Annotated in this window: 53 protein-coding genes, 1 rRNA gene and 1 pseudogene (1 of these 55 running past the window's edge); 31 read left to right on the forward strand and 24 right to left on the reverse strand. The window is 58.1% G+C overall.

Annotated elements, in window-relative coordinates:
- The 4 genes from RAE07_RS06920 to RAE07_RS06935 form a co-directional block, all read right to left on the reverse strand.
- Positions 1–109: ribosomal RNA gene (locus RAE07_RS06920) — 16S ribosomal RNA — on the reverse strand; the annotation flags it as partial.
- A 578-nt stretch (positions 110–687) separates the two neighbouring features.
- The gene (locus RAE07_RS06925; protein WP_301732874.1) at positions 688–1,659 is read right to left on the reverse strand and encodes a beta-carotene 15,15'-monooxygenase; all 972 of its coding nucleotides are present in this window, start codon (positions 1,657–1,659) and stop codon (positions 688–690) included.
- Positions 1,656–2,459 (reverse strand): AAA family ATPase, encoded by an 804-nt coding sequence (locus RAE07_RS06930; RefSeq protein ID WP_301732873.1) that lies wholly within the window; start codon positions 2,457–2,459, stop codon positions 1,656–1,658. The genes RAE07_RS06925 and RAE07_RS06930 overlap by 4 nt, the downstream gene beginning before the upstream one ends.
- Positions 2,456–2,830 (reverse strand): GntR family transcriptional regulator, encoded by a 375-nt coding sequence (locus tag RAE07_RS06935; RefSeq protein WP_023020124.1) that lies wholly within the window; start codon positions 2,828–2,830, stop codon positions 2,456–2,458. Before RAE07_RS06935 ends, RAE07_RS06930 begins: the two co-directional genes overlap by 4 nt.
- 203 nt (positions 2,831–3,033) lie before the next feature.
- Here RAE07_RS06935 and RAE07_RS06940 point away from each other — a divergent pair, with 203 nt between their 5' ends.
- Positions 3,034–4,131, forward strand: coding sequence for an NYN domain-containing protein (locus RAE07_RS06940; RefSeq protein ID WP_317001615.1), 1,098 nt, complete (start codon positions 3,034–3,036; stop codon positions 4,129–4,131).
- Here RAE07_RS06940 and RAE07_RS06945 read toward each other — a convergent pair.
- Together RAE07_RS06945 and trxA are read right to left on the reverse strand one after the other, a co-directional pair.
- Complete coding sequence (locus tag RAE07_RS06945) at positions 4,128–4,865, reverse strand: PspA/IM30 family protein (RefSeq protein ID WP_317001616.1); 738 nt, start codon at positions 4,863–4,865, stop codon at positions 4,128–4,130. The genes RAE07_RS06940 and RAE07_RS06945 overlap by 4 nt on opposite strands.
- An 84-nt stretch (positions 4,866–4,949) precedes the next feature.
- Entirely contained in the window at positions 4,950–5,318 is a 369-nt protein-coding gene (trxA, locus tag RAE07_RS06950; RefSeq protein WP_005325956.1) for a thioredoxin, read from the reverse strand.
- Between the two features lie 118 nt (positions 5,319–5,436).
- Between trxA and RAE07_RS06955 the strand changes: the two genes are divergently transcribed.
- From RAE07_RS06955 to RAE07_RS06970, 4 genes and pseudogenes are all read left to right on the forward strand, one after another.
- Positions 5,437–5,637, forward strand: a complete 201-nt coding sequence (locus tag RAE07_RS06955) for a heavy-metal-associated domain-containing protein (protein ID WP_023020127.1) — start codon at positions 5,437–5,439, stop codon at positions 5,635–5,637.
- Between the two features lie 8 nt (positions 5,638–5,645).
- The gene (locus tag RAE07_RS06960; RefSeq protein ID WP_200288523.1) at positions 5,646–7,799 is read left to right on the forward strand and encodes a heavy metal translocating P-type ATPase; all 2,154 of its coding nucleotides are present in this window, start codon (positions 5,646–5,648) and stop codon (positions 7,797–7,799) included.
- 9 nt (positions 7,800–7,808) lie between these two features.
- Complete coding sequence (locus RAE07_RS06965; RefSeq protein WP_023020129.1) at positions 7,809–9,110, forward strand: MFS transporter; 1,302 nt, start codon at positions 7,809–7,811, stop codon at positions 9,108–9,110.
- 28 nt (positions 9,111–9,138) lie between these two features.
- Positions 9,139–9,603: pseudogene (locus RAE07_RS06970) on the forward strand (VanZ family protein).
- Between the two features lies 1 nt (position 9,604).
- Here the strand turns inward: RAE07_RS06970 and dnaB are convergent.
- The 8 genes from dnaB to RAE07_RS07010 form a co-directional block, all read right to left on the reverse strand.
- Positions 9,605–11,035: a replicative DNA helicase gene (gene dnaB / locus RAE07_RS06975; protein WP_317001617.1), complete on the reverse strand. Its 1,431-nt coding sequence runs from the start codon at positions 11,033–11,035 to the stop codon at positions 9,605–9,607.
- A gap of 467 nt (positions 11,036–11,502) precedes the next feature.
- The gene (gene rplI, locus RAE07_RS06980) at positions 11,503–11,955 is read right to left on the reverse strand and encodes a 50S ribosomal protein L9 (protein ID WP_023020132.1); all 453 of its coding nucleotides are present in this window, start codon (positions 11,953–11,955) and stop codon (positions 11,503–11,505) included.
- Between the two features lie 48 nt (positions 11,956–12,003).
- Positions 12,004–12,552, reverse strand: coding sequence for a single-stranded DNA-binding protein (locus tag RAE07_RS06985; protein ID WP_023020133.1), 549 nt, complete (start codon positions 12,550–12,552; stop codon positions 12,004–12,006).
- Between the two features lie 49 nt (positions 12,553–12,601).
- Positions 12,602–12,892, reverse strand: coding sequence for a 30S ribosomal protein S6 (gene rpsF / locus RAE07_RS06990; protein ID WP_023020134.1), 291 nt, complete (start codon positions 12,890–12,892; stop codon positions 12,602–12,604).
- A gap of 122 nt (positions 12,893–13,014) precedes the next feature.
- On the reverse strand, positions 13,015–13,203 hold the full coding sequence (locus RAE07_RS06995; RefSeq protein WP_023020135.1) for a hypothetical protein: 189 nt from the start codon (positions 13,201–13,203) through the stop codon (positions 13,015–13,017).
- Positions 13,200–14,597, reverse strand: a complete 1,398-nt coding sequence (locus RAE07_RS07000) for a glycosyltransferase family 87 protein (RefSeq protein ID WP_239206490.1) — start codon at positions 14,595–14,597, stop codon at positions 13,200–13,202. Before RAE07_RS07000 ends, RAE07_RS06995 begins: the two co-directional genes overlap by 4 nt.
- A 6-nt stretch (positions 14,598–14,603) precedes the next feature.
- Positions 14,604–16,856 carry a transglycosylase domain-containing protein gene (locus RAE07_RS07005; RefSeq protein ID WP_317001618.1) on the reverse strand — a complete coding sequence of 751 codons (2,253 nt, stop codon included), beginning with the start codon at positions 16,854–16,856 and terminating at the stop codon, positions 14,604–14,606.
- A gap of 75 nt (positions 16,857–16,931) precedes the next feature.
- Entirely contained in the window at positions 16,932–17,309 is a 378-nt protein-coding gene (locus RAE07_RS07010) for a DUF5318 family protein (RefSeq protein ID WP_034655603.1), read from the reverse strand.
- A 118-nt stretch (positions 17,310–17,427) separates the two neighbouring features.
- Here RAE07_RS07010 and RAE07_RS07015 point away from each other — a divergent pair, with 118 nt between their 5' ends.
- The 6 genes from RAE07_RS07015 (at position 17,428) to RAE07_RS07040 (ending at position 23,244) form a co-directional block, all read left to right on the forward strand.
- Positions 17,428–18,516, forward strand: coding sequence for an inositol-3-phosphate synthase (locus RAE07_RS07015; protein ID WP_317001619.1), 1,089 nt, complete (start codon positions 17,428–17,430; stop codon positions 18,514–18,516).
- A gap of 54 nt (positions 18,517–18,570) precedes the next feature.
- Entirely contained in the window at positions 18,571–19,071 is a 501-nt protein-coding gene (locus tag RAE07_RS07020; RefSeq protein ID WP_086588346.1) for a MarR family winged helix-turn-helix transcriptional regulator, read from the forward strand.
- Between the two features lie 87 nt (positions 19,072–19,158).
- A complete protein-coding gene (locus tag RAE07_RS07025) occupies positions 19,159–20,130 on the forward strand; it encodes a universal stress protein (protein ID WP_317001620.1) in 972 nt (323 codons plus the stop codon).
- 9 nt (positions 20,131–20,139) lie between these two features.
- A complete protein-coding gene (locus RAE07_RS07030) occupies positions 20,140–20,622 on the forward strand; it encodes a hypothetical protein (protein ID WP_023020142.1) in 483 nt (160 codons plus the stop codon).
- A gap of 19 nt (positions 20,623–20,641) precedes the next feature.
- A complete protein-coding gene (locus RAE07_RS07035; RefSeq protein WP_317001621.1) occupies positions 20,642–22,501 on the forward strand; it encodes a chorismate-binding protein in 1,860 nt (619 codons plus the stop codon).
- Positions 22,492–23,244: an aminotransferase class IV gene (locus tag RAE07_RS07040; protein WP_234288149.1), complete on the forward strand. Its 753-nt coding sequence runs from the start codon at positions 22,492–22,494 to the stop codon at positions 23,242–23,244. The genes RAE07_RS07035 and RAE07_RS07040 overlap by 10 nt, the downstream gene beginning before the upstream one ends.
- Here the strand turns inward: RAE07_RS07040 and trhO are convergent.
- A complete protein-coding gene (gene trhO / locus RAE07_RS07045) occupies positions 23,241–24,176 on the reverse strand; it encodes an oxygen-dependent tRNA uridine(34) hydroxylase TrhO (RefSeq protein WP_005326978.1) in 936 nt (311 codons plus the stop codon). The genes RAE07_RS07040 and trhO overlap by 4 nt on opposite strands.
- 109 nt (positions 24,177–24,285) lie before the next feature.
- Positions 24,286–25,782, reverse strand: coding sequence for a DUF1846 domain-containing protein (locus RAE07_RS07050; RefSeq protein WP_023020147.1), 1,497 nt, complete (start codon positions 25,780–25,782; stop codon positions 24,286–24,288).
- 127 nt (positions 25,783–25,909) lie between these two features.
- Here RAE07_RS07050 and RAE07_RS07055 point away from each other — a divergent pair, with 127 nt between their 5' ends.
- Together RAE07_RS07055 and RAE07_RS07060 are read left to right on the forward strand one after the other, a co-directional pair.
- Positions 25,910–26,725, forward strand: coding sequence for an Fpg/Nei family DNA glycosylase (locus RAE07_RS07055; protein WP_023020148.1), 816 nt, complete (start codon positions 25,910–25,912; stop codon positions 26,723–26,725).
- Positions 26,726–26,743: 18 nt separating this feature from the next.
- Entirely contained in the window at positions 26,744–28,321 is a 1,578-nt protein-coding gene (locus RAE07_RS07060; protein ID WP_317001622.1) for a bifunctional ADP-dependent NAD(P)H-hydrate dehydratase/NAD(P)H-hydrate epimerase, read from the forward strand.
- On the opposite strand, the gene RAE07_RS07065 is transcribed toward RAE07_RS07060, so the two are convergent.
- Together RAE07_RS07065 and RAE07_RS07070 are read right to left on the reverse strand one after the other, a co-directional pair.
- Entirely contained in the window at positions 28,318–28,959 is a 642-nt protein-coding gene (locus RAE07_RS07065; protein WP_317001623.1) for an ABC transporter ATP-binding protein, read from the reverse strand. The two genes, RAE07_RS07060 and RAE07_RS07065, sit on opposite strands and share 4 nt — an antisense overlap.
- A gap of 1 nt (position 28,960) precedes the next feature.
- A complete protein-coding gene (locus tag RAE07_RS07070) occupies positions 28,961–29,944 on the reverse strand; it encodes an ABC transporter permease (RefSeq protein ID WP_317001624.1) in 984 nt (327 codons plus the stop codon).
- Between the two features lie 153 nt (positions 29,945–30,097).
- Here RAE07_RS07070 and RAE07_RS07075 point away from each other — a divergent pair, with 153 nt between their 5' ends.
- The 4 genes from RAE07_RS07075 (at position 30,098) to RAE07_RS07090 (ending at position 33,608) form a co-directional block, all read left to right on the forward strand.
- Entirely contained in the window at positions 30,098–31,198 is a 1,101-nt protein-coding gene (locus tag RAE07_RS07075) for a sensor histidine kinase (protein WP_317001625.1), read from the forward strand.
- Positions 31,191–31,808 carry a response regulator gene (locus RAE07_RS07080; protein ID WP_023020153.1) on the forward strand — a complete coding sequence of 206 codons (618 nt, stop codon included), beginning with the start codon at positions 31,191–31,193 and terminating at the stop codon, positions 31,806–31,808. The genes RAE07_RS07075 and RAE07_RS07080 overlap by 8 nt, the downstream gene beginning before the upstream one ends.
- On the forward strand, positions 31,808–32,776 hold the full coding sequence (locus RAE07_RS07085; RefSeq protein WP_317001626.1) for an NAD(P)-binding domain-containing protein: 969 nt from the start codon (positions 31,808–31,810) through the stop codon (positions 32,774–32,776). The genes RAE07_RS07080 and RAE07_RS07085 overlap by 1 nt, the downstream gene beginning before the upstream one ends.
- Positions 32,777–32,858: 82 nt before the next feature.
- Positions 32,859–33,608: a Rossmann-like domain-containing protein gene (locus RAE07_RS07090; RefSeq protein WP_317001627.1), complete on the forward strand. Its 750-nt coding sequence runs from the start codon at positions 32,859–32,861 to the stop codon at positions 33,606–33,608.
- Here the strand turns inward: RAE07_RS07090 and RAE07_RS07095 are convergent.
- Positions 33,605–34,195: a VanZ family protein gene (locus tag RAE07_RS07095; protein WP_317001628.1), complete on the reverse strand. Its 591-nt coding sequence runs from the start codon at positions 34,193–34,195 to the stop codon at positions 33,605–33,607. The two genes, RAE07_RS07090 and RAE07_RS07095, sit on opposite strands and share 4 nt — an antisense overlap.
- Positions 34,196–34,273: 78 nt before the next feature.
- On the opposite strand from RAE07_RS07095, the gene RAE07_RS07100 reads away from it, so the two are divergent.
- Positions 34,274–35,248 (forward strand): MDR family oxidoreductase, encoded by a 975-nt coding sequence (locus RAE07_RS07100; protein ID WP_317001629.1) that lies wholly within the window; start codon positions 34,274–34,276, stop codon positions 35,246–35,248.
- 63 nt (positions 35,249–35,311) lie between these two features.
- On the opposite strand, the gene RAE07_RS07105 is transcribed toward RAE07_RS07100, so the two are convergent.
- Positions 35,312–35,782: a MarR family winged helix-turn-helix transcriptional regulator gene (locus tag RAE07_RS07105; RefSeq protein ID WP_317001630.1), complete on the reverse strand. Its 471-nt coding sequence runs from the start codon at positions 35,780–35,782 to the stop codon at positions 35,312–35,314.
- A 332-nt stretch (positions 35,783–36,114) separates the two neighbouring features.
- On the opposite strand from RAE07_RS07105, the gene RAE07_RS07110 reads away from it, so the two are divergent.
- A complete protein-coding gene (locus tag RAE07_RS07110; RefSeq protein ID WP_317001631.1) occupies positions 36,115–36,756 on the forward strand; it encodes a hypothetical protein in 642 nt (213 codons plus the stop codon).
- On the opposite strand, the gene leuS is transcribed toward RAE07_RS07110, so the two are convergent.
- Positions 36,757–39,603 carry a leucine--tRNA ligase gene (leuS, locus tag RAE07_RS07115; protein WP_317001632.1) on the reverse strand — a complete coding sequence of 949 codons (2,847 nt, stop codon included), beginning with the start codon at positions 39,601–39,603 and terminating at the stop codon, positions 36,757–36,759.
- 173 nt (positions 39,604–39,776) lie between these two features.
- Here leuS and RAE07_RS07120 point away from each other — a divergent pair, with 173 nt between their 5' ends.
- Both RAE07_RS07120 and RAE07_RS07125 read left to right on the forward strand, forming a co-directional pair.
- Complete coding sequence (locus RAE07_RS07120; RefSeq protein WP_317001633.1) at positions 39,777–42,350, forward strand: hypothetical protein; 2,574 nt, start codon at positions 39,777–39,779, stop codon at positions 42,348–42,350.
- A gap of 10 nt (positions 42,351–42,360) precedes the next feature.
- Entirely contained in the window at positions 42,361–42,993 is a 633-nt protein-coding gene (locus RAE07_RS07125; RefSeq protein ID WP_301732859.1) for an MOSC domain-containing protein, read from the forward strand.
- Positions 42,994–43,161: 168 nt separating this feature from the next.
- Here the strand turns inward: RAE07_RS07125 and RAE07_RS07130 are convergent, their stop codons facing one another.
- Positions 43,162–44,373 carry an MFS transporter gene (locus RAE07_RS07130; RefSeq protein ID WP_317001634.1) on the reverse strand — a complete coding sequence of 404 codons (1,212 nt, stop codon included), beginning with the start codon at positions 44,371–44,373 and terminating at the stop codon, positions 43,162–43,164.
- Positions 44,374–44,701: 328 nt separating this feature from the next.
- The gene (locus tag RAE07_RS07135; protein ID WP_317001635.1) at positions 44,702–46,177 is read right to left on the reverse strand and encodes an NAD-dependent succinate-semialdehyde dehydrogenase; all 1,476 of its coding nucleotides are present in this window, start codon (positions 46,175–46,177) and stop codon (positions 44,702–44,704) included.
- A 338-nt stretch (positions 46,178–46,515) separates the two neighbouring features.
- Here RAE07_RS07135 and RAE07_RS07140 point away from each other — a divergent pair, with 338 nt between their 5' ends.
- Genes RAE07_RS07140 through trpA form a run of 6 tightly spaced genes read left to right on the forward strand, consistent with a single transcriptional unit; the run spans position 46,516 to position 53,204 of the window.
- A complete protein-coding gene (locus tag RAE07_RS07140; protein ID WP_317001636.1) occupies positions 46,516–48,033 on the forward strand; it encodes an anthranilate synthase component 1 in 1,518 nt (505 codons plus the stop codon).
- The gene (locus tag RAE07_RS07145) at positions 48,030–48,677 is read left to right on the forward strand and encodes an anthranilate synthase component II (RefSeq protein ID WP_317001637.1); all 648 of its coding nucleotides are present in this window, start codon (positions 48,030–48,032) and stop codon (positions 48,675–48,677) included. The genes RAE07_RS07140 and RAE07_RS07145 overlap by 4 nt, the downstream gene beginning before the upstream one ends.
- Before the next feature lies 1 nt (position 48,678).
- Positions 48,679–49,713 carry an anthranilate phosphoribosyltransferase gene (trpD, locus tag RAE07_RS07150; protein WP_023020167.1) on the forward strand — a complete coding sequence of 345 codons (1,035 nt, stop codon included), beginning with the start codon at positions 48,679–48,681 and terminating at the stop codon, positions 49,711–49,713.
- Positions 49,713–51,119 (forward strand): bifunctional indole-3-glycerol-phosphate synthase TrpC/phosphoribosylanthranilate isomerase TrpF, encoded by a 1,407-nt coding sequence (gene trpCF, locus RAE07_RS07155; RefSeq protein ID WP_248100255.1) that lies wholly within the window; start codon positions 49,713–49,715, stop codon positions 51,117–51,119. Before trpD ends, trpCF begins: the two co-directional genes overlap by 1 nt.
- A 13-nt stretch (positions 51,120–51,132) precedes the next feature.
- Positions 51,133–52,338 (forward strand): tryptophan synthase subunit beta, encoded by a 1,206-nt coding sequence (trpB, locus tag RAE07_RS07160; protein WP_317001638.1) that lies wholly within the window; start codon positions 51,133–51,135, stop codon positions 52,336–52,338.
- Positions 52,338–53,204 (forward strand): tryptophan synthase subunit alpha, encoded by an 867-nt coding sequence (gene trpA, locus RAE07_RS07165; RefSeq protein ID WP_317001639.1) that lies wholly within the window; start codon positions 52,338–52,340, stop codon positions 53,202–53,204. Before trpB ends, trpA begins: the two co-directional genes overlap by 1 nt.
- A gap of 68 nt (positions 53,205–53,272) precedes the next feature.
- Here trpA and RAE07_RS07170 read toward each other — a convergent pair whose 3' ends face one another.
- A complete protein-coding gene (locus RAE07_RS07170) occupies positions 53,273–54,484 on the reverse strand; it encodes a dicarboxylate/amino acid:cation symporter (protein ID WP_023020171.1) in 1,212 nt (403 codons plus the stop codon).
- A 192-nt stretch (positions 54,485–54,676) separates the two neighbouring features.
- Here RAE07_RS07170 and RAE07_RS07175 point away from each other — a divergent pair, with 192 nt between their 5' ends.
- From RAE07_RS07175 to RAE07_RS07190, 4 genes are all read left to right on the forward strand, one after another.
- Positions 54,677–55,147 carry an SdpI family protein gene (locus tag RAE07_RS07175; RefSeq protein WP_200288498.1) on the forward strand — a complete coding sequence of 157 codons (471 nt, stop codon included), beginning with the start codon at positions 54,677–54,679 and terminating at the stop codon, positions 55,145–55,147.
- Positions 55,148–55,485: 338 nt separating this feature from the next.
- A complete protein-coding gene (locus RAE07_RS07180; RefSeq protein ID WP_200288497.1) occupies positions 55,486–55,707 on the forward strand; it encodes a hypothetical protein in 222 nt (73 codons plus the stop codon).
- Positions 55,708–55,792: 85 nt separating this feature from the next.
- Positions 55,793–56,158, forward strand: coding sequence for a Rieske (2Fe-2S) protein (locus RAE07_RS07185; protein WP_049359108.1), 366 nt, complete (start codon positions 55,793–55,795; stop codon positions 56,156–56,158).
- Positions 56,159–56,259: 101 nt separating this feature from the next.
- On the forward strand, positions 56,260–56,336 hold the beginning of the coding sequence (locus RAE07_RS07190; protein ID WP_259825468.1) for a bile acid:sodium symporter family protein. 889 nt of this gene lie beyond the right edge of the window; 77 of the gene's 966 nt are visible here — the first part of the coding sequence; its start codon is at positions 56,260–56,262; its stop codon lies beyond the right edge, outside the window.

Raw genomic sequence — 56,336 nt, forward strand, 5'->3', positions numbered from 1 at the left:
CACCCGTTCGCCACTCGAGTACCCTGCAAGCAGGGCCTTTCCGTTCGACTTGCATGTGTTAAGCACGCCGCCAGCGTTCGTCCTGAGCCAGGATCAAACTCTCCACAAAAAAATTTCAGAAAAAATCCGAAACAGGCCGTGAAAAGCCCGAAACCCAACAAAAGAACAAACCACCACAAACCACAAAAGCCTGTGCTGGCGTCCAAAAAATTACTACAAAGAAAAAATAAACAGTCCCCTCAACCCGACGGGGTCAAAAAGAGGAAACCAAAAAAGTTGAACACAATCACATGCCAACCAATCCATCTCAATGCAGCCGAAACACCAAACAGCATTCAAAAAGGTACGTGTTCCACATACCCAACCGGCACACACCAACCAACAAACCAACCAAAAGGCTTATTGGCAGACAAACCAATCAACACACAACCATGCACACAAAAAATAAAAAGTACATTGGCACACTATTGAGTTCTCAAACATCATCACCACACAACAACCACACACTTGCGCATGTAGCTCGTCGTGAGCAGAAAATTTATTTTGTCAGGGCCTGTTTTCCTATCGCCGCTTCAGCCAGGAACTTTCTTGTTCCTGTGGGGCGCTGTCGGTCGCGCTGACTCGTATTAAGTTACACAGCGACTCAAACAAACACAAATCCCCAGGCCAACTACTATTTTGAGGACTTTAAGATACGCCCATCCATCCACTCATTCCGCCACCGTGGACATTTGCTCGGCGAATGTAGCTGGGGAGAGTCAATGCCCATACTGCATAGAAGGCCACCGCCAAGAAGAACGTGGCAATTGCGGAGATGGGGGTTTGGACATAAATGACGACTATTCCGGCTATGAGGACCGCATAGAGGATGAATAGGTACCAGTTCTTCGTTCCCAGAAATTCCAGCGTGACCAAAACCGGGGCGCAGGTCGCACTAAGCAATGCGATGGCCGTAACGAGTTCACTGTCATTCGTCAGTGCGGCGCTGATACTGATGGCTGCGAGGACAGGTATCAGGCCGAGCACTGCAGTGTGTAGGGCCCAATCTCTACGACTTCCTCCCATAACCGTGTATTCGCGGAGGGATTTTCTTAAGCTGCCCAAGACCGCCCCGAGCAGCACAACAGTCAGTACCCAGATGAAGATGCCGAGGAATTCGAGCACTGAAGCGGCGTCCTCATACTGGTAGAGAACTAGGCCAATCATCTGCGCCAAGCACGCTCCACACCATGCTTTGGCCTGCGGTCGATAGATCGTTTGCCCGGCCAAGTTGTGGGGGAACCAACCAAATCCGCTCGAAGGTTGCACGCCAACAGTGGTGTACCCGGAACGTTTCGGAGTAGCGCTGCGATACATGGCCCATACTGCCGCGACCGCATAGACAGGCAATGCCCACCACAGCTGCACGGTGAGCGCGCCCGCAGCTGCCGCTAGTGCAAGTAGTGCGACGAGAATGCGACGATGTTCGTTCCAGATTCTCGAACCCAGGCCCACTAGTTGATATTTCTGAAAGTTAGGTTCTAGGGAGGACACGAGCGCCACAGAAGCGATTACGGGAAGCGCACTCCACGTTCCCTCTGCCATGACTGGCATGACCAACAAAGCTAAAAAGAAGAAGGACCAGCTCCACCAATCGCCTAGGTACCACAGTAGTTTCATGCTCTCTCCTCCAATGCCAGCACCGCACGCTCTAAAGAGACCTCATTGACACGCAGGCCGTAGGCCTGGGCAATGCGAAAAATGGGATCGGTCGAAGCGGAGCGGGCGTCGATAAGCACACGGTCCCCTAAGGGCGTGGTTTGCCTACTCAGCGCAGGGAGGCCCAGCTCCTCGGCCGCTGCGGTGAGGGACTCGGATGGTCCGGTGAGCTCCAGAATTCCCTCGATGAAGTCATCGATGGGACCGGAAATGGGGTTATCACCCATCAGCGAGACGGTATCGAGGAGGCCCGCCACCTCATTGAGGTGATGGGTAGAAATGACCATGGTGCGGCCGTGTTCCTCACGCAGCACCTGATAAAAAAGCTCGCGGCGCTGTGTGTCTAGGCCGAGATAGGGTTCGTCGAGAAGCATGACTTCGCAGCCAGAAGCAACGGCGAAGATGAAGCCCACGGCAGACTTTTGCCCGCGGGAAAGGGAAGAATAAGCCTTGGCCGGCACATCGAAACGAACCAGCAGCTCATTAAACCGGTCATCGTTCCAGCGCGGCCAGCGTGTCTTTCCTATGACGCCCAGCTTTCCGATGCCCCAGGAATCCGGCAGCGGGTTATCAATCCCCATCAAAATGACTCGGTTGAGGACCGATTGATTATCAAAAGGCTGCTCCCCGAAGACCGTGATACCGCCTGATTGGATTTGGCCGGCGATCTTGCGCAGGAGCGTGGTTTTGCCTATGCCGTTGGGGCCAACCAGGCCGTGCGTCAGGCCATCGGCAAAGGTGAAATCTCGTGTCTTAATCATGAGTACATTCCTCGACTTTCTGCAACGCGATCAAATAGGTCATGGAGTTGGGCGCGGTGGTACCCCAGCCGCACAGCTTCATCCACAAGCGGGGCCATGTATTCCGCCGCAAAATCTGCCCTGCGGCGCTCACGGATTTTCGCCAAGGCACCGTCTGCGACAAACATGCCGATGCCGCGACGCTTATCCAGCACACCAATATCCACTAGGAGGCTTATCCCCTTGCGAGCGGTGGCCGGGTTGATGTTGTGGAAGTCAGCAAGCTCATTAGTGGACGGAGCCCGGTCCCCCTCGCCCAGGGTTCCGTCCACAATGGCGTCTTCCACCAAGGAAGCAATCTGGCGGAAGAGTGGTTGGGTGGAATTATCCATTAACCCTCGGTTCGTTGGTTCGTTACTTGTGTAACCAACCATATCGGCAACAACCCACCTCTGCAATACTTCCGAAGAGAAAACTTTTTTGCCCCTACTGCGCTGGGATTTTGTCCAAGGTTATCGACGTTTTGTGACTAATGGGGCACACTGGAAACCACAAAGAATTTTATTTAGAACAATTAGAACGGAACTTAGGAGCCATGCTTGAACGCACACTTGTCTTTGTCGATACCTCATACTTGCTCGCAAGCTTTTATAACTCATGGGACACCGGAGCTCGCGCGCAACTAGAAATCGATCTACCCGAGGTGGTCAGCACCATGGGTGGGATGATTGAGAACCAACTAGGGACGCCAATCCAGCGCCAGTACTGGTATGACGGCATTCCCGATACCGGCCCACACCGCTACCAACGGGCGTTGCGCACCTGCGAAGGCGTACAGCTACGCACTGGCCAGCTCATCGAATGGGGTGAGCGCCGCACCCAAAAGGCCGTGGATACCCGGTTGGTGGCTGATATGGTCATCGCCGCCATGAAGGGTCAATTCACTGACTTTGTCCTCGTCAGCGGCGATGCAGACATGATTCCCGGTGCCCAAGCAGCCGTGGACAATGGCATCCGCGTGCATCTTTATGGATTTGGCTGGGACTCCATGTCCTCCGCCCTGCGCCATGCGTGCGATTCCACCACCATTTTGGACCCGCGCGAGGACTTCGCCGATGCTATGGAATTGCAGGTATTGGAAGGCCCGCTTCCGCCAGTGGTACGCGAAAACGCGCACAACGACAGCGAGGAAATGCCGGAGCCGGACGAATGCGGCGAGCCTTCGGAGGTGGAAGCAGCCTTCGGTGCTACCGAAAAGCCCACCCCGGCCCCAACGCCCAAGCCAGCGCCGCCAAAGGCTGACACCACAGAGGACTCCGCTGCCGAGGAGGATGCTCCGGCAGAGAAACCAGCACCAAAGCCATCGATGATGGCTCCTCGCCGCAAACTGCGCTCTAAATATGTTCCGCTGCCAGAAGAAGTGTGGAGCTCGGCTGGATTCCAGTCCCCCTTTGACGTGGGCCAGCAATACGCCTCGTGGTGGTTCGATAACGCTGCTAGCACCGAGCAACGCGACCAGGCACACCTGCTTTCGGGCGGCGGGCTTCCCCCGGAGATCGACCGCCCATTACTGCAATTTGCCTGCGAAACCCTGCACGAATACACCCTGACCGAAACTCAGCGCGTGAACCTGCGCGATGGTTTCCACTCGGGGATTCGTGGGGTTTTAATTAACGTTCGCCGGCAGAATTAATCGCCGGACTCGAGCTCTTTCTTCTTCTTAATATCCGCCCGGATGGCATCAAGGCGCGCAGTCGCCTTCATGTCATTGCCGGCGGCTTTAATCTCACTAATGTGATCACCGCCGGTAGCATGCTGCAATTCTTGCGCGCCCAGGGCATCGGCGTAGCGCTTTTCAATCTTGGCACGCACAGAATCAAGAGTAGGCACGGAATCATCCGGGTTTAGCTGGTTCATGGATTCAATGGCCTGAGCGTTCTTTTCTTGCATCGCTGCTTGATCCGCTTGGGCCTCCAGCTGGCTAACCTGGGCTAGCTGCTCCTTCAAGCGCGCCTCAGACTGCTGCTGCTGGCTCTTGGCCTGCGCGGCAGCTTGCTCTGCGGCAGCGTACTGCTGCTTGACGTCTTCCAGTTCCTGCTCCACTGCAACCAGCTGAGAAGCAACAACTTCCGCAGCCTGGTTATATTCGGCAGCCTTTTGCGGATCCTCCGCCGCATCTGCCAGTTCCAATGCACGCTGGGTTTGAGATTGGTAGTCCTGCTGGGACTTCACCAGGCGGTCCATCTGCATTTCCAGCTGAGACTTATGGCCGATGATTTCTGCGGCGTGCTCAGAAATCTGCTGGTGCTGCTCCTTGGCTGCCTGAACAGCCTGCTGGATCTGCACCTTCGGATCAGCGTTCTCATTAATCTTCTGATCGAAGGAACTCATCATGTACTTCCAACCTTTGCTGAAAGGGTTAGCCATTATCTTCTCCTTTGGAAATAAAAAAGACGCTTTCTAGCGAGTTTAGCGATACTCACCAGAAAGCGCCGAGGAAGCTAGTAGGTATTAGCCCTGCGCATTTTGCTCTTCTACCTGGCGGCGGACCTCTGCCATGTCGAGTTCCTTAACCTGCTTGAGTAGGTCTTCCAATGCTGCAGGGGGCAGCGCGCCAGCCTCACGGAATACCAAGATGCCATCGCGGAAGATCATCAGCGTTGGAATGGACTGAATCTCCAGTGCGGATGCAAGGCCCTGGTTAGCCTCGGTATCCAGCTTGGCAAAGGTAGCATCCGTGTGCTCTTCGGAGGCCTTTTCAAAAACCGGTGCAAAGCGCTTGCACGGTCCGCACCAATCGGCCCAAGCGTCTACGAGCGTAATGCCCTCGCCGGTAACGGTTTCTTCAAAGTTTTCTTCGGTGACGTCGATAGTAGCCATGCTTGTTCTAACTCCTTTACGTATCGCTTTATTCCCCCAACGTACCTGAATCATCCTTGTCACATACCCCTAGGGGGTATAAAATCGGTACAGAAATCAACCCAAAGGAAGGATCATTATGAGCACCAAGAACTACACCGTAGAGGGCATGACCTGCGGACATTGCGAAATGTCAGTAAAGGAAGAAGTCGGCGAAATCTCCGGCGTTAGCGAAGTCACTGCAGACCACACCACCGGCGCGGTTACGGTTAGTGGCACCGATTTCACCGATGAACAGGTAGCGGCCGCTGTAACTGAGGCCGGCTACACGTTGAAGTAGGCACCGCCATGTCCCACTTGGACCTTGGCGTCACGGGCATGACGTGCACTTCCTGCTCCTCCCGCGTCGAGCGCAAACTCAACAAGCTTGACGGGGTAAGCGCCAGCGTCAACTTTGCCACCGAGGCAGCGGCCATCGAGTATGACTCCCAGACGGTTAGCCCGCAGGAGCTCATCTCGGTGGTTGAGGGCGCAGGTTACGGCGCTTTCGACATGGCCGAGACGAAGGCAGAGGATCCCCAGCCTAAGAAGGATGATGGCGACGCGTTGCTGCGCCGCACCATTGTCGCCGGAGCTTTATCGCTGCCGCTCATGGTGGTATCGATGTCGCCGGCCCTGCAATTTCCCAATTGGCAGTGGGCCTGCGCCATCATCGCTACCATCGTCTACATCTTTGGTGGCGCACCTTTCCACACCGCCACGTGGACGAACCTTAAGCACGGTTCTTTCACCATGGACACGCTCATCACCATGGGAACTTCGGCGGCCTACTTCTGGTCGCTGTGGGCACTGTTTGTCGGCAACGCGGGCGAGCCGGGCATGAAGATGCACATGTCGCTGGATGCAAACGCGGCACAAATGGACCACATCTATTTTGAATCCGTAGGCATGGTCATTACGTTCCTGCTGCTCGGCCGCTGGTTCGAGGCGCGGGCCAAAGGCCAGTCTTCGGAGGCGCTGCGGGAGCTGCTCTCCCTAGGAGCTAAGGAAGCCTCGGTACTTACCGCACAGGGCGAGCGGCGCATCCCTATTGCACAGCTGCAGGTAGGCGATGTCTTCGTAGTCCGCCCAGGCGAAAAGATCGCCACCGATGGCATCGTGAAGGCGGGCAACTCGGCCGTCGATACGTCCATGATTACCGGCGAGCCAGTACCCGTTGAGGTGAGTACCGGCGATGCGGTCACTGGTGCAACCATCAACGCTTCGGGCCGCATTGAGGTGCGAGCCACCAAGGTGGGCGAGGATACGGTACTGGCCCAGATGGCCCAGCTCGTCACAGATGCCCAAACCTCCAAGGCACCAGTGCAGCGCCTCGTGGACCGCATCGCGCAGGTCTTCGTCCCTGTGGTGATTGCGGTAGCTGCGCTTACGCTGATTGTTCACCTCTTCTTCGGCGGGATAGCCCCGGCCTTTATCGCCGCCGTATCCGTTCTCATTGTGGCCTGCCCATGCGCCATGGGCTTGGCGACGCCCACCGCTATCCTCGTCGGCACCGGCCGCGGGGCACAGCTCGGGCTTGTCATTAAGGGCCCGGAAATCTTGGAGTCTACGCGCCAAATCGACACCATTGTGATGGATAAAACCGGCACGGTCACGGCTGGAGAGATGTCCGTTACCGCCGTCCACGGTGACGTGCTCGAGCTGGCCGCGGCCGTCGAGCACAATTCCGAACACCCCATCGCCCGTGCCATTGCCCAGGAATGCAGCGTGGAACCGGCTACCGAATTCGCAGTAGTTCCAGGCGGCGTGGAAGGAACTGTAGAGGGGGTCCGAGTGGGCGTCGGCAAGCCGCAAGGCCCCTTGGGGGACTTAAAAGCACCATTCCGCGAGGCACAAGACTCTGGTGCCACGCCGGTGGTTGTCTCCGTGGACGGCCAACCTGCCGGAATCATTGAGGTCCGCGATACCATCAAGCCCAGCTCTGCCGCCGCAGTGGCACAGATGAAGGAACTTGGGCTTACCCCTTACCTGCTAACCGGTGATAACGCTGGAGCCGCCCACGCCGTGGCCGCCGAGGTAGGAATCGAGCACGTCAGAGCCGAAGTCCTCCCAGAAGACAAGGTAGATAGCATCAAGGAACTGCAACGCTCCGGGCATACCGTGGCGATGGTCGGCGACGGCATTAACGACGCCGCCGCCCTTGCCCAGGCGGACCTTGGGCTCGCCATGGGCGCGGGTACCGACGTGGCAATTGAAGCCTCTGATATCACCCTGATGAACGGCGATCTACGCTGCGCTGCTGATGCCATTCGGCTCTCGCGCCGCACGCTAGCAATTATCAAGGGCAACCTTTTCTGGGCCTTTGCCTATAACGTCATACTCATTCCTGTTGCCGCGCTTGGCCTGCTCAACCCATTATTTTCCGGCCTCGCGATGGCACTGAGCTCGGTTTTTGTGGTTACCAACTCACTACGCCTGAAAGGTTTTTCTGTTCAGCGATAGTATTATCGCATGCTCAGCCGCACCGAACGTCTCGATCGCCTTCCCGTCACCTCTAAGCACAAGCGCCTACTCTTAGGTTCCGGCCTTGGATGGGCGCTTGATGCTATGGATGTCGGGTTAATCTCCTTCATCATGGCCGCCCTTGCCGTTCACTGGGATCTAGGTGCCAGCCAGACCTCCTGGTTGGCCTCGGCAGGCTTCCTTGGCATGGCGCTCGGTGCAACCTTTGGCGGATTGCTGGCAGATAAATTCGGCCGCCGCAATGTCTTTTCTCTCACCTTGCTTGTCTACGGCTTGGCAACAGGGGCATCCGCGCTAGCTGGGGGACTTACGGTTCTCATCTTCTTCCGATTCATCGTTGGGTTGGGCCTCGGAGCCGAGCTACCAGTTGCCTCCACGCTCATATCCGAATTCGCGCCTCGGCGGGTCCGCGGAAGGATGGTAGTCATTCTCGAGGCATTCTGGGCCTTGGGATGGATCCTTGCGGCCATCATCGGCACTTTCGTGGTGAGCACATCTGAATCCGGTTGGCGCTGGGCCCTGGCCCTTGGCATGCTGCCAGCCGCGTATTCAATCTATGTGCGCCGCGGTCTACCAGAATCTGTGCGTTTCCTTGAATCCAAAGGCCGCCATGATGAGGCCGAAGCTATCGTTGCCAGTTTCGAAGCCGCGGCGGAAAATCGCCCGCTGGACGATGCCCTCCCAGAGCCCACACCTTCCCCCGCAGCGTCTATCTGGAGTCCGCAGCTACGAAGGAGGACCGCGGCGTTGTGGACCATTTGGTTCTGTGTAAACCTCTCCTACTATGGCGCCTTCATCTGGATTCCCTCTCTGCTAGTAGCCGACGGTTTCTCCCTAGTGAAGTCTTTTAGTTTTACCCTCATTATCACCCTTGCCCAGCTGCCTGGCTACGCGGTGGCAGCTTGGCTCATCGAGCTCTGGGGCAGGCGGGTAACCCTCGCGGTATTCCTGCTCGGCTCGGCAGCAGCAGCCGGCCTATATGGAGCAGCAGCTACGGAAGCATTGATCATCCTGGCTGGTTGTCTGCTCTCCTTCTTCAACCTCGGCGCCTGGGGAGCCCTCTATGCCATCGGTCCGGAGCTGTATCCCACTTCATTGCGAGGGCGTGGTACGGGAGCGGCAGCAGGCTTCGGTAGGCTAGCATCTATTGCGGCCCCACTAATCGTCCCGCCACTGCTTGCTGCGGGTGGGACGGCCTGGTTATTTATTGTATTCGCCGCAGCATTTGGCATTGCGGCTGCCGCCGCCTTCAGTCTGCCCGAGCAGAAAGGAATAGCGCTTGCTCAGTAGGCTCTCCCTCGCCGCGTGGACGGCCGTTATGGTCGCATTGACCACGCTCAAGCCTTTCTACCAAATCGGCTATTTGTGGAAACCGGAAAATCAGCGTGCGCGAGAACTGCGCTGGGTGCCGCTGGATTAATTCTCCGGCGGCAGCTGGTTTGGTCCGCTATTTGAGTACGCGGGAAACACGGCCTTCTTTATCCCGTTTGGAATGCTGGTGTTTAGTCTGTGCCGTTCCACTAAAACCACTGTGGCGTGGGGATTTGGCCTGAGCCTAATGCTGGAGGTGTGCCAATATGCGTTTGCCCTTGGGCGAACGGATATTGATGACCTCATATTTAACACCGTGGGCGCACTCATCGGTGCGGCGTTCGCCCGCCTATGTGGCGAACGCTTCTTCCCCGTCTGGCGCTGGTTAGCGCTTGCCGCAGCTGCGGTTTTCCTGGTGTTGGTTATCCTCGGCCCACGATTGGGCGATCCCAATGCGGTGGTCGACCTGTAATTTATCCGTGGGCCATATTGACGAACTTGGAGTAGTGCAGCTGGTGTGCCACCTGCACGGTATCGATTGGACCGCCACGGTGCTTGGCTAGGATAATATCCGCCTCGCCGGCGCGCTCATTATCGCGATCCTGGGAGTCAGGACGGTACAGCAGCATGACCATATCGGCGTCCTGCTCCAAGGAGCCGGACTCACGGAGGTCAGCAAGCTGCGGCTTTTTATCAGTACGCGCCTCGGGTCCACGGTTCAGCTGCGAAATTGCGATGAGAGGAACCTCTAGCTCCTTGGCCAAAAGCTTGAGCTGGCGGGAGAATTCGGAAACCTCTTGCTGGCGGGACTCAACCTTTTTACCCGAAGACATCAGCTGCAGGTAGTCCAAGACGATCAGATCCAGCCCGTGCTGCTGCTTTAGGCGGCGGGCCTTGGAACGAATCTCCATCATCGTCAGGTTTGGAGAGTCATCAATAAACAGCGGGGCGTCTTGCACTCGGTTGAGGGTTTCATCAATTTTCGCCCAGTCCTCGGTGGAGACACGGCCGCCGCGCATATCGGCCAGCTTGACTTCTGATTCCGCCGAGAGCAGGCGCATGACAATCTCCGAGGCTGACATCTCGAGGGAGAAGATTACCGAGGACTTACCATGCTGCAAGGAGCAGGACCGCATGAAATCCATGGCTAGGGTCGATTTACCCACACCGGGACGAGCAGCGACGATGACCATCTGGCCCGCGTGGAGACCGTTAGTCAGCTTATCTAGATCGATAAAACCAGTTGGCACGCCTAGTTCCACACCGCCGGCTTGCTGCAGTGCTGCCAGCTCATCAATGGTGGGGTCAATGAGGTCACCCAAGACTCGGTAATCTTCCGCAGTTTTGCGCTGGGCGACGGCGAAGACTTCCTGCTGGGCGCGGTCCAGGACGGACTCGATCTCTGCATCCTCGGTGCCGGAAAATCCTAGCTGTACTACGCGGGTGCCGGCATCAACCAGCTTGCGCAACACGGCCTTCTCCGCCACGATCTCTGCGTAATAGAGGGCATTTGCCGCCGTCGGCACCGTGGCCAGCAGCGTGTGCAGATAGGGGGCGCCACCAACGCGTTCGAGGTTATTAAAGCGATCCAGCTGAGAGGCCAAAATGACAGCATCGACGTCTTTACCCTCAGAATAAAGGTCCAGCATGGCGCGGTAGATCAGGGTATGGGCCGGATAGTAAAAGTCCTCCGGTTCCAGTTCCTCAATGACTTCCATCACCGTATGGGGACTCAGCAGCATTGCGCCTAGGACGCCCTGCTCCGCCTCCCGGTCTGCGGGGGGCTGGCGGAATTCTCCATAGCGCTTTGGCTCTTCCTGCTGAAAGCGACGGCGTGGGGCCGGTTCCTCCTCGGGCGGCGGCTCCGGCGGCAGGTGTTCATCGTCAAAGCTGGCGTTGGTCATGTCTTCCCCCTTGTAGCTATTCGAGCGAGCAAGCGTAACGGAATTTCAGTTTAGTCTAGCGCCGGGACACTACCCCCTGGGTATAAAGCCGGAAGTTATCCACAGGATGGTGTGGAAATTGCTGGTCGCGACATACTCGGGCCGCAATTGCCCTGCATATGCTTGTGGATAACTCAAAACCTCCGTGACCTGCACACATCATATCCCCTGCTCACGACGGGTTTTCGCAGATGTGAAAAGTGGCACATTAACAGTGGATAAGGGCCCTGACCTGCGGGTTAATAAAGCAACCGAGGTGTAAACGCAAAGTTAATGAGCTGGAGAGTTATCCACAGATTTCCACAGTTATCCACAAGCCGGTGAAAACGCGCTAAAGGCCCCAAGAACCTGCCACCTCACATAGCAGGAACTTGAGGCCTAAAGCGTTGCTGTTGTCTTTGGGTCTATATGGACCGTCGTGCGCCTAGTTAGGCAGCAACGACCGAGAAGTTCACCTTGCCGATAACATCAGCGTGCAGCTTCAGCTCGACCTGGTAATTGCCGGTCTTCTTGACCAGGCCCTTTGGAAGCACAACAATGCGCTTATCCAGCTTTGGGCCACCGGCCTTGGAGACGGCGTTGACAATGTCTTCTGCTTTAACGGAACCGAAGAGCTTACCGGATTCGGAGGTCTTAACCTCTACCTTGACATCCGTCAGCTGCTCGAGCTGGTTGCGGACCTCACGTGCGTGATCCAGGTCGCGAATCTCGCGAGCTTCCTGGGCGCGCTTGATGCCCTCAATCTGCTTCTCTGCGCCGCGGGTAGCCACGATAGCCAGGCCGCGAGGAAGCAGGTAGTTACGTCCGTAGCCGTCCTTAACCTCAACAATTTCGCCAGCGGCGCCGAGGTTCTCAACGGCAGCGGTGAGGATCAGCTTCATGATCCCTGCCTTTCAATTGAGTTAGTTGAATAGTTGCGGGTGACAGACTTAGAACGGAGGTTCAGAATCAGCGCCTCCGAAACCACCAGCTGGTGGCGCGGAGTTCCACGGATCCTCAGAAGGAGCCTGGTTCTGCTGCTGCGGCTGCTGTTGCTGGCCGCCTCCAAAACCGCCCTGATTATTGTTATTCGAGCGCTGCTGGCCGCCGCTAAAGTTATTGCCGCCCTCACGTGGATTGCGGTTTACCTGTGCGGTGGCGTAGCGCAGAGACGGGCCGACTTCGTCGACGTCAATCTCGAATACGGTGCGGTTTTCACCCTCGCGGGTCTGGAAGGAACGCTGCTTCAAGCGTCCGGTAACGATGACGCGCATGCCCTTAGACAGGGTTTCGGCGACGTTTTCTGCCGCCTGACGCCATACGTTGCAGGTCAGGAACATAGCTTCGCCGTCTTCCCACTGGTTCGTCTGCGAGTTATAGCGACGAGGGGTGGAGGCGACGCGGAAGTTAGCTACTGCCGCACCCGCCGGGGTGAAGCGCAGCTCGGGGTCAGCAACGATGTTGCCTACCACCGTGATATTGGTATCTCCCTGTGCCATGTCTTTACTCCTTATCGGTTACGTGGATTGTGCTTGATCCCAGTATCCGTTACTTGCTGTCGGTGCGCAGAACCTTGGTACGCAGGATGGTGTCGTTCAGGTTCAGACGGCGGTCGAGCTCGGCAACCGAAGTGTGCTCGCACTCCAGGTTGACGACGGCATAAATGCCCTCTTCCTTCTTGTTGATGGGGTATGCAAGACGACGCTTGCCCCATACATCAAGGTTCTCAACCTTGCCGCCATCCTGGCGGACGATTTCGAGGAACTTATCCAGGGACGGGGTTACGGTGCGCTCATCCTGATTAGGATCCAGAATGATCATGACTTCGTAGTGACGCACGGACCTCATCACCTCCTATGGTCTAGTAGTTTTCGGCTGCATCACCTTTGCGGATGCAGCAGGAGGGTACGTTGCGTCAAGCAACCCCACTACAGTACCGCAAGTGACCGGCGAAAAGAAATCTAACCGGTGGTAGTTGCGGCGAAAAACACAGCGGCTGTCGCCGGAATGATGGTGAGGAAAAGGATAGCCAAGATCCCTAAAACGATGGGCCCGCGCCGATCCTCGCGGTTATGAAACAGCCAAAAGGCACCCATCACGCAGAGAAAGCCTAAGAAGATGGAGGCCATCCCGATATAGGTAACAATCATGCGAATGCTCCTGCCAAAGGATCACTGCCACCATGCGCATCGCGCACCTTATCCGTGACCTTCCCACACATCTGGCGAATGATAAATACAGCCATGGCGATAATGAGGGCATCGCGGGAAATAACGGCGACGTCGAGAAGCTCGTGCGGAATGCCCTTATTGTCCGTGCCCAGCATGTGCCACATCAATAGCGGCCATACCAGGGCGTCGACAAGCGCCCAGCTAAAGACCAGACGCCAGCGCGGCAACGCCAGAGCTGCGGGGACCACCAGCCACAGCGAATACTGCGGCGACCACACCTTGTTGACCAATAAAAAGGCAGCCACGATGAGGTAGACCAGCTCTGCCATGCGCGGGGTTCGCGCGCTGCGCAGACCCAGCACCGCAATTGCTGCGCAAAGAGCCAAAAAAGCCACCAAGCTGAAGGTATTGAGAAACTCTGGGCTAAAACTCATGCCGGTATTGCGGCTGAGCACTGAGTAGATGGTGGTCCACTCCGCACCGCGCTCTTGGTTGAGGCGGAAAAATTCTCGCCACGCATCCGGGTATTTCATTGCCACCGGCGCGTTGACCGCAATCCAAGCTACGGACGCGCCAAGTAAGGCTAGGAAAAATTGCGACCAACGGCGGTTGCGCACCGCCAAGACCAAGAATGCCCCCAAGATGAAGACCGGCCATAGCTTGAAAGAGGCGCCAAGGCCGATAAGGACACCTGCTACCACCGGCCGCTTGCGCGCGGCGGCCAGAAGCGCGCCTACGGCAAAGGCGATGGAGGGGATATCCCAGTTGCTAAAGGCGTGAATGATGATAAGGGGGCTGGCCGCTACGAGGATGGTGTCCCACGTGCGATTGCCTACCAACAGGTAGACCATATAAAGCACGCCGACCCAGATACAGGACATGACCAGGGCGGTGAGGCCGAAGTACCAACCGGCCTCCGGGATTCCGGCCCACTCCACAAGGGAATAGGTATTGCGGGCGATCCACCCCATCATTCCTTGGAATAAGCCCGCGAGGACCGGGTATTCCATATAGCGGGTCAGGTCGCCCTCCTGCCAAGAATAGGCATAGGGGAAGCCGCCTTCATCGAGGCCACGGCCGCCGTAGAGCGGGATGATGTCGTTATAGCAGAAAGAGGTGTACTGGCGGTTTGCTGCCCAATTCAAGCTAATAACCCCGTCATCACCGCGGGTACCGCCGGCACAATTGGCTTTGGAGAGGAATCCGCAAGCCAGAAATACCCAACCGACGGCGATGATGGCGCGCAGCGGGGTCCACCATTGAGTGGGGCGAACGCCGGCAAAACGGCCCATTGGCCCGCCGAGGAATTCAATTACTCCGCGGGCCAACGGCTCTGAGGAAACGGGAATGCGCTGGTGCGAATTCACTGTCACTGCCGCCTACCCTAGAAGGTCTGCCAGGTCGCTATTCGGACCAATGAGGTCATCTAAGGACGGAGCCTCTTGCTGGGCCGGTGCTTGGTTGTTGTTGCCATTGTTGCCATTGTTGCCATTGTTGCCACGGTTGCCACGCTGTGGACTTGGCGCTGGCTTCGGGCTCTCCGGCTTCTCTTGTGGCTGGACCGGCTTGGTCTCTTCTTCCGGCGCAGCCTGCTGCTCTGGAGCCTCGTAGTTTTGCGTATCGCCAGCGCCGCTATCCCAGCTCGGGTCATAGGCCGGGGCGGCCGTTCCGGCGCCCATATTGCCGAATCCCAGTGGATAGGCGGCCGGGAAGTTTTGGAATTCGGAGTTGGCCAGGGAGTTATCCAGCACGGCCTTCCAAATCTTGGTCGGCGCGCCCGCGCCGTACATGATGCCACCGTACTGATCGAAAATGGCGGAGGTGTTATCTGCGGTACCTACCCACACGGCAGTGGCCAGCTGCGGGGTGGCACCAACCATCCAGGCATCCTTGTTATTTCCGGTATCGCCCATCTGGGTCGTACCGGTCTTAGAGGCAGAAGCGCGGCCGCCCGCAAGGGCGCCATTGGACCACGCGGCTACCGGCTCCATGGCCTCGAGGACGTTATTGGCCACATTGGACGATACGCGGCGCTCGCCTTCATCTTCAGGGTGCTCGTACAGCACTTCGCCGGCGGCGTTTTCTACGCGCTGCACAAAGTGGGGATTATGCCACACACCCTGGTTAGCCAGGGTGGACATCGCGGTAGCCATATCGAGCGGGCGGGACTGGTACTGACCCAGGACGATGCCCTCGAATGGCTGCTTGCCCTTTTCCGTCAGCGTCTTCTCAATGCCCGGCAGGGACTTAGCCACACCCAGGGCATGCGCCATATCCGCGGTGTCCTGCGTACCGTTTTTCAGGTCCGCCTGCAGGCGCAGGAAGGAGGTATTCAGGGACTGCTTGGTAGCCTCGCGCAGGTTGCATACGCCGCAGCCACCGCCCACGTTGGTAACCACATCGGATCCCGGCAGCTGATAAGGAGCAGAAGAGTAATTAGTATCCAGGCTAATTCCCTGCTGCAGGGCAGCTGCTAGGGCCATGATCTTGAAAGTCGAACCGGTCTGCAGCGGGGAGTTGGCGTAATCCCAACCATTGGAATCGTGGCCACCGAAGTACCCGCGGACCGCACCGGTCTTTGGGTCGATGGTGACGGAAGCCGCACGTGCATCTTCCTGCAGGGGAGCCATCTGCTCATCGACTGCCTGGATGGTGTTGTTCTGCACGTTCATATCAATGGTGGTGGTAATGCGCAGACCACCGGTGGACACCTCGTTTTCGGTGATGCCTACCTCTTCCAGCTCACGGATGACCTGATCCTTGATGTGACCGTTGGCGCCCGGGGCCTCGGTATAAGCCGAGTACTCGGTTGGGTCGCGGGTCTCCGGGAAAGTCATCCCATCGCGCTGTTCTTGGGTGAGGTCACCCATGCCCACGAGGCCATCTAGGACGTAGTTCCAGCGGTCCTCGGAGCCCTCTTGGTTCACGCGGGGGTCGAGTCCGGACGGGGACTGGATGAGGCCGGCGAGCATGGCGCCTTCCTCCGGGGTGAGGTCCTTGGCGTCCTTATTAAAGTAGGCGTTGGATGCGGCCTGAATGCCGTAGGCATTGCGTCCGAAGTACACGGTGTTGAGGTAGGCGTTGAGAATATCCTTCTTTTCCCACTCATTGGTCATTTTCACCGAGTAGATAAGCTCGCGAATCTTGCGCACATAGGAGTACTCATTACCCACCAGCGTGTTCTTCACATACTGCTGGGTAATGGTGGAACCGCCACCAGCATCAGCGTTGCCGGTTACCTTACCCACCACGGCGCGGCCGAGGCCGGTGAAGGAGAAGCCGGAGTTATCCCAGAAATCGCGGTCCTCCGCGGCAAGCACGGAGTCCTGCACATAGTCCGGGATCTCATCCAGGTTTACGTGGGTACGGTTGCCTTCCGGCGGCACCAAACGGGCGAGCTGGGTCTGGTTATCGCCCGCGTAAATGGTGGAGACTTGGTTATTGGCCAGGTCCTTGGGCTCCGGAACGGTGTATTGCGAGTACGCATAGGCAAAAAGTCCTGCGGGCAATGCCACAAAGACCAGTAGGCACGCCAAAACGACCCACGGCCAGATGCGGCGTTTCTTTTTCGCCTGCTTTTTGCTGGGGCGAGCCACCTTAGTGGACTTGCCGGTAGATTCCTTCTCGGTCACTGATTCGTGTCCTCATTCATCCCTGATCACAAACTAAATAATTGCAGCTTACTGCCTAAGGCGGTGCGCCGGAAACTAACACGCGTTAAAAGCAGTAGCAGAACGCAACAAGTGGTTCCACCGGCACTGGCGACATACCTCCACCTCGTGCACCGTAAACTCCAAGCCCTCGGCTACAAATTCCGCTATTTCTTTATCACTACGGGCGCTCCCAGCACGCCGGCCGAGGTTCTCTCCATAGACCCAGCGGGTAAGCCGCAAAGGCTCGCCGCACACTGGGCATTCTTTATCCATGGTGCGCCCGTGGTGCTCAGCTGCGGCGCGCAGCAGAAAATCGGCATCGCATACCTCTTCCCGTGTGAGCTGCCCGGCGCGAAATTCGCGCAGATGGTGGGCGCGTTCCCACTCGTGGGAGAGCACATGCTTATAGGCAACGGAATTCACCCGGATCATCCTAATTACCTCTTCTTGATCGATCCACATGGTGTTATGCCACCGCAGGGCATAATTTTCGGCTTAGTCTTACGCAGTCACTGACAACCACAATTCATGGATATAAAAGGAGTAAACCTTGTCCGAGAAGGTAAAGGTCGCCATCGTGGGCGTCGGCAATTGCGCCACGTCCCTCATTGAAGGCGTGGAGTTTTATCGCAACGCCGCTGCCGATGCAGATATTCCCGGTTTGATGCACACCCAGTTTGGCCCGTATCACGTCGGCGACGTGGAATTTGTTGCCGCTATCGACGTGGATGCGGACAAAGTGGGCAAGGACCTTGCGGAGGCCACGCGCAGCTCCCGCAATTGCACCATTTCTATTACCGACGTCCCGAACCTGGGCGTTACCGTGCAGCGCGGGCCTACCCTGGATGGCTTGGGCCGTTACTACCAAGAGTCCATTGCGGAATCAGAAGCCCCGCTTGCCGACGTCCCCGCTGTCCTTCGCGAATCCGGCGCCGACGTCGTAGTTTCCTACCTGCCGGTGGGCTCCGAAGATGCGGATAAGTTCTACGCGCAAGCGGCCATCGATGCCGGTTGCGCCTTCGTCAATGCCCTGCCGGTCTTTATTGCCTCTGATCCAGAATGGGCGAAGAAGTTTGAAGACGCCGGGCTGCCCATTGTGGGCGATGATATTAAATCCCAGGTAGGTGCCACCATTACGCACCGCGTCATGGCAAAACTCTTCGAGGACCGCGGCGTGCGCTTGGAGCGCACCATGCAGCTCAATGTGGGCGGCAATATGGACTTTAAGAATATGCTCGAACGCGAGCGCCTCGAATCAAAGAAGATTTCCAAAACGCAGGCCGTCACCTCTAACCTGCACAACTCGCCTATCGCCGGCAAGCGCGAGGACCGCAATGTTCACATCGGCCCTTCGGATTATGTGGAATGGCTCGATGACCGCAAATGGGCCTATGTCCGTTTGGAAGGATCTGCCTTCGGCGAAGTCCCGCTGAACTTGGAGTACAAGCTGGAGGTCTGGGACTCACCTAACTCTGCCGGCATCATCATTGATGCCGTGCGCGCCGCCAAGATTGCCCTCGACCGCGGGGTTGCCGGCCCAGTACTGCCTGCCTCGTCCTACCTGATGAAGTCCCCGCCGGTGCAAAAGGCCGATGACGTGGCACGCGCCGAGCTGGAAGATTTTATTGCCGGAAGCTAACTTTTTGACTTCCAAACTACCGCGCAGAGAAAACGAGCTATACAATCGTTTTCTATGACGCAGCAACATGAGGAGAAGGGCCCCGCTCAATCCCCGTCTACATACGAGGATGCTGTCGAGGTCGCGCGTTCCATCCAACCGGCGCTCAATAAGCTCATCCTTATTTTCCAGCGCACGGCAGAGGGCTCTTCTTTGACCACCTCCCAGGTATCCATCATGAACCAGCTGCGTATGCGGGGCCCATCACGCGTATCCACCATCGCGCAGGCAGAGCTTATCCGCATGCCCACCGCCTCTAATGCGCTCTATCAGCTAGAGCGCCGCGGCTACGTGGAACGCCACCGCGATGAGGAAGACCGCCGCGGTGTCCTGGTAGCGCTGACGCAACTGGGCGAATCTGAACTCGCCATCGTTTCACAGCAGCGCGCCTCGGCCTTGGCAGAGATCATGCGGTGGCTAGAGCCTGAAGATTTGGATACCGCGAACGAGGTTGCCACCGTCATCTCCAAGCTGGCTGATGTCTATCGCCCCACAATGAACGGCGAACAGCACTAGTTTTGCCCGCAGTGATTTCATTTTTCTGGGGCTTAACGTGATAATTGAGAGAAGCGAAAACCGTAATCTCTCACTAGTTCGTACAGTATGGCAACTGATATTTCCGATGGGCATCTCCCAGCCCTGAGCAAGGGCTCGGCCGAAAAGCCACTTCGCATCCTTATTTCTTGGAGCCCCTCTTCCTCCGGCACCGAGGCACTCGAGTGTGCCGCGTGGCTTTCCCGTACCGCTGATATCCAGGTACGCGTCATCTCTACCGTATTCCAGCCGTGGACTACTACTTCCCTCAGCAAACTGGGCGGAAAATATAAAAAATGGTTTAAAGGACAAAAGGAGGCCTGTGCCGCCGCTACCCGTGCCGCCCTCGATGAGGCCGGCGTGCCGCGTAGCTGCTGGGATGAGAAACCCTCCCTATTGGTCGACGGCCCTTCGCGCCCCCATCTGCTGACAGAAATGGCCAAGAAGTTCGAGGCAGACCTCATCATTTTGGGGCCCAACCAGGCCGCGCCCAAGGGGCGTTTCTTCGCCGGCTCTACGGCCGATACCTTGCTACATTATTCTCCTCAACCGTTGGGCTTGGTGCCTCGCAAGGTAAAGCTGTCCAAGCACGGCGTCACCCGCTTTAACTTTGCCATTACTGAACGCAGCCCGCGCGAAGATCATGAGATGCTCGCCGCAGCCGAGCTTGCCAATCGCTGGAACCTGCCGCTGCGCCTGCTGGCTTTCTCGGCAAAGGGCTTGCTCAGTACCCCGTCGAAGGATAAGCACGATATGGCGCTCGAGCTGGCGGCGGAGTGGCTCGAGGATTCCCTTGCCATGCTGGATCGCGCCCGCGATTGCATCCAGGAGAAATTCCCAGAGCTGGATGTCACCTCTGAAATTGGTTCCGGTGCCGGCTGGAGCGGCGCAGTGGATTCGCTCAAGTGGAAAAAGGGCGATCTCATGCTTATGGCCTCCACCCCGCAAGGCCCCATCGCCCGCGTTTTCTTGGGTTCTACTGCCACGGAGCTGCTGCCGCATATTCGGGTGCCCATCTTGGTCCACCCAGCCTGCGGTTAGGATTGGGGTATGAGCCAGCGACCAGAGCATCCCGAAAACGATCTGACATCCGATGCTGACTATGCCAATCTGCGCCGCCCAGAACCGCAGAGTTTCGATGAGCTGGCCGATGAGCCGGATCCTTTAGAGATTGCCGCTGCTAACCGCCGCTCTACCCGGCAAGCCGTCTGGTACATGCTCGCAGTCCTTGTCATCTCCGCGCTCTATGGCTTCGCGGTCGCGCTCGCCGCTAGGCTTTTGGGCGGTCCTTTATGCGAAGATGGCACCGCTACGTGGCTCTGCACCGATGGGCAGCGCACCTTCTTTAGCCTGACCACCCCGATCATTCCCTTCTTCGGCATGATTGGCTGCGCCATCATCATGGTGCGCAAGCTACACCGCTATCTGCGCTGGCGGAGTTGGATGGCCATTTTCTGGGTGATGGCCTGCAATTTCATGCTCTGGACCATTACCGATATCCAGCTATTTCTCATGGACTCGGCTGCCGCCTAGAAAACTTCCCCCCCTCCCGATGATCCTCCTGCTTGATAATTACGATTCTTATACCTTCAACCTGGCTCACCTCATTGCAGAGGTAGACGGCCGTCACCCACTCGTTATTGCTGCCGGCGAGGCGGAAGGTCTGGCCGAGCGCGTCCGTGCCGGCGAATTTTCTCATGTGGTGATTTCTCCTGGTCCGGGCACGCCTGAGCGGGAGGAGGACTTCGGTGCTGCCCGAGCCATCAACACCGCCGCAGCAGCGGCCGAGATTCCGGTGCTGGGCGTATGCCTCGGCCACCAAGGGCTGGGCCTGTTGGCCGGCGCTCAGGTTTCTCGTGCGCCACAACCGCGCCACGGTTTTGTCTCCACTATTAGCCACTCGGGCGAGGGCATCTTTGCCGGAATCCCGCAAAATTTCGAGGTAGTGCGCTACCACTCCTTGCAGATTGACGAGGTCCCCGGTATCACCGTTCATGCCCGTAGCGAGGATGGCGTCATTCAAGCGCTCAAGGTCGATGGTTTGCCTCACTGGGGCGTGCAATTCCACCCGGAGTCGGTGCTTACCCAGCACGGCCGGGATATTATGCGCAACTTCCTGGGTGGGTTCCGCCTGATCCACCGCGAGGTGCCCGGCGCGGTGGACTGCCCGCGGGTCTTTGCTACCCTGCGCGCCGAAGGAAAAGATGCCTTCTTCCTCGACTCCGCGGATCCGCGCGGGCGCTACTCCATCCTCGGAGATACTGCCGGCACGTTGAGTCGTTCTTTCCGCTATCGGCTTGGTGACGCCCCCGATATCCTTGCCCTCTTGGACCGCGAGCTCGCTACCCGCGTCGCCAACGCCCCAGAACTTCCTTTCACCGGCGGGCTCATCGGCTACCTAGGCTATGAGTGCGCCCAGCTCACCCTGCCCATTGAGTCAAGCCACCGCTCCCCTTACCCAGATGCTTATTTTGTGCGGCCGCAGTCTTTTATGGTCTATGACCACCGGGAAGAAACAGCGCATCTGTGCTGCCTGGCTGGCGACGGCGCCGAGCAACTGCTGGACCGATTAGAAGCCGCCTTGAGTGCGGATGAACCACAGGAGACTGGGGAGGGCAGCGGGGCGTCGCTAAGCGCAGGCGCCTGGCGCAGCCCCGGCTACCTGGAGCGGATTAAGCGCGCTCAGGAGTTCCTGCACGCCGGGGAGAGCTACGAAGTCTGCCTGACCGATACCTACTCGGCCGGGGCCGAGGGGGAGCTTTATTCCCAACTGCGCTCACACAATCCCGCTCCCTATGCCGCGCACCTCGTCTTCGATGGCGTGGAAGTCTGCAGCACCTCGCCTGAGCGCTTCCTCACCGTGCGCGGCCGTGAGGTGGAGGCCAAGCCGATTAAGGGCACTATCTCCGCCGACCAGGATCCGACGTTGCTGACCACGGACCCGAAGACGCGCGCCGAAAACCTCATGATCGTCGACCTGCTGCGCAATGACCTTTCCCGGGTATGCGAGCCCGGCAGCGTGCGCGTACCGAAGTTGATGCAGGTAGAAAGCTATGCCACGGTTCATCAATTGGTGTCCACCATTACCGGAGCGCTGCGCGCCAATGCCACTGCGGTCGATGCCCTCCGCGCCACCTTTCCTCCCGGCTCGATGACGGGCGCGCCAAAGCTGCGCACCTGCGAAATCATCGATCAGCTCGAGACCGGCCCGCGCGGGGTCTACTCCGGCGTGGTGGGCTACTTGGGCTTCGATGGGCAAGCCGATCTCAGCGTGGTCATCCGCACGGCCGTACGCGCGAGCGGTGAGGTCACTATCGGGTCCGGCGGGGCCATCGTTTTGGATTCGGATCCGGCCGCCGAGCTAGAAGAGCGCAACCTTAAGGCGCAGTCCGTATTAGGGGCATGGCAGTGAGTACCTATCTCTGGCACGAGGGCGGCTTTATTCCCAGCCAACCCCATCCCGGTCCCTTTGACGTTGCGGATTCTTGGCGGATGCTTGGCGACGCCCACTCAAGCGCCCTTCGCCTTCACCTCCGGCGCTTCGAGTCGGTGGCGGGGCCGCTTCCCGCTGGGTTCGTGCCTGCGATGCTACAGCGCTTCGCCCCCGGCGATCTTTTTCCCCGCATCTCGCTAGCCGCAGGACAACTGCGCCTCGATATTCGCCCCGCACCCCCTGCACGCCCAGTCACCCGGCTAACCTATGCGCAGGCACCCGACCCGCGCTCGCAGCCTTTGGTCAAGGGCCCCGATTTCCCGGCACTGGCACGCTACCGCGCCGAATACCAGGACGACGGTGCCGATGACACCGTCATTGTGGATTCCTCCGGTGCCATGGTGGAGACCACCACCGGCGCGCTCGTCGCCTGGGAGGAGGAGACGCTTATTCTCTCCACCGGGACGGCGCTGCCCAGCATCACGCTGCACCAGGTCACCCAGCGCGCCGCGGCCCTAGGCAGACGGACCGAAACACGCCCGCTCACCCTGGAGCTCGCCACCGAATGCCCCCTGTGGTTCCTCAACTCGCTGCACGGCATCAGCCCGGTGACCGAACTATACACACCTACCGGCATCGTCTATCCGCCCTGCAACCCGCACACCGCCACGTGGCAACAGTGGTGGTGGGACTCCTTCCACAAGGAAACGGCGCGCGACTAGCTCTCCTGCTTGGCTAGCTGCGCTGCCACCTCGGCGCAATCTGGCCGGCCGCAGTGCTGCGTTTCTACATGTTGGATGCAGTCATCACAGATGAGCACCTGCTGGCGACAGGTATCTTCATTGATGCAATTGTGGAAGGTATTCGTGCCTTTGCCACAGTGCACGCAATGGCCCAGCTGGATAAAGCCTGGGTCTTGGAGCCCTTGGCCAAACTCGTGATGCATGCGCTTATCAAAGACATACATTGAGCCTTCCCACAGGCCATCATTGCCGTACTTTTCGCCATAGCGCACGATGCCGCCATCGATCTGGTAGACCTCTTTGAAACCACGATTCTTCATCAACGAAGACAGGATTTCGCAGCGAATACCGCCGGTGCAGTAAGACACCACCGGCTTATCCTTCATCCAGTCATACTTGCCGGACTCGATTTCCTCGATGAAGTCATGCGTGGTTTTCACATCGGGCACGACGGCATTTTTAAACTTGCCAATCTCTGCCTCCATGGCGTTGCGCCCATCAAAGAAGACGACTTCCTCGCCACGTTCTTCTACCAGCTTATTAACCTCTTCTGGCTTTAGGTGCACGCCGCCACCGACGACACCATTTTCATCCACCTTCAGCTCGCCCGGCGCGCCAAAGGCCACGATTTCATCGCGCACCTTGACCGAAAGGCGTGGGAAGTCATCCGCTCCGCCCTCGGACCACTTGAACTGCATGCGCTTAAAGCCTGGGTATTCCTTGGTCTGGCGAACGTAGCGCTTGCAGGCTTCCATATCGCCGCCAACGGTGCCGTTGATGCCATGCTCGCTGATAAGGATGCGCCCCTTGAGCCCCAGGGACTCGCACAGGGTGCGTTGCCACAGCATGATTGCGGTGGGATCTTCGATGGGGGTAAAGCAGTAATACAGGAGAACTTTGCCAATAGTCACGCCCCAATCTTAGGCCCGCAGCTGGGTAGATCCCCAATCTTGTAGTTGTTCTTTATAAGACTGCGGCCCCTCCAGCACGGGCTGAAAGGGCCGACCCTCTACTCAGAACCTAGCGCTTCTGGTACAGCGCTTTCTTGCGAGCAAAGACGGGATCAGAGGTCACGAGCACGCCCAAATTGCGGAAGATTCCCTCGTCCACCGAACCCAGGATGGTGGTGGTGTGAACATCGCACCCGGCAAGCTCCTTGATCTGCTCTAGTGCCTTTCGGGCATTATCATCCTTGGCGGCAGACACGGATAGGGCGATGAGCACCTCGTCGGTATGCAGGCGTGGATTCTTGGAACCCAGGTGCTTGGTCTTAAGCGTTTGAATCGGCTCGATGGATTCGGGCGAAAGCAGATGGATATCGTCATCGATGCCGGCCAGGTGCTTCAGGGCGTTGAGCAGCATCGCGGCCGAGCAGCCCAGCAGAGGCGCGGTACGGCCGGTGATCATGGTGCCGTCGTGCAGCTGCATAGCAGAGGCAGGCTCGCCGGTTTCTTCCGCACGTTGGCGCGCGGGCGCCACCACGGGGCGATCTTCGACCTTGATGCCGGCCTTGGCCATGATGACCGCGGCACGCTCAGATTGTTCGGTCCCCAAGCCAGCGCGGGCCTCTTCCACCTGAGCCTTAAAGTAGCGGCGGATGATTTCTTGCTGGGCGGCGGCGCGGCACACGGCGTCATCAGTAATGCAGAACCCAGCCATGTTCACGCCCATGTCCGTGGGAGACTCATACGGGGTGGTGCCGGTGAGCTTTTCCAACAAGGTGCGCAGCAGCGGGAATGCTTCCACATCACGGTTATAGTTCACGGTGGATTCACCGTGGGCGGATAAGTGGAAGTGGTCAATAATATTGGAATCGTTGAGGTCCACCGTGGCGGCCTCATAGGCCAAGTTCACGGGGTGTTCAAGGGGGAGATTCCAGATAGGGAAAGTTTCAAACTTAGCGTAGCCAGCATTATTGCCGCGCTGGTGCTCGTGGTAAACCTGCGAGAGCGCAGTGGCCAGCTTGCCGGAGCCAGGGCCCGGCGCGGTGACAACGACAAGATCGCGGGAGGTTTCCGCAAACTCATTGCGGCCAAAACCCTCTTCGGACACGATTAGGTCCGTATTGGTGGGGTACCCAGGGATAACGCGGTGTCGGGCCACCTTGAGGCCAAGGCGCTCTGCCTTTTCGATGAAGGCCTCGGCTTGGGAGTTTCCCTCCTCCAGCTGGGTCATGACGATGTTTTCCACCAAGAATCCGCGGCTGCGGAATACATCTACAAGGCGCAGCAGGTCATCTTCGTAGAGGATGCCTAGGTCGGCGCGCACCTTCTGGCGGGAGATGTCCTTGGCATTGATGCAAATGAGGATTTCTACGTCCTCTTTGATGCGCTCCAGCATCGCGATTTTATTGTCCGGGGTGAAGCCGGGCAGCACGCGGGAGGCGTGCATATCGTCAAAAAGTTTGCCGCCCATCTCCAAATAGAGTTTGCCGCCGATTTCCTCGCGGCGGGCGTGAATGTGCTTTGACTGCAGCTCGATATATTTCTCGCGGTCAAAGCCGATTTTGTGCGTCATGATTTGAAAGCCTTCCCCTGAGTTAAATCATTCCGCATTTCGAGTTTACGCTATTGTCACCTCCCAAATAAGTGGGCTGGTTAGCGGCAGGTTTGGCCGAAAATTCTTCCCGATTAGACTGGCTTCTATGCCTGAAGGTCACGTCATCCACCGCCTAGCCAATAAATTCAACGCGGATTATCGCGGCATGCCGCTGCGCGTGACCAGCCCGCAGGGGCGCTTCGCGGCGGAGGCAGAGATTCTCGATGGCGAGCGCATCGAGCTGGCCGAGACCTACGGTAAGCATCTTTTTGTACACCTCACCGCTCCGGATCCGCGCCATATCCTCTATATTCACTTAGGGCTCATCGGCAAGCTGCGCTTCGAGCCCCGCGAGGAGACCGGCGGACAGATTCGGGTGCGCATTGATAATGGCACCGAGGCCGCCAACCTGCGCGGACCCCAGTTTTGCCGCTTGCTTACAGAAGAGGAGTACCGCGCACAACTGGCCAAGGTAGGCCAGGATCCGCTGCGCCCAGACGCCGATGTGGAGGCCTTATGGGCCAAGGTGCACAAATCGCGGCGCAGCATTGGCTCGCTCATGATGGACCAGCATCTCTATGCCGGCGTGGGCAATATCTACCGTGCAGAAACCCTCTTTCGCCATGGCCTCTCCCCTTTCCTGCCTGGCCGCGACGTTTCCCGTGAAACCTTTGACGCCACGTGGACCGACCTAGTGGATCTGATGGAGTACGGGGTGGAACACGGCCGCATCGATACGGTACGGCCCGAGCATTCTCCCGAAGCCATGGGGCGCGAACCACGTAAAGACGACCATGGCGGGGAGGTATACGTCTACCGCCGCGCCGGTTTGCCCTGCTATGTGTGCGGCACCCCAGTGACGGAAAAGGTCATGGAGGGACGCAACCTATTCTGGTGTCCGACCTGCCAGCCGGCTCCTTAAAGGCCTATCCTGGCGGGCATGCGATATGCCTATAGCGTTGCTGCCGTCCGTGCGGCGGAGCATTCCCTTCTAGCGCAACAAAACTACGACGATGAGCTCATGCGCTTGGCCGCGCGCGGCGTAGCAGCCACTGCCGCAGCCATGCTCGGCCCTGAGCGGCGAGTGAGTATCCTCGTCGGCCCAGGCGGCAATGGCGGCGATGGCCTCTACGCTGGCGCTTTCCTGGCGGAGGAAGGTTATTCAGTCGAGGCCATCCTCGCGGCGAATAGCGCCCACGAACCCGCACTGCAGGCGTTTACCGCAGCCGGCGGGACCATTGTGCACAGTCTGGGGGATGCCGATCTGCTTATCGACGCCGTCGCCGGCCTCTCCTCCACCCGCGGCCTTTCCGGTGCCCCGCTCAGCGCCTATGCCGAAGCCAAAAAACGTGGAGTTCCAGTACTCGCGGTGGATATTCCCTCCGGGATTAACGCCGATACCGGTGTGGCTGCGACCGATGCGGTGGAAGCGGACGTGACCATTAGCTTTGGCTGGGCCCACGCCGGACACGTCTGTGCCCCAGAATGCGGCGCGGTGGTGCTCTGCGATCTCCTCTTGCCAGGCGCGCCGCGCTCTTTTGCAGAAGAGCTGTCTGCCACCGCAGAACCGGTGGGCCATATCGCCAATGAACCCACCATCCCCTTGCCCTATCAGTGGCCAACCGAGCCGGTACTCACGGGTGACCAAGGCCTGGTTACCGCTCCAAAGCCGGTGGGCTGCACGGGGCCAATTCTGGATCCGACGCCGGGGGCAAAAAGCACCAAGTACACCGGTGGGGTTACCGCGGTATGCGCTGGCAGCACTACCTTTCCCGGCGCGGGCATGCTCGCCGCCACGGGCGCGGTGCGGGCCACCCCCTCCATGGTCCGCTTCGTAGGAAATGACTCTGTGGTCGCAAGCCTGCCGGAGGTAGTGCCCCATGCAAGCGCCGAAGAAAAGGTCCATGCTCAAGCCTGGGTGGTAGGCCCAGGGCGAGGCACCGGGCCGGAAGCGGCAGCGGAATTACGGGCTGTGCTGGCACGCAAGCTGCCTACAGTTATCGACGCAGACGCGCTCACGGTGCTGGCTAGCAATGAGGACCTGCGCAAACTTGTACACGATCATCCTTGCGCGGTTCTTACCCCGCATGCCGGGGAATTTGAGCGGCTCTATACGGCTACGCTTGGCCGCGCACTCGATCTTTCGGAGGGTTTAGGCGTACGCCTACAGGAGCTTGCCTTAGCGCTCGACTGCTTTATCCTGCACAAAGGACGGATCACCACGGTCACGGCCCCCGGTCAGGAAATTTATGGCATGAACGCGGGGCACTCCTATGCAGCTACCGCCGGATCCGGTGACGTGCTTTCTGGCATCCTCGGTGCCACGCTAGCCCAGCTGAATTTTGCTGAGGTAGATGCGAAGGGGATCATTGCGGAGATTTTGCACGCCGCAGCCATACACCAACACGCTGCCGCTATTGCCGCCCACACCCCAGACGGCTTCGGGATTTGCTCCGCCTCCCAGATTGCCGCGGCGGTGCCCCAAGCAATCGCACGGTTGCTAGTGATGCGGCGCTAGCTGAGCGCGGAAACCTTCTCCTGCTCAGAAACGTGGCCGTCTTTGACCTCGACCACGCGGTCAGCGAAGGTCAGCAGGGAGCGGTCATGGGTCACCAGCACGGTGGCGGTCTTCATCTCCTGGGTGACATCGCGCAAAAGGCGGATGATCTCCTGGGAAAGGTGAGAATCGAGCGCGGAGGTAGGCTCATCCGCCAAGAGCAGGTCTGGCTGCTCCATGAGCGCACGGGCGATATTGACGCGCTGGCGCTGGCCGCCAGACATCTGGCCCATGCGGCGGTTTCCCATACCTGCCAAGCCCACAAAGTCCAATAGCTCATCGGCACGCTGTGGGCGCAGCTTGCGGCCAGCGATGTGATCCATAATCAATAGTTGGTCGCGCACATTGAGCGAGGACAGCAAGTTGGCCTGCTGAAAGATGATGGACCGGGTGCCATCTACCTGCACGGACCCGGAATCCGGGGTGATTAAGCCAGCAGCTACGGATAACAGGGTGGACTTGCCGGAGCCAGACTCGCCCACGATGGCGGTCAGGGTATTGGATTCGGCCTTGAGGGAGGCGTCGGCAAGCGCGGTAGTGGTTGTCTCGCCGTCCTGGTAGGTCACGGTGGCATTGCGAATATCAAGAATGGTGGACATGTTAAGCGTTTCCTCCAAGTGCATCGAGTGGGTTGGCTTTAGCTACGCGGCGGGTAGCGACGAGGGCGCCGGCCATACCGAGGACCCAAATACCAACCGCAGGAACGGCAATGCTGCGCAAAGAGACATCGAAAGGAACGGTGCCGGAGGCGAGCGCGCCGAGCGCCCACCCAACGACAGCGCCCAGGATGGTGCCGGCAGCCAAGATGATGGCGGCTTGTGCCAGGGCATCGCGCAGCAGGTAGCGCACGGTGGCGCCCAGCGCGCGCAAAATAGACAGGTCGCGGGTGCGCTGAATGGTCCATACGGTCAAGAAAGCGACGGTGACTAGCGCGGAGATGCCGTACAAGAAGCCCTGCATGGTAAGCAGCGAGCCGCGTTCAGACTGATAGCCCGCCAGACCGGTGAAGGACTTGGAAACCTTGACGGAGCCGGGAACCTCATGCTTATACAGTGCGGCGGTGCCCACCACGCCCTTCGGGGCGTGGCTAATCTGCTGCCAAGACTCGGTGGAAGCCCATACCACCGCAGAGTGGGAGTACATGGTCTCCGGGACGGTGCCCTCCACCGGCAGGTCGGTGCCGCCTAGGGTGACGGTATCGGCCGCATCGATGGAATCTGGCAGGAGCACGCCCTGCTCTGGGATGGTCTTATCGGTGCCCGGAACCTGGGTGCCGGCCGGCAGGCTGAGGACGGCGACGCCTCCGTGGCCTTCCAACTTGGTCTGCGCCGCGCCGAGGGGAATACCGTCGCTGGCGATATCGCCGGCGTGCATCGCGGACTCGCTGAAGGAGGGGTCCTCGGTGGAGAAGGAGATATATGGGTATTCCTTTTCCAGGGACTCCAATGCGGAAGTATTTTGCTTGGAAAGGCCCTCCGTTAGGCCGGAGAGCATCACGAGCAAAAGGGTGATGAGCGCAACTGTGCCGCCAATGAGCGCGAAGCGGCCGCGCGCCGTGGTGATTTCTCTGAGTGCTAGAAACATAGTTCTATATTCGCTTTATGCAGGTCAGAAGTAATCGGCCAGCTCGCTGAACCTCTAGTCAACCAAGTGGTTGATTCACTGTCCACCCTTGCGCGGATATCCTGGGTGGTTGTGTTTAAAGGACAGAAATTATGGGTCTATGGTTTACACGCCATGTTCGCGTTTCTGCTGGTCTTCGGCGTAGCGCGTGCCTACGTGGACGGCCGGCTCGATGCCCGCGTTATTGGCTTAGCCATCGCACTCGCCGTGGTGTATGCCGCACAACGCTGGTTGCCCACGTGGCTGTGGCTGGGTGGACTTTGCCTCCTCTGGCTGGGCTTGATGGTCCATGCGCAGGATTTCATGTGGCTGGAGTTCCCGCTTATTTTTGTCTTTCTGCGCGCCTTGCCCACCGTGCCTGGGCTGGTCTCCATCGCCATATTGTGGGCGGCTGCCGCTTTCATCCCCGCCTGGCTACATCCTGAGGGCTGGTCCATCGCGGCGGTGGTAGGACCGCTTATCGGTACCGCCTTTGCGGCCACGGTCTTTTTCATCCAGCGGCGGCTGCAGGCGGAGGCGGCGCACCACAGGGACATCGCTAGGCAGCTGCGCGAAACCCAGGCCGAGCTAGCTGCAAGCGAGCACCAAGCCGGCCGGCTGGAGGAGCGCGAGCGGCTCTCTCGCGAGATTCATGACACCGTCGCACAAGGTCTTAGTTCTATTCTGCTGCTCTCCCGTGCGGCCCGCGGCACCACTGATCCAGCAACCAAAGAAGAACAGCTCGAAATTATCGAGGAAGTCGCCAGCGAGAATCTGGCCGAGGCCCGCCGCTTTGTCCGGGAGCTCGCCGGCCCCGATGAGCGGCTGGAAACCCAGCTCAATTCCCTGCTATCCCAGATGCGCAGCCGCGTGAAAGCCTTGGGCGAAGATACCACCCTTGAACTGGTGGTCTCCGGCAGCGGCAAGGTGCCTGCCCAGATCAAAAAGGTCATTGTGCGGGCCGCGCAGGAGGGTCTCAATAACGTCATCAAACACGCCCACGCCTCGCGCGCAGTGGTCACGCTCGGACTTTTCGAAGATGCTGTCACCCTAGACGTTGTTGATAATGGATGCGGCGTAACCGCCTCCCCTAGCAGGGATAATAAGGATCATGGCTTCGGGCTTACCGGCCTGCGCGACCGCGTGGAGAGCGTGGGCGGCACTATGAACCTAGAATCGGGCGAAGGCACCGCCCTGGCCGTCCGTATCCCGCTGAAGGAGCGAAGCAATGGTTAATGTCATGCTGATTGATGATCACCCAGTGGTCCGCGCCGGCCTGCGCGCCATCCTCAATACCTTCTCCGATGTCGAGGTAGTAATGGAGGGCTCCACCGGCGCGGATGTGGATAAGCTTTTTACTGCAGATGCCCCGCAGGTAGACGCTGTAGTCTGCGATATCCAGATGCCCGACGTGGATGGCATCGCAGCCACCAAGCGCGTAGTAGACGCCGGCGGCCCGCCCGTGCTCATCTTGACCACCTATGACACGCAGGCCGATATCCTCGCCGCCGTGGAAGCCGGCGCGATGGGCTACCTGCTCAAGGACTCCCCCGAGCAGGCGTTGCACGAAGCCGTGCTCAATACCGCCGCGCACCGCCGCACCCTAGCGCCGGAGGTTGTGGATCTCCTCGCCCAGCGTGTAGGCCGACCGCAAGAATCACTGTCCACCCGCGAGCTGGAAATCTTGCGGGCGTTATCTAGCGGTTCCTCTAATAAGGAGCTAGCCAAGCAGCTGTTCATTTCCGAGGCCACGGTCAAGACCCACCTCATCCATATTTTCCAAAAGTTGGGCGTGGAAACCCGCACCGCCGCGGTGACCGTGGCACGAGAGAGAAAGCTCATTTGATGCTGGACTGCATAGTCATTGGTGCCGGCCAGGCAGGCCTCGCGGTGGGTTATTACCTGCGCAAGAAGGGCCTAGATTTTGTCCTTCTGGATGCAGAATCCGGTCCTGGCGCAGCCTGGCGCCATACCTGGCCCTCCCTGACGCTTTTTAGCAATGCGGCCTCTTCCAACCTGCCGGGAATGCCCCACTACGAGGGCTTTCCACCGGCCAGCCACGTTATTGATTATTTTGCACGCTATGAGCAGCGTTATGAACTGCCCATTCGTCGGCCAGTCACAGTGGATGAGGTGACCCATGACGGCGCGTACTTCCACGTTTATGCGGGGGAAGAGAAACTCACCTCGCGCACGGTCGTAGCGGCAACGGGCACGTGGTCCGCACCTTTTATCCCCTACTACCCCGGCAACTTTGGCGGAAGGCAATGGCATTCCGCCTTCTATCCAGGCCCCGCGGACTTTGCCGAATCTACCGTGGCGGTCGTGGGCGCGGCCAATTCCGGTGCCCAAATCGCGGCCGAGCTCCTACTCTCCGGCGTAGAGACAACCTGGTACACCCGCAGCTCCCCGCGGTGGATGCCCGATGATGTTGATGGTCGAGTCCTGTTTCAGCGCAATCGCGCCCGCCTCAACGCAATGCTGCGCGGCGAACCAGACCCCGGCGCGGATTCGAACCTGGGCGATATCGTGATGGTCCCACCTGTCTTGCGGGCGCGGGATTCCGGGCTCTTGCAGGCCACTCCAATGTTTTCATCCCTCGATGAGGTCAACACAGACCACCTCATCTGGTGTACCGGCTTCCGGCCTGCCCTCCGGCCTATCCGCGGGCTCCTTGATGGTACCTCCCCCACCGTCGACGGTCTCTTCCTCGTAGGCTACGGCACCTGGACCGGACCCGGCTCCGCCACCATTACTGGGGTAAGCCCCTTTGCTAAACAGACTGCGCAAGCCGTTGCGAATATATGTGACTAAAGCTATAGGGTGCTCCCCACCTATTCGACTACACTGCCTCCTCACAAGCAGTGCCAAACAATAAGGAAAAGCTGGTTTATTCATGTCCGCCTGGGATCTCTACGATGACCTCATCGATGCCATTCCCCGTGACATAGTGGTCTCCCGCGCTGCCCAAAACCCGCGGTGGACCCGCGTTTACACCGAAAGTCCTAGCTGCGGCGTGGCCATGACCATGTCAGCAACCTCCCGCCCCGCCCAGATGAGCGCTGAGTACTCCGGCGTTCCCTTACGTGCCATCGCACAGCTGGCCAAGAGTTGGAATTTCTCAGAGGCGTCCTTCGGCATGGCTGCGCTCAATTCCTATTACGCCACGCCTTCCGTGGCTGATGAACATGGCTTTGCGCTTGCCGACGCCCCCTGGCCCCAAATCTTCGATCCCTTCCGCGAAGCCGTCGCGGGTAAGAAGGTCGCCGTAATTGGCCACTTCCCTTTTGCGCCTAAGGCGCTCAACCAGGCGGCGGATTTTTATATGCTAGAGCGTTCGCTCAATGAGGGCGACTACCCCGATTCCGCCGCCGAGTACATACTGCCCGAGTGCGATTATGTCTTCATTACCGGCTCCGCCTTTGTTAATAAGACCGCTCCCCGCCTGCTCGAGCTCTCCCGCGAGTCCTTCAATGTAATCTTGGGGCCCTCAACGCCCTTGGCCCCTATTCTCCTTCAGGACTACGGAGTATCACAGGTCACCGGCATAGTTCCCACCGACGCCGCCGGTACGTTTGAGTGCCTCGAAGAGGGAGATTCCCTCGATATGTTTAATTTCGGGCACCGCGTCAGCCTGGGTACTTAGACAATTACTCCGGCCACAATCGCGGCGGCGAGGGCACCCAAGCCCAAAGCCGCCATCCAGCCGATAGTGCGGACGGCGCGCAGCTGCGCCTTTGCGCTCTTGCGGCTAACTAGGAACGCGCCCAAGGACGCTCCAAGGGTATTGAAAACCACATCGTCGACATCGCTAAAGCCCAGTGAGAATAGATATTGGGTAGTTTCGATGCCCAAGCTGAGCGCCATGGCTAGAAGGATGATTCCGCCACGGCCAAAGCGGACGTGGCGCGAATGTTGCCCCATCACTACCAAGCACGCGCCAAGTGGGAAAAAGAGCGCTATATTGCCCAAGGTATTGGTCCACGGTCCCCACCACGGATGAGGGTTATTAAAGCCGTTGAACATTTGCAGATCCAAGCTGCGGCGGGCATGTGCAGAGGCATCGAGCACGCCGGGAATATCAATAAACGGCTTGCCCACTGTAGCTACGGCAATAGCCGCCACAACGACCACGCAGGCAACGCCAGCACTGCGCCACAACGTGCGCTTGGCAGGCGCGCCTTGCGCCCTTACCTGGTGCGAAGTGCGGGTGGATCCAGTGGTCGTCATCATAATGCCCAAGTTAACAAGCCTGTCTGAAAAATCCCAGGGAGATTCGCTGTCGAATCCCTGCATCACATTTAACGTACGATGGTGAGCATGAGCACGCTACTAGTAACTCGCAACGAAGATAAAACCGTCACGACCTCCTTTGAAGAGGGAGAGTTCCTCGGCGAGGGTGACCTTACCGTTGATGTTTCTTATTCTTCTCTGAATTACAAGGACGCCATGGCAATCGCGGGCGACCGCGGTGTCATGCGCACCAGTCCCCTTGTCCCGGGCATCGACGTGGTCGGCACCGTTTCCGAGTCCAGCGTAGAGCGCCTACCGGTTGGCACCTTGGTCGCCTCCTTCGGTGATGGCCTTGGCGAGTTCCGCCACGGCGGCTACACCCCGAAGCAGCGCGTTAACTCCCAGTCCACCGTCGCGCTCCCCGCAGACTTCACCGCTGAGCAGGCAGCTGCTGTCGGCACCGCGGGCTATACCGCTGCACTGTGCGTCAACTCTTTGCGCGGGCTTCCCGATGGCCCCGTTTTGGTCACCGGCGCAACTGGCGGTGTCGGCTCCATCGCCGTGAACCTCCTGTCCAATGCCGGGTACGAGGTCCACGCCATGACCGGCCGTCCAGATGACTATTCCCAGTACCTTCACGAGCTCGGTGCCCACACCATTGTGGACCGCGCCGAGTTCGCCGAGGCCGGAAAACCCTTGCAGAAGGCAACCTATGCCGGTGCTGTCGATACCTCCGGCTCCCACGTTTTGGCCAATGTATTGGCTCGCACGGTTTGGGGCGGCACCGTCGCCTCCACCGGTATGGCCGCTGGCCCTGATCTTCCCACCACCGTGTTGCCTTTCATTCTGCGCAACGTACACCTTGCCGGCGTCAATTCCGTAGACGCCCCACTGCACTACCGCCAGAACGCTTGGCAGCTCTTGGCCCGCAAGCTAGACCGTTCCATTCTTGAGTCCCTGACCACAACGATTCCACTTTCGGACGTGGTCGAGGAATCCAAGTCCCTTCTAGAGGGCACCCACCACGGACGCACCGTCCTTAAGATTGCCTAGGCTGCGCCCTAGCTAATATTCCCCGGCACCCGCCGTCATGGCGGGTGCCTTTTGCATACGCTGTTAGGCTTCAGAAGCGAACTCTCCAGCGCCCTGCTCATCAATCCCACGCAACAACTTCCGAGAAATTTCCCCCAAAGTTTGTAGGTCTTCGTCACTAAGGGTGCTCACCACGATTTCATCAACTGCGGCGGTGTGGCGCGCTATTGCCGCATCGAAGGCGACACTTCCCTTTTCCGTCACAGTGACTTCAATGGCTCGAGGCCCAAGTTCCGGCGCTTCCCGCCTGGAGACTAATTTTCGTGATTCCATGCGCACCAGCTGTCGATGCAGGCGCGATTTTTCCCATCGTAGTTCCGTCCCCAATTCGTGCGGACGGGTATGAATTTTGCGGCGGCGATGCAACACCGCCAAGACCGCATAGTCCGCCTCGCTTAGACTAGAGTCTCTCTGCAACTGTGCAGAAAGTCGCGCATGCAGCACCTCTTGCATAGTGACAAAATCTCCCCATGCCGCACTCTGCTCCACACGCATGGCTATCCTCCTTCGATTGCCGTTATTTAACAGCTTAAACAGCGCAGTTGATCTAGCAACCCGTTAGGCGATCGGGAGTTGATACAACAACTCCTACTACTTTAATACGGCGGGCGTATAGCGCGTCAACAATTTAATGACCCTACATCTTTAGGGACAAAATCATATTTACTTTGCTTTTGGAACATTATTGGCGGGGTTATGCAAATGTTTAATCCGTTATGTTATTGGCGCAAAAATTAAATAGTTAAACAAAAAGTCTTAGTAGCGATCCGTCCGCTGGAACAAACGGCGTCTCGGGAGAAGCGACCGAAGTGTTTAAAATGGCGAGCATGGATAAGCTATTTAGCACATGTGGTTTCGATCTAATGGATATTGAAGAGCTCATCGCAGAGCTACCCACGAGCCGCGAAATATGGGATGCACCTAGATTTGATCGAGTCCTTTTTCACGCAGATCCGTCCGACATGGCGGTCACCGCGATGGAGTACGAAGGGGAGTGGGCCGCAGTTCCTTCGTATCGGGGAGGGGAACAGGCCCTGGGAACGATTTATCGCGCAACTCCCTATATCGGCATTGTGGAAACGGGGGATTTACGGTTCGCAGCACTGGCGGATGCACCCTTTGCCCTGCCAGCGGGAAACCCCGTCGGAGGGGAAAAGCTAGAGGGACAGGTCCAGCCGGCGGTTGTGGCCTTGCGGTACGAGGTGGGGGAGCCGGAGGAATTTTCTTTGAATTCTCCTGCTACCGAGCGCTTTTATCGGAACTTAAAGCCCAGCATGCTCAACCCGCAGGTAGAGGTGGCGGGAACCATCGGGGGCATCGCCAAGCACAGCAATGAGCTGGGCATGGGGGAGTTTTGGGTATGCGACCTCGACGGCCTGCCGCTCATTGTGAACAAGAAACTGGAGGTCGGCCAGGGAATCCGGGCACACGGCATAGCGCTGTGTGCCACGGAGTTTTGGGAGGAGTAACTACTTGACGACGAGGTTGACCATGCGGCCCGGCACGTAGATCTTCTTCACTACGTTCTTTCCACTAGTCAGTTCGGCGATCTTGGCATCGGCCAGAACAACCTCGAAGACCGCCTCCTGGTCGGCATCGGCAGCCACGTTGATGCGGGCCTTTACCTTGCCGTTGATCTGTACGGGCACCTCGATTTCATCATCTACCAGGTACTTTTCCTCAAAGGCGGGGAAGGGCTGATAGGTAATGGTCCCGTCGTGGCCAAAGCGCTGCCACAGTTCTTCCGCGATATGCGGGGCGATGGGGGAGACCAACTGGGCGATTGGTTCCACGGCGGCGCGCGGTGCCTCGGTGCGATAGGTTTTGGTCAAGTAGTTGACGTACTCGATGAGCTTGGCCACCACGGTATTAAGCCGCAGGTTCTCATAATCATCGCGCACGCCCGCGATGGTGCGGTGCAGCTGCTTGAGATCATCCTCGCTCAAATTGGCGTCGGTAGTGGCCAGCTCTCCGGTGTCCTCATTGACGGCAAGGCGCCACAGGCGCTGCAGGAAGCGCTGGGAGCCGACGACGTCCTTGGTAGCCCACGGGCGGGAGGTGTCCAACGGACCCATGGACATTTCATACACACGCAGGGTATCGGCACCAAAGTCGCGGCAGATATCGTCCGGAGCTACAGCATTCTTCAGGGACTTGCCCATCTTGCCGTATTCCTGATTGACCTCTTCTCCGTTGTAGTAGAACTTGCCGTCCTTTTCTTCTACCTCAGCAGCTGGCACGTACACGCCGCGGGAATCGGTGTAGGCATAGGCCTGGATATACCCCTGGTTGTACAGGCGACGGTAGGGCTCTTGAGAGCTGACAAATCCCAGGTCAAAGAGCACCTTATGCCAGAAGCGGGAGTAAAGCAGGTGCAATACGGCGTGCTCGACACCGCCGACATAAAGGTCGACACCGCCCGGATCCTGTGGACCATGCTGGTCCGGTCGCGGGCCCGTCCAATAACGCTCGTTTTCGATATCGCAGAATGCCTCATCGTTGCGGGGATCGATGTAGCGCAGTTGGTACCAGGAAGAACCTGCCCACTGCGGCATTACGTTGGTATCGCGGAAGTAGGTCTGCGGGCCGTCACCCAAATCAAGTTCTACCTCGACCCAGTCGCGCACCTTAGCTAGCGGGGGTTGTGGTTCGGAATCCTTATCCTCTGGATCAAAAGAAACCGGCTTATAATCTTCTACCTCTGGAAGCTCCACTGGCAGCATGGATTCTGGCAGAGCGTGGGCAAAGCCATCCTTGTCATAGACGATGGGGAAGGGCTCGCCCCAGTAGCGCTGGCGGGCGAAGAGCCAATCCCGCAGCTTATACTGCACCTTTTCCCGGCCAGAGCCGTCCTTTTCCAGCCATTCAATGGCCTTGGCAATAGCCTCGGCCTTATTCAGGCCGTTGAGATCTAGGCCCTTGTCATTGGCAGAATTAACCAGGGCACCGTCCTCGGTCCAGGCTTCTTCGTCCACGTTGCCGCCAGAAACAACCTCCGTAATGGGCAGGCCGAAGGCCTTAGCAAACTCGTAGTCACGGGTATCGTGCGCTGGAACTGCCATGATGGCGCCGGTGCCGTAGCCGGTCAGCACGTAGTCCGCGATAAAGATCGGGACCTTCTTGCCAGAGACCGGGTTGGTGGCATAGGTGCCAAGGAAGACGCCGGTCTTTTCTTTGTTTTCCTGCCGCTCTAGATCAGACTTGGCGGCAATATCGGTGCGGTAGGACTCCACGGCCTCCTTCGGATCATCGTGGCCATAGGTCCAACGCTCATCTACGTCATCGTCATAAGGGATGGGGGAGAGGAGGGCATCGACAAGCTCATGCTCTGGGGCCAGGACCACGTACTCGGCGCCGAAGAGGGTATCGGGGCGGGTGGTAAAGACCTCGATCTCGTAGCCCTCGGCGGGGAAGGAAACCTCTGCGCCGCGGGAACGGCCGATCCAATTGCGCTGCATGGACTTGACCTTCTCCGGCCAATCTAAAAGCTCTAGATCATCGAGCAGGCGATCGGAATAGGCGGTAATGCGCATCATCCACTGGGACAAGTTCTTGCGAAATACGGGGAAGTTGCCGCGCTCGGACTTGCCCTGTGCGGTGACCTCCTCGTTTGCCAGCACGGTACCCAAGCCTGGGCACCAGTTCACCGTGGAATTAGACAGGTAAACTAGGCGGAATTCATCAATTGCTGCGGCCTTTTCCTCTTCGGTGAGGTCCTCGTAATAGCGGCCGTCCTTAGTGGTGCGCTTATTGGCTTCTAGTTCTTTGATGAGCTCCGCAATGGGGCGAGCCTTTTGCTGCTCCTCATCGAACCAGGAGTTATAAATCTGCAGGAAAATCCACTGCGTCCACTTGAAAAACTCCGGATCCGTAGATTCTACGGAGCGGCGCGGATCGTGGCCGAGTCCCAACATGCCCAACTGGCGGCGCATGTTTTCAATATTCGCCTCGGTGGTGGTCCGTGGGTGCGTACCGGTCTGGATGGCATACTGCTCGGCCGGCAGGCCGAAGGCATCGTAGCCCAAAGTGTGCAGCACGTTCTTGCCCAGCATGCGGTTATAGCGAGCATAGGTATCGGTAGCGATATAACCCAGCGGGTGTCCCACGTGCAGGCCCGCACCGGAGGGATAGGGGAACATATCCTGCACATTGAGCTTTTCCTTAGGCAGCTCGCCCGCATCGGTGGCGAGCTCGCCTACCGGGTTCGGGGCGTTGAAAGTGCCATTGTCTTTCCAGTACTGCTGCCAGGTCTTCTCGATCTGGTTCGCCAGCTCCGGGGTATAGCGGTACGAGGTGGAATCGCTCTGGGTATTCATAATCACACAGTGTAATAGCCGCGTGCCGGTGCGGTGTAGTTCGCTGCCCGTTCCGCGTCCCGCTGGGCACGCGCTCCCAAATTCTTCGCTGGACTCACCCCCGGCTTTCGGGTCATTTCCCCCGCTCGCAGCCAAAATGCAGATCTGCATGAAAATGATCTAGGCTGGGGTAAATGAGCCAGGAGAAGTTTCGCAGCCAGCTTTCATCTTTTGCAGACGCAGCGGTATTTCAGGGGATTCCGCACCTGCGCCTCTCCCCAGCTACCCACACTTTGGAGCTGTACCTACCAGCCTTAACCGCAGGTTATCAGCCAGAGGATCCCCAGTGGACCGTGTCCGCTCAGCTGCTCGACGACAGCGAGGACACTCGTAAGTTCTACTACGTGGAGGGCGAGGAGCCCGGGCTGTGGATCAGCATGCCCCACCCCTTTAGCCACCTGAGCGTCTCCTTTGAAGAGCACACCTTGGAATTCGCTGGCGTGGCCAATGGCGGCTTAGTGCTGGATTCCACCCATCGTCCGGTCGATACCACCGCAGCGATGCCTAAAGGCTCATATACCTGCATCGCCCCTGCTGGCACGGAGCTTGCTAAGGCCAAGGTCGGCGAGGCCCGTCCCCACGGCGCCTGGGAGGGTTGGTCCATCTTCCCGTTAGAGGTGAGCCAATCCTTCACGGTGGAGGCACCACAACAGGAGCCCGCCACCATCAAGGTGTCTGGCAGCCCTGACTTTGCCTGGGATATGGCCGTCAAGTCGCTGCCCAATGCCCACGGGCTAGATGGCGAGCTGGTCTATACCCAGTCACCGCGCGTCATCGCGAACACAGAGCTCAGCATGGAATTGACCTACGTCCCCATCGGTGGGGAAGAGGAGGCCGTGCTAGAGGATGAGCTACCGGAGGGCATCCACGAGGTACTCCCGGCAGATGCCTTCGAAGATCCCTGGGTAGGCCGTTACCGCTTTAGCTTGTACAAGGATGAGGAACTGGTGGATATCCAGTACCTTAACTTCGCGGAAACACTGCATATGCGCGCCAAAAACGAGGGCCCGCGTGGCACTAACTTCCGCTTCATCGACGCCCTGGGCAACCTTTCTCCGTTTAGCTATGCCTTGGCTTCTGCGCCGAATAAGCCCATCCAGATGGAAAAGGGCCAGCGCGTCTTTGGTGAGGACGAGAGCGTACGCGAGGAGACCATCGGCAGCGAGGCCGGCTATGAGCTGACCTTCCAGGTGGAACCGGCGACGATTCGTACCCGGGTCAAGCGCACCGCGGCCGAACCAGTCGATTACCTCGATAAACAAGTCATCCTGGCAGACCAGCTCGACGCCGATGCGCTCTTTACCATCCACTCGCCGGAGCCACTGCCGCTGGCAAAATTCGTGGTTATTGATAAGAACCAGAAGATTAGGGACCTTGTCACCGCCAATGGCTCTACGGAGGCGGCCACCAGCCTGTCCGTACCAAACCGCGCGCTGAAGTCGGCGCTGACGAAGAAGACCTCGCTGGAGCTCTACCTCCTGTGGTCCACGTTGTCCTATGAGGAATACCTCGAAGGCCTGCCGGAAAAGGAGCGCGCAGCGCACCAAAAGCGCAGCTTTGAGCGTCGCGTCATGGAATATGAGGCCACTGCGGCCAGCGACCTCATTTATGCCGCCATCGCCACCGTGCGCAAAGCTCCGTTGGTCTCCCGCGCCACCATCGAGGATGGCATCCTCGTCCCCGAGCAGCCACACGAGGAAGAGGTGGAGCTGCTGGCATGGGCTTGGCCACTGGGCAATCCCGCAGGCGAGCCGCTGCCACTGGAACCCACCGAGGAAGGCTTCGAGCTGCCCGAGGAGCTGCTGGATGCCGGCCACCTCATCGTGGATTTCCGTGAGGACGAGCCGGCCAGCGACTTGGCCGCGCCGCAGTACCCGCCGGCGAGCGCGCTCATCATCTTCCAGGATGGTGAAACCGCAAACACCGAGGGTGTGTGGCCCACCTACGCGGCTATGCGCCGCCTAGCGCCCAAGGCCAAGGAAACTTTCGAGGCGATCATCAAGGAGATTGAGGCCGATCCGCGTGCCAGCATGGATGCCCTCATGGCGGCGGATTTTGAGCCGGGTCAGCGCATGCGCGCTTTTGTCCGCACCGGCTTGGTCTCCCGCAATTTCCGCCGTGAGGAGCCGGCCGAAAAGCCTTCCTCACTGCTGGCCGCGCTTGCCGACGCCGCCCATGACTACATCGAAGCCCACGGCTCCGCCGCGCTCGCGCGCGTGCCATCCACCGGCGTCGACGATCTCACCCGCCCAATGCTGCTGATGAGCGCCACGGGTGAGGCGCCCACACCATCGACGGCCAGCGATCAGCTCTGCGACGATGCTCACCGCATCTCTGCACTGCGCGAGTGCTTTGCCAACGACCTCGCGCTCACCCGCCTAGGCACCATCTCCAACCTGCGCAGCACCGCCATGCAGCTGCGGGTAACGCTGCAGCAGCTAGGTGTGGATAAGTCCGTACTGCACACCTTGCTCGCGCTCGATGCCTTTGGTGATGGCAATTCGGAGCTCGGCGATTCCGCCTGGATGCCGTTTATCTCCTACGTCTTTGCCATCACGGCGCGCGGCATGGCCAATGGCAAGCTGGCCGACCCCGCTTTCGCCGCTGCGCTTGACGGCGCCCTCCCGCAGCTAGCTGAAGCAGTCTCCCTCGCGCCGCAGCTGTTTTACCGCGATATTCTCACCGCGGAGGCGCTCACGCTCAGCTAGTGTGGCAGGCATGCAGGTCATTTCCACCAATGTCGCCGTCCGCCGGCCAGACCCGAGCGGGCGGCACGAGTTTTCGGGCATCGACAAGCAGCCGCAATCCTTCATCGATGTGGCCGCGCCCGGCCCCCATTATGGCGATGGTTCCGGCGTGCGCGGCGATATAATTGGTGACACCCAACATCATGGCGGCAATGATAAAGCCATCTACGCCTACGCCCGCGAAGAGTTGGACTACTGGCAATCCGAGCTTTCCCGCCCGCTGGCGTCTGGCTGCTTTGGTGAAAACCTCACCACCCAAGGCGTCGACCTGTCCGCTCTACTCATTAACCAACGCCTAAGAATCGGCACCGCTGTACTTGAGGTATCCGTTCCCCGCCAACCCTGTTCCACCTTTGCCGGCTGGCTAGGGGAGCGCGGGTGGCTCAAGCGTTGGACCGCCCGTGGCGATTGCGGTACTTATCTGCGCATTATTTCCCCCGGCCGCATCCAACCCGGCGACAGCATCACGATGGATACGCCACCCAACCATGACATCACTATGCGCATCGCCTTTGCCGCCAAAATGGGCAACCGTACTCTTGCCCAGCGCGTTATCGAGGCCGGCTGCCTGCCCGCGCACCAGCACAACGATCTTCGCAGCTAGCCCTATAACGTAAGCCCCCTGGGGCTAGTTTTCAGTCCCTACGCTACGCACCGCACCCTACATCCATATCCTCAAGCGACGATCCCCAGGTGCGCCTAAAGTAAAAGCACACCAGCCTCGATGGCTGGTGTGCTTTTACTGCTTCAGGCAAACAGGGGAGTAACTGTATTACTTACTCTCGTCAAAGTGTAGATGGTGCCCCTTGGCCTTGGGGAAGCGACCGTGCACAAAGAAGTAGTAGATGGCTGCGATGACTACGAGGGCCGCAAGGATGAGGTACATGGTGTCAAAGCCGGTTGCCCCAACAATGGGGCCTAGGCCGAACGGAGCCAGGCCAATGCCTAGGTCCATCAGGAGGAACATGGTGGAGATACCCGCGCCCATCTGTGCGGTGGGTACCGAGCGCACAGAGATGGCCTGGCAGGCGGGGCTGAGGGTGCCGAAACCCAGACCGGTGCAGGCGCCTGCAACCACCAGCATGACGTCGTTGGTGGGGAAGGCCATGAGGAGCAGAGCGATAATAAAGGCTGCAAGGCCGAGGTACATCACGGCGTTATCGCCCTTATGGTCTTGGATGCGGCCCAAAACAAAGCGCATGATAAGCATGGTTACCGCATAACCAATAAAGAATAGGCCTGCGCCAGTCACAAGGTCTTCCTTGCGCGCATAAGCGTTGAGATAAGTAACCACACCGGAGTAGGCGATTCCGACCAACAACATAAACAGGCCGATGGGAACCACGTTGGGGTGCACGGCATTGCGCAAAGTAAAGGCCGGCTTCTCGGCGGAAACTTCAGCTGGGTAGCGCAGTACCAAGGCCAGGACCAAAGACACGACATTAGCGCCTAGCGCTACAGCAAAGAGCGTGTTGTAGCCAATGTTATTAGCCAAGAAGAGGCCGAGTGCTGGGCCGAAGGCCGTTGCCAAGGTAGTACCGAGGGCGAAGTAGCCAGTACCCTCCGCGCGGCGCTCGTGCGGAATGACGGACTGTGCCACTGCCATAAGCGCGGTGGAGGTCAAAGCGTAACCCGTGCCGTGCAGGAAACGGACAATGATAAGAACGGCGACGTTCTGTGCAAAAAAATACGCCATAGCAACAACTGTGACGAAGACTAGAGAGGTCAGGGCGGCCTTCTTGTGGCCTACGCGGTCCACGAGCCAGCCCGAGAATACGCGCATACACGTCGCGCCCAGAACAAAGGCGCTGGAGGCAAAACCACCCACGGTATCCGATGCCCCGAAGCTCTCTACCGCGTAGAGGGCCATGGTGGTCACGGACAAGTAGAAGACCAAAAACTGACAGAAATTAGCCACCCACGCGAGAACGAACGTGGGTGTAATCAGCTGCGGCTTAGCCGCTGCAGATTCAGTAGACGTCATATACTCACTCCAAATAACAAAAAGAAAATTCCCTCTCCACGAGCAGGCCATGAGGCCACGCTGCGCAGTCGAAGGAAATACGAATTAAATTATACGGAGAGGAACTATACGCCCCTCAAGCTTCAATGGTTAATCAAAAGACTCTCTTGGTCTTGTTCGGCCTCACTTTTTGCAGCCCAATGCAAACAATATTGACGGTTTGAGCAGGATAAATGCTTTAGTTCGGGAAAACGGGCTCATTTTTAATGAATGTTTACATTATTAAGCCGCAGCCGGGCCCCGAAAGGGAGCCCGGCTGGCCTGTGTGTCTTTTCAGACGCTTGCGTTTCTAAACATTGACATAAGGGTCACGGATGCCCAGGTATTGAACTGAGGTATATTCCTCAATACCTTCGGCGCCACCTTCGCGGCCCAAACCGGATTGCTTGACGCCGCCGAATGGGGCAGCGGCGTTGGAGATGACACCGGCATTGAATCCCATCAGGCCAAATTCGAGACCATCGGCCACGCGCCACAGGCGGTCTGAGTTTTCCGTAAAAACATAGGACGCAAGACCATATTCCGTCTCGTTTGCTAACTCTAGGGCTTCCGCCTCCTCGCTGAAGGTAAAGATAGGTGCAACCGGGCCGAAAATTTCCTCCTGGGCCACGCGGGTTTCACGTGAAACATTGCTCAAGATCGTGGGGGCATAAAAGTGACCCTCACCTTCGCCACGCTTGCCACCGGTAACAACGGTGGCGCCCTTTTCCACTGCGTCATCCACTAAGGCGGCAATATTGTCGAGCGCCTTGGCCTCAATGAGGGGACCGCAGGTAACGCCTTCGTCCAGGCCATTGCCCACGACGAGCTTGTTAAACTCCGCCGCCAACTTCTGCGTAAACTCTTCCGCCACGGACTCGTGCACTATGAAACGGTTGGCCGCAGTGCAGGCCTCACCAATATTGCGCATCTTCGCACCCATGGCCCCTGCTACGGCCTGATCGATATCCGCATCCTCAAAGACGATGAACGGAGCATTGCCGCCCAGCTCCATGGAGGTGCGCAGCACATTATCCGCGGCACCCTTCAGTAGAGTCTTGCCCACTGGGGTGGAGCCGGTGAAGGAAAGCTTGCGCAGGCGATCGTCGGCAAGCAAAGGCTCCGAAATGGCTGAGGCAGAGCTTCCGGAAACCACATTGAGCACGCCCTTGGGCAGGCCGGCATCGAGCATGGTTTGCGCAAAGTACTGCGTAGTCAGTGGGGTGAGCTTGGCCGGTTTCAGAACCATGGTGCAGCCTGCCGCAACAGCAGGCGCCACCTTGCGCGTGGCCATCGCGAGGGGAAAGTTCCATGGGGTAATTAGCAGGCATGGCCCGACCGGCTTGCGGCGTGTGACCATACGCAAAGTGCCCTCCGGAACGGGGGAATAGCGGCCATAATCGCGCGTTGCCTCTTCGCTAAACCAGCGCAGGTACTCAGCACCATAGGTGACCTCACCTTGAGACTCGGCAAAAGGCTTTCCCATTTCAAGTGTCATCAGCGTCGCGAACTCATCGGCGCGCTCGTGTACCAGCTCGAAGGCCCGGCGGAGGATATTCGCCCGCTCGCGCGCGGTGGTTCGTGCCCACTCATCTTGCACCGCACAAGCAGCATCTAGAGCGGCTACCGCATCAGCGGAATTAGCAGAATCGAGCGTAGCAATGGTCTCTCCGGTGGCGGGATTTTCCACCGTGAAAGTCTCGCCGGAAGATGCCTTTCGCCACTCGCCTCCAATCAAAAGTTGGGTAGGAACCTTTGCCACTACCTCATTAGGACTCATAGTCATTTACATCACCTTTCTTCCCTTTGTTAATGCACCCAACAGTACCCCACTCGTTTCTTTAAAGTCTTTAAAGTCCCGAATACGGCTTCTTCTGCGAGAAAGCCAGCTCGGGCTGTGAGAATATTTATCGGCAATATCTTCCGAGTTATAGAAATTTGGGTTAAAGTAGCTGCCATGAAGAACATGACTACTGCTTGGTGGTGGCGCGCGTAACCCGCGGGCCATCTTTCGCAAGCTATTTTCAGGCTCGCATTCTGCGGGCCTTTTGGCGTTTTTGTGCCTGTGCTCGTGGAAGTTTAATTTTCGTTTCCCATACCCACCCTCTCCGAAAGGGCACTGCAATGCCATACACGGCTACCCGCGACATACCCTACGACAGCGATGCGGCCGCCACATTTGACGCGCTCGCGCAACCGCACGACTCCCTGTTGCTCGAAAGCGCAGACATCGAGACTAAGAAAAACCTCAACTGTCTCGCCATCCTCAAGGCAGCACTCAGAGTCACGTGCCATGGCCACAGGGTGGAGGTGCGGGCCCTCACCAACGCGGGGGAGGTGCTCCTTCCTCCTCTCCGAGACCGGTTCCGCCACCGCCTAGTTTCACGTGAAACTACTACCGCTGTATTCGAATTCCCGCCTTCTGCCGAACCCGACGAGCGGCAGCGACTCCTTGCTGAATCAACCGCTGACATTCTGCGATTCTTCCAATTAGAGGCCACCTATTCCTCTCCGCTACTACCATTTCTAGGGGGCGGGTTCGCTTATGACTACCTGGCCACCTTCGAAGATCTCCCCGAGGTTAAACCGGGGCCGAATTCCTACCCAGACTATGAGGTCTTGGTGGCTCAAACGGTCCTGGAGGTAGACCACCTGCAAAGAACTGCGCGCCTAGAGGGCTGGGATATCGACGAAGACCACCTTAAAGCGGAACTTGATTCCCTAGCCACGCGGCCGGAGACCCCACGCCCCACGGCACCACAGAGAAGCAAGATCCGTGCGGTGGCTGATGCGGATGACGCAACGTTTCGCGCAGACGTGGAAAAGCTCCAACGCAAGATTCACGCCGGCGATATCTACCAAGTAGTGCCCGCGCGTTCCTTCGCGCTGGAATGTCCAAGCGCCCTCGCGGCCTACCGGACGTTACGAGACACTAACCCTTCGCCCTATATGTTTTACGTTCGTGGCGACGGCTATGAGCTATTTGGCGCGTCGCCAGAATCCAATCTCAGGTTCACGCCGGAAGATAGGGGAGTGCAGCTCTATCCCATCGCTGGCACTCGGCCGCGCGGGCTGCGCCCGGATGGGAGCATCAGCCATGAGCTTGATATCCGCAATGAATTAGAGATGCGTACTGACCACAAAGAGATTGCGGAACACACGATGCTGGTAGACCTAGCACGCAATGATCTCGCGCGGGTGGCCGTTCCTCGTAGCCGCCAGGTGGCAGAGCTATTGCAGGTGGACCGCTACTCCCGTGTGATGCATTTGGTCTCCCGAGTCACGGCGAAGCTCCACTCAGATTTCGATGCGCTCGATGCCTATCGAGCCTGTATGAACATGGGCACCCTGACGGGTGCGCCCAAGCTTCGTGCCACCGAGCTGGTGCGGCAAACGGAAGGGACACGCCGCGGATCCTACGGCGGGGCAGTAGGTTACTTGCGCGGCGATGGCGCCATGGATAACTGCATTGTCATCCGCTCCGCCTACGTCCAAGACGGCACCGCAGTAGTGCAAGCCGGTGCCGGTGTTGTCAAAGATTCCGTCCCACAGGCCGAGGCCGATGAAACGGTGCATAAGGCCTACGCCGTGCTCAATGCCATTGCCGTAGCACACGGTGCCGACTTGGAGGTGCAGCGATGAGTTCGCCACACATTGTCCTTCTGGATAACCACGATTCTTTTGTCTATAACCTCGTCGATGCCCTAGCTGGGTTCGATACCACAGTATTTCGTAACACCGTTGCGGTCGATGAAGTATTGGGGGCGCGGCCCGACGTAATTGTGCTTTCCCCCGGCCCCGGCCATCCACGGTCGGCCGGCTGCATGATGGAGCTTATCGACGCCACCCTGGGCACCACTCCCATTCTCGGCGTCTGCCTCGGCTTCCAAGCGCTTCTTGAATACCACGGTGGGGCAGTTGCGCCCTGCGGCCCGGTACACGGGAAATCCGTTCCGATGACTCTCACGCCAGCCGGGGTTCAGCATCCCGTATTCCAAGGGCTTGCCACCGATACCGAACCTGATCAACCAAATAGTCTCGGCACACAGATTCCGGTGGCACGCTACCACTCGCTCGGCTGTACGGATATCCCGCAAGAGATGCGCTGCCTAGCACACACTTCCTCAGATATCGGCGAAGTAGTGATGGCCGCGGAGACAAAAGACGGTATGGGGCTAGGTCTGCAATTCCACCCAGAATCCGTCCTCACACCCACTGGCCCCGTAATGCTCCAACGCTGCATTCACCAACTATCTACCCACACCACTATGGAGAAGGAAAACTAAAATGAGCCGAACACCACTGCGGACCTTTCAGGCCTATCTAAGCAATCCACAACCCACCATCGAAGAAGCCACGGAGGTATTTACCCCCTTGGCCGTGGGTGCCTACGACGATATCCATATCGCGGCATTGCTCGCTCATATCCGGGCTCGGGGCGAGACTTTCGCGGACGTTGCCGGCGCCGCCAAGGCTTTCTTAAAGGTGGGCTATCCCTTCCCCATCACCGGAAAAGGCCTTATGGATTCGGCCGGCACTGGGGGCGATGGCGCAAATACCATCAATATCACGACGGGGGCCTCGCTCGTCGCCGCTGCAGGGGGAGTGAAGATGATCAAGCACGGCAACCGCTCGGTCTCTTCCAAGTCCGGATCTGCGGATGTACTCGAGGCTCTTAATATCCCGCTCGACTTAGACGCCGCCCGAGCGGTCCGCCAATTTGAGGCCTCGAACTTTACGTTTCTTTTCGCCCCCGCCTACAACCCAGCCATCGCCCACGTCCAACCGGTGCGCAAGGCACTGGGCATCTCAACCATATTTAATACCCTCGGCCCGCTCTTGTCCCCAGGACACCCATCACTCCAAATCATGGGCATTGCAAACCCAGATCAAGGCCAACTCATTGCAGAGGTCTTTCGAGAACTTGGCCGCGAGCGCGCCTTAGTCGTCCATGGAGCCGGCACGGATGAGATTGCCACTCATGGCACCACGCAGGCTTGGGAGCTCAGGAACGGCGACATTATCACCTACCAGCTCACCCCTGAAGAGCTCGGTATCGAGCGCCACGAGCTCGCGGAGCTTGCCGGTGGGGATGGCGCTGCAAATGCCTTAGCCCTCCGCGCGGTATTTGCCGGCCGAGGTAAGCCCGCACACGTGGACGCCATCGCTGCCACCGCCGGAGCCATGTTTTACCTCAACGGGACCACGAGGAGTATCGCAGCAGGAGTCTCTCACGCTAAGGATCTGATTAATAGCGGCGCTGTCGAAAAGTGGCTCCATATCCACGAAAGCGCCAACTATGCGGTAGGGGAGAAGAACTAATGACGGCGAAGGAATTGCCAACCGTGCTACAAGAGATCGTCGCCCAGCGCCGCACTCATCTGCCGGCCATTCGCGACAGGTTGTCCTACGTGGACCTCGCTAGCGTACCGCCTTCGGAGCGTTCGCTTGTCGAAGCCCTCGATGGCACCAATCGCTTCATCATGGAATGTAAGTCTGCCTCGCCATCCCTGGGGTTGATTCGCGCGGACTACCGTCCGGGCGATATCGCTCGCATCTACTCACGCTATGCCTCCGCCATTTCGGTGCTGTGCGAGCCTGCGCGCTTTGGCGGCGACTATGACCATCTGCAAACCGTCGCCCAATCTACCCACCTGCCGGTGCTGTGCAAAGACTTCATTGTTGACCCCATTCAGGTTTACGCCGCGCGACACTACGGAGCCGATGCCATCTTGCTCATGATGTCCATCGTGGATGATGACACCTACGTTAAACTCAAGGCGCTGGCTGATGAACTGGGGTTAGACGTCCTGACTGAAGCCATCACCGAGGAAGAGGTGGAACGAGCGCTGCAATTAGGTGGCGACATCATCGGTATCAATAACCGCAACCTCCACGATCTCAGCATCGACCTAGAACGAACCGAGCGCCTCGCTAGCCATATCCCTGAAGGAAAAACGATCGTCTCGGAATCCGGAATCCGCGACAATGCCACCGTCCGCCGGCTGGGCTCTCACGTGCACGCATTCCTTGTAGGCTCACAACTCAGCCGCCAAGAGGATATCGATCGCGCCGCTCGCGATCTTGTCTACGGTGGCAATAAAGTATGCGGGCTTAACTCTGCCTCCGCTGCGCAAGCGGCGCGTGCTGCAGGGGCCCGCTACGGAGGACTTATCTTCGTACGGGAATCGCCGCGCACAGTTTCACGTGAAACCGCGCGTGACATCATCTCCGCAGAGCCGGGTCTGGACTACGTGGCCGTGACACGTTCTTCGGATATCGAAGAGCTACAGAGACTTTCTGAGCTCCCAGGACTCAAGGCACTTCAGCTCCACACCCCATTCCAAGGAAGTGGGGAAGCGGAAAGAGAATTCCTACGCCAGGTACGCAGCGTCGCGGGCGGATTATCCGTCTGGCGTGCCGTCGATATGCTCAGCCCCGATTTCGCAGGACTGGCAACTGACCTTGTCCCAGAAGTAGAAGCGCTAGTCCTGGACTCCGGAAGCGGCGGGTCAGGAAGCTCATTCGAGTGGAGCACTATCCCCCCTGAAGTTAAGGATAAATCCTTCCTCGCCGGTGGCCTCCGGTTAGACAACCTCGAAGAGGCTCTGTCGATCGGCACGATGGGGCTCGATCTCAATTCGGGTCTAGAGTACGCACCCGGCCGCAAGGATTCCTCGCTTGTGTCCCAAGCCTTCCACATCATCCGACGCTATACACACCCATAGAAAGGACACGATCATGACCGTTTCACGTGAAACACTCCTTCCAGCATACTTTGGTGAATTCGGTGGACAGTTCGTCCCAGAATCCCTTATCCCCGCCCTCGACCAACTTGAGAAGGCTTTTGTAGAAGCACAGAATGACCCGTCCTTTCGCGAAGAGCTCAGCGGCCTTCTGCGTGACTACCTTGGCCGGCCCACGCCACTGACAGAGGTAAAAAATTTAGGCGGTAAGGCGAGGATCTTCCTCAAACGTGAGGACCTCGTACACGGTGGCGCGCACAAGACGAACCAAGTCCTCGGACAGGCCCTCCTCGCCAAACGTATGGGAAAGACTCGCATCATTGCAGAAACGGGAGCGGGCCAGCACGGCACCGCCACCGCACTGGCTTGCGCACTCTTAGGGCTCGAGTGTGTGGTCTATATGGGGGCAAAAGACGTCGCGCGGCAGCAGCCCAATGTCTTCCGTATGGAGCTAATGAACGCGAAAGTCGTAGCCGTTGATACCGGGTCCGGAACGCTTAAGGACGCGGTGAATGAAGCGCTCCGCGATTGGACCGCTACGTTCCATGAATCCCACTATCTCCTCGGCACTGCGGCTGGGCCACACCCTTTCCCGACTATCGTCCGGGAGTTCCATAAGGTCATTTCCGAAGAAGCTAAGCAGCAGATGCTTGAGCGTACCGGCGGCCTGCCGGATGTAGTCGTCGCCTGTGTCGGAGGCGGTTCCAATGCAATCGGTATGTTCGCAGACTTCATTGCGGAGGAAAAAGTGGAACTCGTCGGCACTGAACCGGGCGGTGAAGGACTGGACTCCGGCAAGCACGGTGCCACCATCAACAACGGGACCGTAGGAATACTCCACGGCGCACGCAGCTACCTCATGAGGAACGCAGACGGCCAAGTGGAAGAGTCATACTCCATTTCCGCCGGACTCGACTACCCGGGAGTCGGTCCACAGCATGCTTACCTTCACTCCAGCGGCCGAGCACAATACGTTGGCATTACAGACGCCGAGGCATTGGAAGCGTTCCAACTGCTATCCCAGCGGGAAGGGATCATTCCCGCCCTTGAGTCTTCCCATGCTCTTGCTTATGCCTTGAAACGGAAGGATGAGGACATCACCATTGTGGTCTCTTTGTCTGGTCGCGGCGATAAAGATATCGACCATGTTCGCCGCGCACTTGAGGCCCACCCAGAATTTAAACTGCAGGAGAAGCACTAATGAGCAATCGATACGAGAACCTATTCCGATCACTGCGCGAAAGGGGAGAGGGCGCGTTCGTCCCCTTCCTCATGTTGGGCGATCCCACCCCGGAGGACACGCTGGACATTGTACGAACCGTTGTCGCGGCCGGTGCAGATGCACTAGAACTTGGCGTCCCATTTTCTGATCCCGTGGCCGATGGACCGACCATTCAGGCGTCTCACCTTAGGGCGCTAGCGGCTGGCGCCACCGTAGATTCCGCTCTAGAACAGGTGCGGACGATTCGCTCAGAATTCCCTGAGCTTCCCATTGGCATGTTGATCTATGGCAACGTGGCTTTCACGCGCGGCTCCGAGCGCCTCTATTCCGAATTCGCTAAGGCAGGCGCGGATAGCATCTTGCTTCCCGACGTCCCCGTACGCGAAGGCGCTCCATTCATCGCTGCAGCAGAAAAGGCCGGTATAGATCCGATCTTCATCGCCCCGGCTCGTGCCACCGCGAGCACCCTCGAAGGCGTCGCTCACAGCTCGCGGGGTTATATCTATGCCATTTCGCGCGACGGTGTGACAGGTACCGAAAGAGAATCTAAAACCATCGGGCTTGAAGAAGTCGTAGCAAACATCAATAGATTCGATGGCCCGCCGGTACTGCTCGGCTTCGGCATTTCAGCACCCGAGCATGTGCGCGATGCCGTGGCAGCCGGAGCGGAGGGGGCTATTACTGGCTCGGCCATTACTAAAATCGTTGATCGCCACGTTTCACGTGAAACCGCTGCAGAGCGGACCCAAATCGAAGGGACCTCAGGCCGCGCTCGCGTGGACCCCGCGCTGCACAAAGAACTCGCTAAGTTTGTCACCCGCATGAAGGCGGCGACCCGAAAATAGTCCCACAACGCATTAAACCCCTCGTCAGCTCTCGACAGCTGAACGAGGGGTGTGGTTTTGGTGAGCCTCTACGCGGTTGCTTCTGCAGATTCCTCTTCGGAGGGGTCATTCTTGTCGCCTGCGAATTTGTCTACGATCATCGCAATAGCACCGTCGCCGGTGACATTGGCGGCAGTGCCGACCGAGTCGATGGCAATGTAGGCGGCGATCATGAGCGCCACCATGCCATCATCAAAGCCCATCATGTCTGCCAGAAGGCCGGCCGCCACCATGACGGCACCGCCCGGAACGCCCGGAGCAGCAATCATCATGATTCCCAACAAGAAGATGAAGCCAAGTCCGGTACCGGTGCTAATATCAAGGTTTGCCATATACACGATTGCGAAGGCATAGAGCGTCAGCTTAATCATCGAACCGGACAAGTGGATGGTCGCGCACAGCGGGATAACAAAGCTTGCCACCGGCTTTGAAATGCCATTCTTAAGCGTAGACTCCAAGGACACTGGGATAGTCGCGGCAGAAGAGGAGGTTCCCAAAGCCGTGAAATAAGCCGGCAGCATATTGCGAAGCGCCTTGAAGGGATTCTTCCCGGTAATCGCACCAGCAATGATGTATTGCAAGACCAAGTAAACCAGGGTCATGACAACCGCCAAAATCAAAACCTTGGCAAAGGCCGAAAGTACCGAGCCCAGATTGCCATTCATGCCCAATCCCAAGAACATGCCAAAGATATAGAAGGGCAAAATCGGCACAACAAAGCCCCAGATTACCTTAACTACTACGTTCTCCAATTCCTTGGTGACAGCATACAAAGTATCGGACTTCACGGTAGTCATAGCTACACCAATGCAGAACGACAACAAGAGGGCAGTCATAACCTCAAAAGGCGGCGCCATCTCCACCTCGAAGTAGGGAGAGAGTGCACCCTCATCAATATCGGAGACATTAGTAATCAGATTCTGACCACTAAGCATGGTGGGGTAGAGCCAGTGGGCAAGCACATAGGCAAGAAGACCGGCGACAATAGTGGAGCCATAGGAAATCCCCGCTGTAACCCCCAGCCACTTACCGGCACCACGCCCGAGACCCGCAATGGACGGAGCGATCAGCGCGAAAATAAGGACCGGGATAAAGAAGTTGAGGAAGTTGCTAAATAGTCCATTGAAGGTGGCGAATACGCGACCAAACCATTCTGGCGCGAATCGGCTGACCACCACGCCAAAGATGATGGCAACGATAATGCGGAACAACAAAGATTCCGAGAGTTTCTTGAGATTCATTTACTTACAATCAGATCGGGTGCTCTACCTCTAGGACTAAACGACCGAGGCGAAACAGCGCAGTGCGGAGGCCAAGGTCGATTCAATATCTATCAATCGACCTTAAATGCATACTACCTGAGCGCACACAGCGACAGAACACTCGGCCTAGGCGCAATTTTTATCTCAGCACTACAAGGCTAAACTGAATACATGATCGCAGTGGGAATCATCTTCTTCATCCTCGCCGTCTTCCTCATCGTTGTAGGTACCATGGCCTCAACCAAGCGCCTACCCGGAAATAACTACATTGGCTTGCGACTGCAAGAAATCCGCAAGTCTCGCGAAGCGTGGGATAACGCCCATCGCATCGCTGGTCCATTCTGGATCCTCAGCGGTGTCTGCCTAATTTTCGGTGGAATCGTCGCGCTTAGCGCTGAGGGCTGGATGTGGCTCCTTCCGGTTCTTACCTTTGTGGCGGCAGTTCTCGCCCTATCTGTAGGTTCCAACCTCGGCTCGCGTGCCGCGTTCCTCTACGAACAGGCACACGCTAGTGAAGAAGGTTGTGGGGATTCCTGCAATTGTGGCTCCGACGGTTGCGGTGGGGAAGAGGCTGCCGCGGCTTCTACACCGCAGGTCGATGTCGACGCACTCCGTCACGCCGCACGAGAATCTGACAGATAGCAGCGCCTGCTGCACAACCGCCCCCCTCTGGATAAGAATTACGCCTCATCCAGAGGGGGAATTTTTGTAGCTATTTCCTCTCGCTTGAATAGCTCATTGGATGTTTCCCGACAGTCACAGTGACGTTATAGGTCAGGCTCGTTACATCTTCTTGTTCCGTCACTTACGATATCCCGTCACTCTTTCAATATATTGGTCACTTCAACGCTAGGCTTCGTTAATAATTGGATTACCGTACTTTTCGCCTTACTGCCAATAACGATGGAGATTGCGTAAAGCTTTCGGGGAACCCAGAAAGTAAAGAGCATCAGAGGCCTCCGCTGGGCAAAATGATACATATGAAGAAAAGCACCGCCCTCGCAGCCATCGCCGCTTCGACCTTTGTCATTGGCGCTTATAACGAGCAAGGCCACAAAGAGCCGACATCCACACCGGTAGCGGAGGGACAGCAGTCGACCCATAGCATCGTCGATGATTTAGGCATTGAATCTGGCACCTATGAACTCACTCCTACGCCCACTGGCTCCCCTGAAACATGGGAGGGCTATCTGGTTAGTTAACTCCTGTGTTTCACGTGAAACTCTAAATTCGATCAGCTACTCGGCTGAGTCACAATGCACCACCATCACCAGCTAGACTAAGGGCATGAATAAGTGCTCTCGCCGAATCTTCTTGCTCGGTACCGCTACCACCTTCGCAGGTGCCTACTTGGCAGCCTGTGGCTCTTCTCCGTCCGCGGAAATCGCAGCTACGGAAATTCCGGTCGGATCCGCGAAGATTGTAGATGGCGTCATTTTTACTCAGCCGAAAGAAGGTGAGTTCAAGGCCTATTCCCAGACCTGTCCGCACCAGCACAATCCGATCACCAAGATCGATGGCATGACGGCCACCTGCACCGCACATAACACCTCCTATGACCTCAGCGATGGAAGCGTAATATCCGGACCGGGCCGCGACCCCTTGGAAGGATACGAAGTTAAGCAAGACGGCTCTAATGTCACTACAGCCTAGGGTGCATTCCTCCCTCTGTGGTTTCACGTGAAACCACAGAGGGCATATTTTTGGCCCGAGTATTTCCGGGAAGAAGGAGCGGTAGGGTTTAAACTTTTAGAATGCTGCAGAGTTTAAAGAAGCCCGACCCCCTCATAGTGCTCATCATCTTGGCGGTCATCCTTGCGGTCATTGCACC

It is taken from the genome of Corynebacterium nasorum (genome assembly GCF_032821635.1).
GTDB classification, from domain to species: Bacteria; Actinomycetota; Actinomycetes; order Mycobacteriales; family Mycobacteriaceae; genus Corynebacterium; species Corynebacterium kefirresidentii.

What these genes read in the sequence shown, in the direction of transcription:
- RAE07_RS06925 (WP_301732874.1), bottom strand. Translation starts at nt 1,659, where the DNA reads ATGAAACTACTGTGGTACCTAGGCGATTGGTGGAGCTGGTCCTTCTTC.
- RAE07_RS06930 (WP_301732873.1), bottom strand. Translation starts at nt 2,459, where the DNA reads ATGATTAAGACACGAGATTTCACCTTTGCCGATGGCCTGACGCACGGC.
- RAE07_RS06935 (WP_023020124.1), bottom strand. Translation starts at nt 2,830, where the DNA reads ATGGATAATTCCACCCAACCACTCTTCCGCCAGATTGCTTCCTTGGTG.
- RAE07_RS06940 (WP_317001615.1), top strand. Translation starts at nt 3,034, where the DNA reads ATGCTTGAACGCACACTTGTCTTTGTCGATACCTCATACTTGCTCGCA.
- RAE07_RS06945 (WP_317001616.1), bottom strand. Translation starts at nt 4,865, where the DNA reads ATGGCTAACCCTTTCAGCAAAGGTTGGAAGTACATGATGAGTTCCTTC.
- trxA (WP_005325956.1), bottom strand. Translation starts at nt 5,318, where the DNA reads ATGGCTACTATCGACGTCACCGAAGAAAACTTTGAAGAAACCGTTACC.
- RAE07_RS06955 (WP_023020127.1), top strand. Translation starts at nt 5,437, where the DNA reads ATGAGCACCAAGAACTACACCGTAGAGGGCATGACCTGCGGACATTGC.
- RAE07_RS06960 (WP_200288523.1), top strand. Translation starts at nt 5,646, where the DNA reads ATGTCCCACTTGGACCTTGGCGTCACGGGCATGACGTGCACTTCCTGC.
- RAE07_RS06965 (WP_023020129.1), top strand. Translation starts at nt 7,809, where the DNA reads ATGCTCAGCCGCACCGAACGTCTCGATCGCCTTCCCGTCACCTCTAAG.
- dnaB (WP_317001617.1), bottom strand. Translation starts at nt 11,035, where the DNA reads ATGACCAACGCCAGCTTTGACGATGAACACCTGCCGCCGGAGCCGCCG.
- rplI (WP_023020132.1), bottom strand. Translation starts at nt 11,955, where the DNA reads ATGAAGCTGATCCTCACCGCTGCCGTTGAGAACCTCGGCGCCGCTGGC.
- RAE07_RS06985 (WP_023020133.1), bottom strand. Translation starts at nt 12,552, where the DNA reads ATGGCACAGGGAGATACCAATATCACGGTGGTAGGCAACATCGTTGCT.
- RAE07_RS06995 (WP_023020135.1), bottom strand. Translation starts at nt 13,203, where the DNA reads ATGATTGTTACCTATATCGGGATGGCCTCCATCTTCTTAGGCTTTCTC.
- RAE07_RS07010 (WP_034655603.1), bottom strand. Translation starts at nt 17,309, where the DNA reads ATGATCCGGGTGAATTCCGTTGCCTATAAGCATGTGCTCTCCCACGAG.
- RAE07_RS07020 (WP_086588346.1), top strand. Translation starts at nt 18,571, where the DNA reads ATGACGCAGCAACATGAGGAGAAGGGCCCCGCTCAATCCCCGTCTACA.
- RAE07_RS07025 (WP_317001620.1), top strand. Translation starts at nt 19,159, where the DNA reads ATGGCAACTGATATTTCCGATGGGCATCTCCCAGCCCTGAGCAAGGGC.
- RAE07_RS07030 (WP_023020142.1), top strand. Translation starts at nt 20,140, where the DNA reads ATGAGCCAGCGACCAGAGCATCCCGAAAACGATCTGACATCCGATGCT.
- RAE07_RS07035 (WP_317001621.1), top strand. Translation starts at nt 20,642, where the DNA reads ATGATCCTCCTGCTTGATAATTACGATTCTTATACCTTCAACCTGGCT.
- RAE07_RS07040 (WP_234288149.1), top strand. Translation starts at nt 22,492, where the DNA reads ATGGCAGTGAGTACCTATCTCTGGCACGAGGGCGGCTTTATTCCCAGC.
- RAE07_RS07050 (WP_023020147.1), bottom strand. Translation starts at nt 25,782, where the DNA reads ATGACGCACAAAATCGGCTTTGACCGCGAGAAATATATCGAGCTGCAG.
- RAE07_RS07055 (WP_023020148.1), top strand. Translation starts at nt 25,910, where the DNA reads ATGCCTGAAGGTCACGTCATCCACCGCCTAGCCAATAAATTCAACGCG.
- RAE07_RS07060 (WP_317001622.1), top strand. Translation starts at nt 26,744, where the DNA reads ATGCGATATGCCTATAGCGTTGCTGCCGTCCGTGCGGCGGAGCATTCC.
- RAE07_RS07065 (WP_317001623.1), bottom strand. Translation starts at nt 28,959, where the DNA reads ATGTCCACCATTCTTGATATTCGCAATGCCACCGTGACCTACCAGGAC.
- RAE07_RS07070 (WP_317001624.1), bottom strand. Translation starts at nt 29,944, where the DNA reads ATGTTTCTAGCACTCAGAGAAATCACCACGGCGCGCGGCCGCTTCGCG.
- RAE07_RS07075 (WP_317001625.1), top strand. Translation starts at nt 30,098, where the DNA reads ATGTTCGCGTTTCTGCTGGTCTTCGGCGTAGCGCGTGCCTACGTGGAC.
- RAE07_RS07080 (WP_023020153.1), top strand. Translation starts at nt 31,191, where the DNA reads ATGGTTAATGTCATGCTGATTGATGATCACCCAGTGGTCCGCGCCGGC.
- RAE07_RS07085 (WP_317001626.1), top strand. Translation starts at nt 31,808, where the DNA reads ATGCTGGACTGCATAGTCATTGGTGCCGGCCAGGCAGGCCTCGCGGTG.
- RAE07_RS07090 (WP_317001627.1), top strand. Translation starts at nt 32,859, where the DNA reads ATGTCCGCCTGGGATCTCTACGATGACCTCATCGATGCCATTCCCCGT.
- RAE07_RS07095 (WP_317001628.1), bottom strand. Translation starts at nt 34,195, where the DNA reads ATGATGACGACCACTGGATCCACCCGCACTTCGCACCAGGTAAGGGCG.
- RAE07_RS07100 (WP_317001629.1), top strand. Translation starts at nt 34,274, where the DNA reads ATGGTGAGCATGAGCACGCTACTAGTAACTCGCAACGAAGATAAAACC.
- RAE07_RS07105 (WP_317001630.1), bottom strand. Translation starts at nt 35,782, where the DNA reads ATGCGTGTGGAGCAGAGTGCGGCATGGGGAGATTTTGTCACTATGCAA.
- RAE07_RS07110 (WP_317001631.1), top strand. Translation starts at nt 36,115, where the DNA reads ATGGATAAGCTATTTAGCACATGTGGTTTCGATCTAATGGATATTGAA.
- leuS (WP_317001632.1), bottom strand. Translation starts at nt 39,603, where the DNA reads ATGAATACCCAGAGCGATTCCACCTCGTACCGCTATACCCCGGAGCTG.
- RAE07_RS07120 (WP_317001633.1), top strand. Translation starts at nt 39,777, where the DNA reads ATGAGCCAGGAGAAGTTTCGCAGCCAGCTTTCATCTTTTGCAGACGCA.
- RAE07_RS07125 (WP_301732859.1), top strand. Translation starts at nt 42,361, where the DNA reads ATGCAGGTCATTTCCACCAATGTCGCCGTCCGCCGGCCAGACCCGAGC.
- RAE07_RS07130 (WP_317001634.1), bottom strand. Translation starts at nt 44,373, where the DNA reads ATGACGTCTACTGAATCTGCAGCGGCTAAGCCGCAGCTGATTACACCC.
- RAE07_RS07135 (WP_317001635.1), bottom strand. Translation starts at nt 46,177, where the DNA reads ATGACTATGAGTCCTAATGAGGTAGTGGCAAAGGTTCCTACCCAACTT.
- RAE07_RS07140 (WP_317001636.1), top strand. Translation starts at nt 46,516, where the DNA reads ATGCCATACACGGCTACCCGCGACATACCCTACGACAGCGATGCGGCC.
- RAE07_RS07145 (WP_317001637.1), top strand. Translation starts at nt 48,030, where the DNA reads ATGAGTTCGCCACACATTGTCCTTCTGGATAACCACGATTCTTTTGTC.
- trpD (WP_023020167.1), top strand. Translation starts at nt 48,679, where the DNA reads ATGAGCCGAACACCACTGCGGACCTTTCAGGCCTATCTAAGCAATCCA.
- trpCF (WP_248100255.1), top strand. Translation starts at nt 49,713, where the DNA reads ATGACGGCGAAGGAATTGCCAACCGTGCTACAAGAGATCGTCGCCCAG.
- trpB (WP_317001638.1), top strand. Translation starts at nt 51,133, where the DNA reads ATGACCGTTTCACGTGAAACACTCCTTCCAGCATACTTTGGTGAATTC.
- trpA (WP_317001639.1), top strand. Translation starts at nt 52,338, where the DNA reads ATGAGCAATCGATACGAGAACCTATTCCGATCACTGCGCGAAAGGGGA.
- RAE07_RS07170 (WP_023020171.1), bottom strand. Translation starts at nt 54,484, where the DNA reads ATGAATCTCAAGAAACTCTCGGAATCTTTGTTGTTCCGCATTATCGTT.
- RAE07_RS07175 (WP_200288498.1), top strand. Translation starts at nt 54,677, where the DNA reads ATGATCGCAGTGGGAATCATCTTCTTCATCCTCGCCGTCTTCCTCATC.
- RAE07_RS07180 (WP_200288497.1), top strand. Translation starts at nt 55,486, where the DNA reads ATGAAGAAAAGCACCGCCCTCGCAGCCATCGCCGCTTCGACCTTTGTC.
- RAE07_RS07185 (WP_049359108.1), top strand. Translation starts at nt 55,793, where the DNA reads ATGAATAAGTGCTCTCGCCGAATCTTCTTGCTCGGTACCGCTACCACC.